The organism is Rhizobium sp. ERR 942 (assembly GCF_007828395.1).
Taxonomy (GTDB): Bacteria; Pseudomonadota; Alphaproteobacteria; order Rhizobiales; family Rhizobiaceae; genus Rhizobium; species Rhizobium dioscoreae.
In genome coordinates, this window is sequence record NZ_VIUA01000002.1 from 1,140,904 (window position 1) to 1,196,927 (window position 56,024).

Consider the following 56,024-nt stretch of genomic DNA (forward strand, 5'->3'; position numbering starts at 1 on the left):
GAATGGCAAGCTTTGCCGTCTCTTCCAGTTCTTCGATTGCATAAACAGCCGCTTCCAGATCTTTCGCCGAGACCACGGGACCATGTGCCGCCAGCATCACGGCGCTGCGCTTGCCGGCCAGGCCGCGGATGGCATCGCCCATGGCCGGATCGCCAGGCATGAAATAGGGCAGGAGTTTCACTTTGCCGAGCTTCATGATCGAATAGGCTGTCAGCGGCGGCAGCATGTTGTCGGCGTCGACGCCGGGCAGGATCGAGAGTGCCACCGAATGGCTGGAGTGGAGATGGACGACGGCGCCTGTCTTTTTCGGCCGGGTCTCATAGAAGGCGGCATGTAGCGGCATTTCCTTCGTCGGCTTGTCGCCGCCGATCAGGCGCCCGCCGCCATCAAAGAGCGAGAGGCGGGCGGGGTCGAGACGACCGAAGGAGCCGCCCGTCGGCGTCACCAGCAGCCGTCCATCGCTGAGCCGCGCCGAAATATTGCCGGAGGAGCCGGCGGTCAAGCCGCGGTCGTAAAGCGATTTGGCCATCGTGCAGATCTGTTCGCGCAGTGCGGCTTCTTCGCTCATGCCGCTTCCAATCTATCGAAAGCGTCCGTAAAGAAGGTTTCCTCGCCGAAATTGCCAGATTTTAGAGCCAGGGCGACGGTTTCATTCCCAAGGGTCGTGAAAGTCCAAGGCACGCCGGGTGCGATTTCTGGTCCGATAGTCAGATGCGCCGCGCCGAGCGCCTGCGTGATCGCGCCGGATGTCTCGCCGCCTGCAACGACGAAGCGGCGCGTTCCGCAATCGAAAGCGATGCGGGCTATCTTCGAAAGAGCATCTTCGACGACCCGCCCCGCTTTGTCCCTGCCCAGCTGTTCCTGAGCTTGCCGCACCTCGTCGGGTTCGGCGGTGGCATAGATGAGCTTCGGCGCATCGGGAGATTGTTGATGCAACCACTCCAGCGCAGCACTTGCGCCATTTTGCGCAAGCGCGATCGGATCGAGCCGCAGGCTGGCAACTTTGTCGGCATAGTCGGCAACCTGCCGGCGCGTCATGGCAGAGCAGCTGCCGGATAGGACGATCGAGCCGCCGGTGACCTTTGGCAATGTCTGTCGATGTTCGGAGAAGCTGACGAGGCCCTGTTCCATGTAAAATCGTGGAAGCTGGCCGGCAATCGCGCTGCCGCCCGTCAGCAGCGGCATGTCGAAGGATGCCGCCGCGATCGTTCGAAGATCATTGTCGGATATGGCATCGACAATCACATGTCGAATGCCATCATTTCCCAACTCCTCCAGCCGTGCTTTCAACGCTGCGGCGCCCTTTGAAACTATGTTGCGATTGGCAAGGCCGACCCGGCCGGACACTTGCGGTGTCAGAAGCCGCACGAGGTTGGAATCGCGCATCGGCGTCAGCGGATGATCTTTCATCGGACTCTCCGACAGAAGCTGTTCGCCGACGAAGAGATGACCCATGAAGACGCTGCGTCCGTTCTCCGGAAAGGCGGGGCAATAGATCGTCTGGGTCGCGCCGGTCTCGGCGATCAGCATATCCGCGACTGGACCTATATTGCCTTCGGCCGTGCTGTCGAATGTCGAGCAATATTTCCAGAAGAAGCGGCTAGCACCGGCGTCCTTCAGCCATGCCAGCGCCTGACGTGCCTGATCGACGGCGGTATCGACAGGCGATGTCCGGCATTTGAGGGCTATGACCTCGAAGGCCGCCGTCTCGTTCGGGTCACGTTTGTCTTGTGGAACGCCGATCCGCAGCGAAACGGATAATCCGCTGCGCGCCAGCAGCGCGGCCAGATCGGTCGCCCCGGTAAAGTCATCCGCGATGCAGCCAAGCAGGAGCGTCATGGCCTAGTCCCTTACGCCCGGCAGGCTGGCACCGCTCCTAGCGGCCAGGATCTTCGCAACGGCTGCGTCATCCTCCAGGCCCAGGCCCGCCTCCGATGCTTCTACAAAGAGGTTGAGCGCCGTTGCTGCAAGTGGAGTAACAGCACCGGCTTTGTCAGCTTCCGAGGTGACGATCCCGAGATCCTTGACAAAAATGTTGACCGCCGAACGCGGCGTGTAATCGCCGGATACGATGTGCTCGCCGCGATTCTCGAACATCCAGGACGAGCCGGCAGATACGCAGATCACGTCATAGAGCGTTTTCAGATCGATGCCGGCCTTGGCGGCAAGCGTCATGGCCTCGGCTGTCGCGGCGATGTGCACGCCGGCCAGCAGCTGGTTGATCATCTTGACCTGCGAGCCGGCGCCAGGACGATCTCCCAGCCGAAACACTTTGGCCGAGATGGCGTCGAGCACCGCGGAGGTTCGTTCGAAAGCTTCGGGAGTGCCAGATGCCATGACGGTAATCTCACCCGAAAGCGCACGGACATGGCCGCCGGAGACGGGAGCGTCGATAACGAGCATGCCTGCTTCCTCCAGTCGTTCCGCAATGGCGATCGTAGCGCTCGGGGCCATGGTCGTACAGAGCAGGAACACGGTTGAGGGCCGTGCGGTCTTCAGCGCACCGTCTCGGCCGAAAAGCACGTCTTCGACCTGCTTGCTGTTGACGACGTAGACAAGGATCACGTCTACATCGTCGGCCGCTGATGCCGGCGTCGTGCAGGGCGAGCCGCCGTTCTCGGCAAAGCGGGCAAGAACCTCGCTGCGAACATCGCAGCCACTGACGGCAAAACCTGCCTTGAGAAGGGACAGGGCGGCGCCCCAACCCATGGACCCCAGGCCGATGACGGCGGCCTTCTTCGTGTTCTGCACCGTGCTACCTCTGCAATTTTCGGCTATGTTACCGGTACCGGTATCGATAACAAGCCTCAATTTCCCGGTATTTGTCAATAGGAGGATGTTTGCCTTTTTCGGGAAACATTCTATGAAGAGGGGCGGCATCGTGCCAGCCGCCATGGTTCATCGAGGGTTGCTTGGGGATGCGCAAACCCACTCTGGAAGAAGTCGCGATCGAAGCGGGCGTCAGCAAGATGACGGCATCGCGTGCGCTTCGCGGCGTCGCCGACGTTTCCAGCGAGACGCGTGACAGGGTGATCGAAGCAGCGACGCGGATGAACTATGTCGGCAACAGGCTGGCGCTCTCGCTATCCTCGCAGCGCACCAATCTGGTCGCCGTCGTCGTTCCCAGCATGTCGAACATCGTTTTTCCTGAGGTCCTTGCCGGTATTTCCGCCGGCCTCGACGGTTCCGGCATGCAGGCCGTGTTCGGCATATCGGATTATGATGTCGCCAAGGAGCGCGAGATCATCCGCGACATGCTGTCCTGGCAGCCCTGCGCCATCATCGTCACTGGCCTCGATCAGCCGGAGGAGACGGCGGAATTGCTCCGCCACGCCAATATTCCGGTCATCCAGCTCATGGATCTCGACGGCACGCCGATCGATTTCAATGTCGGATTGTCCCATGGCGCCGCGGGAGAGGATATGGCCGAGGCGCTGATTGCGGCGGGGCGAAGACGGTTCGGCTATGTCGGCAGTGCTCTGGCAAGGGATCTGCGCGCGGCCAAGCGCAAGGCCGGCTTCGAACGCATCCTGCATGCCCATGGTCTGGGGTTTGCCGAGCAGCGGATCGAAGATGCCTTTTCCTCGATCGCGCTTGGAAAGCAGCTCACGACATCGCTGCTTGCGGCGGTTCCGGACCTCGATTGCATCTATTACTCCAATGATGACATGGCGAGCGGCGGCTTGTTTGCCTGCATGGAGCTGGGTGTCGCGGTTCCTGAGAAGATCCTGATTGCCGGCTTCAACGGGCTGGATCTGGTCGCTTCGCTACCCGCGCCGATCGCAACCTCCCGCTCGCCTCGGCGCGCTATTGGTGAGGTTGCGGCGCAATTGGTGCGCCATGCGGTCGTGACCGGCGGGGATGCAATGCGGAAAACCGTAGCGTTCAAGCCGACAATCGTGGGAATCGATGGTTATGAAGCGGCTGACGGCGCTTCCTGATATCTCTTCATAATTCCTCCTTCCGACGCATGCCTAGATTGATGTCGGCGACAGGTCCGTTTGAACCAGATGAGCCGTGATGCCTGCATGTGGGTTCCAGCCCTTTTAAGCCTAAGCTTTGCAACAAGATTTCCCTGAAAATCCACAGTTCGGAAATATTTGGAAACCGGCAGGCCAAGACGATCGGATAGACGCATGGCGAGTTATCTTATTGCGGAGTCCGACTGCCGATGTTCCTGACCAATCCGTGGCAACGGGAAGAGCTGAGCCATATCGTTGTCACCACCTTTCATGAAAAGGGTTATCGTGACTACGGCAAGAAATGTATCGAGACCTTCCTTGCCTGCTGGCCGAAGGAAGTCTCTTTGGTCGTCTATGCCGAGAATGTCGAAATCGAGGAGAAGGACCGCCGTCTTCTGGTTTTCGATCATTGCGAGACATTGCCCCGGCTGCGCGGCTTTCGCGATGCCTATGGCAGCGAACCGCAGGCAAACGGATATATCTCGTCACGCAATGGGCTGGTGCGGGATTTCCGGTGGGACGCCGTGCGCTTTTCCAACAAGGTCTTTGCGGTCGCCGATGCCGTCAGGCGCTATCACAACACGGTCGATCAGCTGATATGGCTCGATGCCGATACCGTGACCCATAGGCCCATTCCGAAGAGTTTTCTCGATGGAATCGCCCCGCGCGGAAATCAGCTTGCCGCCTATCTGAACAGGAGAATCTATCCCGAATGCGGATGGGTGGGATACAACCTGCGTCATCCGGCGATATTGACCTTCATCGACCGTTTCGAAGGGGCTTATTCCTCCGGCTATTTCCTGACGCTGAAGGAAAGCCATGACAGCTTCGTCTTCTGGAAGGTGCTCCAGCAGATGGAACAGGACAAGGAAGCCAGATTCAGGCGGCTCGGCTCAAGTCTGACGAAAACCCATGTTTTCATCAATAGTGTCCTGGGCGGTTATCTGGATCATTTGAAGGGTGACAGGAAGGTTGAGGGAAGGAGCCGCCGGCGTGATCTTAAATGGCATCGCCGCGAACCATGGTGGCAATGATTTCCGATCATTTGTAGCGGTGAAAGCCTCATTTCTGCTGGGTGTGGGCGCAGACGATCAAGTTGTTTTTTAGGGTGCATGGCACTAATCTGGGTAGCATTGAGGGATTGGGAATTCATGCACGACGATTCGATCCTGCCGACAGAGATCGCTGTTTTACTTGGCTTGATATGCAATATAGGCGCTCCGCTTCTGGCCTTTTGGGTGGCGGGAAAATTGCCTCGATTTCGCCTCTGGATTCATGGTGTCGCTTTCGTTGCTATCCTTGCCTCGCCGTTGACGGCGATGATCCTCGGGTTGCCTGATCTGCTCCCTGAAGAGGAGGAAAGCCCCGGCGCTCGCTTTGCATTTCTGCCTCTGATCGTCGAGGCAGCCATCATCGTCCTGCTCTATTGCCTGGCCGGGGCGATGCTTCTATCCCAATCGGTCCATTCGGCAATCACAGACTGGCACCGCGGAGATCGGCTCTCGCGGGCGACGCCGCGTCCTCGCCGTACAGCCGGGGGTAGATCCTACATCTCCAAAGGCTCCAAATCGCGATAGATATTGTTCAGTTAGACGCACGGGATTGTTGTTCGCCGTCGGCGCTGCGGAATCGCGATCGATAGGCTGTCGGTGACAATCCGACGCTTGTGCGAAAATGATGACGGAAGTTTGCAGCGCTTCCCAGACCGACATGCATTGCGATGACCGAAACAGGAAGGCTTGTTTCTTCCAGAAGCTCGCGTGATCGCGCGAGACGCTCGTTTTGAAGCCATTCCCCGGGTGCGACCCCCGTCGCCTCGCGACTGTGGCGATGCAGGCTCCGCACGCTTACGCATGCTTCTTCCGCCATGCGCTGGACGCTCCATTGTTGTGCGAGGTCTCTCCGGATCGCATCCAGCAGAGCGGATAGCCGCGTGGCACCGCGCCCTGCGACCGGGCGCTCGATGAACTGCATTTGGCCGCCTTCGCGATGGGCGGCGACGACAAGGCGCCGGGCCACGCTATTGGCTGCTTTGGCACCGAAATCCTTGCGCACGACATGAATGCAAAGATCGAGCCCGGCCGCGCTGCCGGCCGATGTCAATATGTCGCCTTCGTCGACATAGAGGGAATGCGGCTCGACATCGATTTCCGGATAGGCGGAAGCAAGCCTTGCGGCATGATGCCAATGGGTCGTCGCGCGTCTGCCGGACAACAGGCCGGTTTGAGCCAGCACGAAGGCACCTCCGCAGATCGACACCAGCCGGACACCTTTGGCGTGGGCTTTCCGTAGCGCTTCGAGAAGCGGCTCGGGAGCCGCGGCGCCCGGCCCTCGCCAACCCGGTATGACGATCGTATCCGCCTGATCGAACAGCTCGAGGCCACCGTCCGAATTGACGGTCAGGCCGCCGGCACCTCGAATGGGTCCGGGCTCTACTGCAGCGGTCATGCAGCGATACCAGCCCGGCCCCATTTCCGGTCGCGATAATCCGAACACTTCGAAGGCGCATCCGAATTCGAAGGTGCAGAGCTGGTCATAGGCGGCGATGACGACAAGCGGGTTGGCGTTCTTTGGCATGATCCTTGCGCTAATGGCTTTTTCGGCCACTGGCAATAGCCGTCCGCCCACGACTACTATTCCTCATCGGATCGCGGCGCGGTCCTTGCGCTTGTCCAAGCAAAGAGATGGTGATGGTGGATATGAGACTGATCGGAATGCTGGATTCGCCTTTTGTCAGGCGTGTGGCGATCTCGCTGCGCGCATTCGATATAGCATTCGTGCATGAGCCGCTTTCTGTTTTCAGCGCTTTCGAGGCTTTTGCCGATATCAATCCCGTCGTGAAGGCACCGTCGCTCGTCACGGATGAGGGAACCGTCTTGATGGATTCGAGCCTGATTCTCGCGCATGCCGAACGCATCGCGCCACCCGGGCGCAGCCTCATGCCCGTCGATCCGCACGCTCATGCCCGGTCTCTGCGCATCATCGGTCTTGCGCTGGCAGCATGTGAAAAGACCGTTCAGATCGTCTACGAGCATAAGCTGCGTCCTATGGAAAAGCAGCATCAGCCCTGGCTCGATCGAATTCATGGTCAGCTTGCGGCGGCGTACCGTCTGCTGGAGGCGGAGATGCCGCGGGCCGATCCCTGGCTTTTCGGTAGACGGCCGCTCCAGGCTGATATCACCAGTGCTGTCGCGTTTCGCTTTACGCGCGAGATGCTGCCCGATGCCCTCGATGTAAAGGCTTGCCCGCGCCTTCATGCGCTGTCGGTGCGTGCCGAGGAGAGCGCGGAATTTCGCGCCTTTCCCTTCAGCTGAGACATGTCGCGCAAAAGCGCTGCGATTGGGCGGCAGCGCGGCACCCAATCCAGTTCCGACTGCGTTCAGGCAGAGTTCACGCGAATCGGCATATCTTTATTCTTGTCTACAAGACAGGAAATGGGGGTAAGGGAAATGCTTGAAGGTTTGGTACGGATTTCGCGTGTTGCCGTGGTCGGATTGGCCGCGTTGCAACTGATGACGTCTGTCGCTTCGGCGCAGTATTATGGCGGCGATGATGATTATGCGCCGCCGCCTTGGCAGCGCGACCAGGGTCGGGACTGGAGAGGTCCGCCGCGCGGCTGGGATCGTGACCGCGACAGGGGCTGGGATCGTGACCGCGGTTGCGACAGACGCGATCTCATGCGCGCCGCGCGCGCGGAAGGCTTCCGTCGCATTGATTCGGTCGACAGTAACGGACGCCGCATCGTCGTTCGCGGCTGGAACGATGGCGGTCCGGACCGCATGGTCTTCGCCAATCGGCGCGGCTGCCCGGTCCTCGACTGACGCTCGAAATAGAGCATAAGCGGAAGCCGAGTGTGGGTCGGCCTCCGCTTACATCACGGCAGCGCATGCTCTCGACTGGCTGAAAGCCATGCGTTTGCTGCGACCTTCGAGTTTTACGATAGCTTTGCCGCGCCTTTCAGGCGGCGGCGAATTTCTTTTTTGTGACCGTGACGCTGTCGATTTTCTCGGATTTGGCGGATATTTTGGCGTCAGCGCTTTGCTGCCTGACCAGAAACTGCCAATATATGCCCCATGGATCTCTCACAAGGCCGCGATCGTCGGGACGGCTTTCCCCCAGCGCATAACGCAAACGGTCCGCCTCGTCCTGTGTCGCACATTCGACTGTGATGGAAGAACTATGCTCCGAGCGGTCGAATGGCCCTGCCTCGAAGCCCATATAGGCGCGATTTCCAAGTGTGAAACCTGCAAACTTTACGCTGCCGGCCGGTCCATTCAGATTGTCGGTGAGAATACTTGAGACCCATCCGGCTGCCGAACCCGGGATAAGCGACGTATAAAGTTCGATCGCCGTTTCCATGTCATGTTGAAACCAGAGATGTTGCCTGATCTTCATCGTGACCTGCTTTCTACAAATCTTGCCTGAATGGGGCAGGGCATGAAGGAAGCATGCTGACTGCTTGCCGAATAAAATTCATGCCGCCGGTGAGCCGCCTTCTTGTTCTTTTGAGCGGTGTCACCGACGGCATGCTGGAGAGTTGCTTCTAACCGTTCGTGCTCACCCCTGCGGAGCGCGGACGGACGCGGTACACTATTTCTCAGCAACTCTACCAGCGAGAGCCATCACATAGTCATCGGCAATATCGGCCAAGGTCAAAGCGACCTCGGGCTCGTTCCAGCCGGCAGCGAGCGCCATTTGAACAAAGTCACGAAAGGCCACTTCAAGGACCTCTTCGCGCTCCACTGCGCGGTATGAGTCATTGACGGGATGCTGAGGCTTGCTGATCTCTATTGTCTGGCGAGTAGATACCATTGCTGTTTTCCCTATGACTTGCCCCGTTGGACGCACAGTACATTCACCAAACACTAGGGCTTCGGTCTCCGAACGACTATTCTTCTTCTTTTTTAATGGGTTACGCACCATATGTCGTTAGACGTGCATCCGGAAACTTGCAGCAGCGTCCATTTTCGCAATTGCTGAAGTGCGGTTTCGGGCCGACACGGGGATGGGTGGGAAGACGTGCTCCTCGCTTGCGCGTGCCCTCCGGGCGCGCCCGCTTTGAGGCATAGAAATCCGCGGTCTAGTGATAGTAGCCGAGGGTTTTCAGCCATTCGTCGAAGGAGTGGCTGCTGCCGGAGGATGCCGGCGAGATGACCTGCCCGAGATAGCGCGGGATGGTAAGGTTTCTGGCTTCACGGGGACTATAGCCGAACTCCTTGCCGAAGGCTCGGCTGAAGTGCGCTGCCGAGGAAAAGCCGACTGCAAAGGCAATGTCGACGATCTGTTCCCGATTGGCGGGATCGCTGAGGGCGGCATGAGCCGACAGGAGGCGACGGCGCTGAATATAGTGATGCACGCCGCCATATTGTTCGAATATTTGATAGAGCCTGGTACGGGATATGCCGAGCTCACGGCATATGTGCTCCACCGTCAGATCGCCCGAAATGAGATTGCTTTCCACGAACCGCCGCACGCGTTCCGTCAGGGCGAGAATGCTATGCTGTTCCGTGCCGGTCGATTGTGCCGCCGAGGTCGAAACGGAGGCCACAATCATATTGCGCACCGTCTGGACGACGTGCGGCAGATCGGTGGCTGCAAACCGCGCGAGATTGTTTTCGACGCTATCGAGGAATTCGATCAACATGCTGGTAAACACGCCGGAGAGCGCAATATTGTTCTCGATCTCGACTGGTGTGGGAACGTCGAACAGCAATGCCCTCGGCAGGAAGAGCGAGAGGCCCTTCGCCTCCGTCGAGCGCCCTCGAAAAGGGTGTCCCAGCGATCGCAGTTCCACCTTACCCGGCTCGCCTTCCAGAACGTGGCCATCGACTTCCGTCCAGGTCCGGCCACTGGTCGGCACTGAGACCTGCCAGTGATCGATGTGATTGGTTTTCACCTTCGCCTGCGATCGCATGTAGCTATGGGGCGGCGTATCCTGTTGAACGATGAGCATGCCGCCAAGATTCCACGCGATATGATCGGCCGGAAAGCCGGCTTCCGGCGGGATATTATCCGGCAGTCGCACGTCGGCCACGGGAGCGACATAAGCTTGCCAGGCGGCAAATTGCGCGGCCGGCTCGATGTCGCGCGTCGAAAACTTCAGCGGCTGCAAGGCTGGAGGCGGTAGGGCTTCCTCCGTCGCCGCCTTCTCCGGTCGCGGGAAGCGCCGCCGTTCTGACTGTAATGACTTCCTGTCCTTGCGCCATGACGATTCTTTCGCCTCGTCTGACGCAGATCCGGATCGTTCCTCGCGCCGAAAATCAGACAATCCGTTCTCCTCGAATACGGCTAGAACAGGACATGAGCGCCGCCATCTACGCTCCATCCATTATTCAAGCAGACGGCTGTCTCCGCTTCGAGCCGCCTTCTTCAGCAAGCTGGTATGCTGCTGTAATTCCTGCCGTATTCCCAGCTCTTTCACCATACTAAAGCTTTCATTTGCTGCGCATTTTAGAAAAAGCAAGTGTTGCGGGTCGCCAAACCTATATTCCCGCTGCAATTGCCGCAAAATATTGCGCTGGCTGAGCCGATTTGTCTCGTGCAGGCACATCTGCCACGTCAAAAGCGAAAACTCGCTCCATGGAGACGCTCTGCAAAACCGCTGCGAAACTATCCGCCTTTGCCTCGCCGCCTTGGCACCGCCCGGCCGCCATCGCAATTTCCGAACGTTTTGACAGCGGGGTCTTGCAACCGACCAATTCCATTTTCGCAGACCCTATACGTAGTTTGCAGTTGCCCATTCCGCCAAGCTTGCCTAGGCAGATATCAACTGCAATTTTTGGAATGAGACATGACCGAATCCTCGATAATCCCCGTCTTCGATGGCCATAATGACGTGCTGCTCCGGCTGTGCCGCGGTGGCTTGAATTCCGTCGATGCTTTCCTGAATGGCGAAGCTGCCGGACATATCGATCTGCCTCGCGCTCGCCGTGGCGGTCTCGCGGGCGGCCTCTGCGCCATATTTATCCCGTCGCCGGATCAGCCGAAGGCGGAAAATGCCGATTTCGCAACACCTGCTCAGCCCGACGCGCTGAATGAAACTCTGGCCATGGCGCGGCTTCTGCTTGCGATTGAAGCGCGCTCCCAGGGAGCCGTGAAGGTCTGCCGCACGGCCGGTGATATCAAGCGGTCGATTGCCGAAGGCCAGTTTGCTGCCGTATTCCACATCGAAGGTGCGGAAGCGGTCGCGGCCGATCTCGATGCTCTCTACGTTCTGCATGAGGCCGGCCTGCGCACGCTCGGACCGGTCTGGAGCCGCCCCAATGTCTTTGCCTATGGTGTGCCTTTCCGGTTTCCTTCGTCGCCCGATATCGGCCCAGGGCTCACCGACGCCGGCAAGGATCTGATCCGCGCCAGCAACGAGCTCAGGATCATGATCGATCTCTCGCATATGAACGAGCAGGGATTCTGGGATATCGCCAAGCTGTCGAATGCGCCGCTGGTCGCCTCGCATTCCAATGCGCATGCCATCAGCCCTCACAGCCGCAATCTGACCGACAAGCAGCTCGACGCGATCCGCGATACCGGCGGCCTGGTCGGCATCAATTTCGGCGTGCTCTTCCTGCGGGATGATGGTGTTAGAAACACCGATACGCCGCTCGAAGTCCTCGTTCGCCACGTCGCCTACATTGCTGAGCGTATCGGCATCGAGCATGTCGCGCTCGGCTCCGATTTCGACGGCACGACCATTCCAGCGGCGCTCGGCGATGCGAGCGGCTTGCCGAAGCTGATCGAAGCCCTGCGCGCGCACGGCTTCGACGATCAGTCGCTTGTCAAGATCGCCCATCAGAACTGGGTCCGTGTCCTCGAACAGACTTGGGGCGGCTGAGACGCCCCCTCGTTTCTGTTCGGGGCAGACGACCCGCTCGACTATCGCTCCACGAGATTGATCGACAGCGGATGCATGGGCCGCAACGTAACCTTCATGACCGGTTTGGGCGAAGGCTCAGTCGAGCCGGTTACGCGGAATTTCTGCAGGAGTACGGCGAGGATCGCGACGGCCTCCATCATCGCAAAGCCATTGCCGATGCAGACGCGCGGACCGGCACCGAAGGGCATGAAGGCGTAGCGATGGCGGTTTCGCGCCACCGCCGGCTCAAAGCGGTCGGGATCAAAAAGCTGCGGGTCTTCCCAAAGATCCGCATGATGATGCACGGCGTAGATCGGTACATAGATAATGGTGCCCGCCGGTATCATGTGCGTGCCGATGGCAAATTCGCTAGTTACCGCGCGGGAAACGATTGGTGCCGGCGGATAGAGCCGCATGGCTTCCGAAAAGACCTGCCTGGTGTAGGTGAGCTTGCCGAGATGTTCTGCCGTCAACGGGCCGCCCTCGGTCACGGTGGCAATTTCTTCAAAGAGCTTGGCCTGGCAATCGGGATGGCGCGCAAGAAGATGGAAGGTCCAGGCAAGACCGAGCGCCGTCGTCTCGTGCCCGGCGGTGATGAAGGTCATCAGATTGTCGATGATCTCTTCATCGGTCATCATGCGACCGGTTTCGGGGTCGGCTGCGTCAAGCAGCATGGAAACCAGATCGCTCCGTTCCCCGCCGCTGCGGCGTCGTTCGGCAATCACCGTACCAAGGGTCGTTCGCAGGAAGGCAACGGCCGATCGCGCCTTCTCCTTGCCGGGATGGGGCATCCAGTCGGGCAGGCCAAGAAGGCCGAGCGCGAATTTCCAGCCGGTCGGCTTGAGGTAGTTGGTGATATTGCGCTCGACCTTGTCGACATCAATGCCTTCGCCGCCCGACATCATCGTATCGACGATAATATCGAAGGTGGTGCGCATCATTTCCTGACACAGGTCGATGGGGCTGTTCTTACGGGTGAGCCAGAGATCACGCCTGCGCCCGGCCGCCGCAATCATGGCTGGCTGCAGTTCCAACAGTTTTTCATGGCGAAAGGCGCCGGCCACCGACTGTCGCTGCCATTTCCAATGGGCGCCATCGGAGGTCAGAATGCCGTTGCCGAGAGCCGGGCCAAGCACGCGGCGCACATCTTCGCCTTTGCCGAGCGCGTCGGAATTGCGCACCAGCGCCTGATAGATGAGCTCGGGATCGGCCAGATAGATCCGCAGTTTTCCACCCACCTTGGTGAAGACCATGGGCTCGGTGAAGATTTCCGGCGGCAGTGCGTCGAGCGGATTGCGGATCAGCGACAGGAGGACATGCGGCATCGAGCGCGGAGTGAGGGGAAATGTCGTCTGCGAGAGATGGGCAGCGTTCACACGTGCATTCATCCTTCAGTCTCCTTGTTCAGCCCGGCGGATGCCTGTAGATCAGGATTAAGGTATTTACCTTACAAAGAATAAGGTGGATACCTTAGAGCTTCAAGGGGGGCGAGATGACGGCCAGCAAAGGTGGTGGGAAGAAGGACGTGGCTGCGCGGCCCGATACGCGCGAACGGATTCTCGTCTCGACATTGTCGCTCTTCAATCAGAAAGGACCGGAAGCCGTCACCACGGCGGAAATCGCCAAGGCCGTGCACATCAACCAGGGCAATCTCTATTATCATTTCCGCACCAAAGAGTCGCTTGTCCTGGCCTTGTTTTCTCGCTTCGAAGCCGATGCATTGGCGCTCGTCAGGCAAGCCGATTGTGTAGAAGGGGCGGATTCAAAAGCTTATGCCGGCTTTTTGCGCAAATGGTTCTCGCTGGTCTGGACCCATCGCTTCCTCTTTCGCGATATTCCCGGCCTGTTGGCAATCGCGCCCGGCTTGGGAGGGCCGATCCTGATGGTCAGCGCCGGCATGCGTGTTTCCGTCGATGCCATTTTTCAGCGCATGGAAGAGGCTGGCTTGATCAGCACCGCCGCGGAGGAGCGCAATGCATTGATGACCAATATGCGGATCGTTGCCACCTATTGGGCCGTCTATCTCGGTCTTCAGGAAGGTGTGGGGGAATTGACGCCTCAGCATGTGCATTGGGGGCTCGGCCAGGTCGCGAGCCTGTTGCGACCCTATCTCTCGCCGCAGGCACGGGCCGATCTCGAGGAAATGCTCGCGGAACCCTTCGCCTGAGGCTTTTCCGCCGGGTAAGTCCTTGCCGCCATTCCCTCGGCAAACGAACAAAGAATCTCCGAAGCCAGCCAAAATCGGATGATTTAATCTACTAAAAACATAGGGTTTATATCTAATAATTGCATGCGTCGCAGGGTCATCTATCCGTCAGACGACGCTTCCGATGGATCGTGAGGATCGCAACGATGAGATTATTCACACGGCTTGCCCTGTCGGCCGTTGCCCCGCTTCTTCTGGCACAGACGGCGCTGGCTGCCGGTGTGAACGGTGCGCCTGCGCCTTTCGACAAGGGTGGCGTAAAAGTTGCTCTGGTCAGCTACATTTCCGCCGGCGATTTCTTCCAGGCCTATCAGGCGGGTGCCGAAGCGCAGGCCAAGGCGCTCGATATCGATCTTCGCGTTTTCCCCGGGCGCCAGGACGCAGCCGCCCAGCGTGAACAGATCCTTCAGGCGATCAATCTCGGCGTTTCCGCCATCGTCATCGATCACGGCCTGCCGGAATCGCTTGGCGACGTCGTTCAGCAGGCGCTCGACAAGGGTATCAAGGTCGTTGCCTTTGACGTCAATCTCAACAATCCGAAGATCCCACAGGTCGAGCAGAGCGATCACGAACTTGCCGACCTCGCCCTGAAGCAGGTGGTCAAGGAAAATGGCGACAGTTTCAAGGCGGGCTATGTCTATGTCGCCGGCTTTGCTCCGCTCGACCGCCGCAATGAGGTCTGGGATGCTTTCAAGAAGCAGAATGCCGGTGTCGTCGAAAAGGCTCGCTTCGGTAACGTCAGCGATACGACCGCGACCTCGACTGCCGATCAGGCAAAGGCGGCGCTGGCGGCCAATCCCGATATATCAGTCGTCTTCGCACCCTATGACGAGTTTGCCCGCGGCGTGAAGCTTGCTGCCACGGATCTCGGCATTGCCGACAAACTGAAGATCTACTCGGCCGACGTATCGACGGCCGACATTCAGGAAATCACCGAACCGGGCAGCCCATGGGTGGCAACGGTCGCGACCAATCCGGCCGTCGTCGGCGCCGTTTCCATCCGTGCCGCCGCCTTGCAGGTCGCTGGGCAGGAGGTTCCGCATCAGATCACCGTCAAGCCGACGCTGCTGACGCAGGAAGGACTTCGCGCCGCCAACGTCCAGACGATTGAAGAACTGGCCAAGAAAGTTCCCGCCTTCAGCGCCAGCGATGCAGTGACCGCCAGCTGGATCCCGGACAAGCTTTTTTAAGCAGCCATTCTCGATATGTCGGCGGGATTTCCGATCCCGCCGGATTACGCTACTGAACCGGAGTTCACATCATGAGCCAGTCCAACGTCATCTTTGCGGGCAATCGTAATGTCACGCGGGAAGATCTCTTTGCCAGAGCGGAAGAGATTGCAGCCGATCTTTCCAAGCGCGCCGCAGAGCTTGACCGCGAAGGCCGGCCGCCGCTTGGTGAGATCGTCAAGCTGAAAAATGCCGGCTTGCTGAACGCGCTGCATGGGTCGCAGATCGGTGGCGGTGGCCTCGATTGGGTAGATGGCTTGCGGCTGGTGCGCATTCTTGCGCGCGGTGAGAGCTCCATCGGCCAGCTTCTCGGCTATCACTACGTCAACAGCCAGTACATCTATTGGGCCTTCGACGAGGCCCGCGCCCAGGAGCTCGGCGGCAAGACGGTCGCCAATAGCCTTTACTGGGGTGCAGCAGTCAATCCGCGCGATCCCGGCCTCGTGCTGACGCGCCGCGGCAACGGTTATGTCCTGAACGGCCGCAAGTCGTTTTCCACGGCCGCGCATGTCTCCGATTACGTCAACGCCAATGCCGCGCTCGATGACCGGATCGTTGGCTTTGCCGTCCCGACCAATCGGGCCGGTTACAAAGCCAATGACGACTGGGACAATTTCGGCCAGCGTCTCTCCGACAGCGGCAGTGTCGAGTTCCACGATTTTCCTGTTTACGAAGAGGACCTGGACAAGGCGGCATCGACCGGTGGCGAAGCGCCGGTGCTTGCGACCTTCAACACGCCGCTCATCCAGCTTGTTTTCGTCAATTTCTATCTGGGCACGGCGGAGGGTGCGCTACGCGAGGCTGTCGATTATGTCCGCACGACGACGCGGCCCTGGATCACTTCCGGTGTCGAACGGGCATCGGACGACCCATATATTCTGGAGCGTGTCGGTGAATTTACCGCAGCCCTCAAGGCATCCGCCGCTCTGGCCGACAGCGCTGCTGCGACGGTTCAGGAAGCTCTTGCTAGAGGACACAAGGCAACGGCGCGCGAGCGCGGTGAAGCAGCGGCCGAAGCCTATGCGGCGAAGGTGCACGCGACCCACGTTGCCCTCGATATCACCTCGCGCGTATTCGAACTCACCGGCGCCCGCTCGACCGCGGAGAAATACCGCTTCGATCGCTTCTGGCGCAATGTGCGGACGCACACCCTGCACGATCCGGTATTCTACAAGGCCAAGGAGGTCGGAGAGTTCGTGCTCAATGACCGGATTCCAGAGGTCAGCCTCTACAGCTAAACGCCGGGACGGGGACGTGACGGAGTTTAAGATGTGGATCGGCTCGTAATCCGAGCTGATGGTGACTTCATCCGCATTCAAGATCGGCCAGCGTCATTGGTATCTGGTGTGGCGTGGACCAGTGTTGGAACACGCCGCAGCTTCAAACAGGCTCGCCCGATTGTGGTCTCCCGCGATGCTGGACGATTGATGTTCTGATATCCGGCTCACAAATCCTGTGCTCAACTCACTATTCTGTGGAGGGCTGCCGCCGCACGCCGCAATGCGCACACGTTCCTCACTAGGATCTCTTCCATCACGAATCGCTCCAATGTCCGTTTCCAATAGGGACGGGCGATCGCGATTGAGAATGAAATTGATCCAATGGAGTCCTTCATGGCAGACATGCGCGCACCACTTTCCGGGGTGATACCGAAGATTTCCGTCGTCGGTGTCGGCGGTGGCGGCGGCAACGCGATCAACAACATGATCGCGCAACAACTTCAGGGCGTTGAATTTATAGCGGCAAATACGGATGCACAGGCGCTTGCGACGTCCAAAGCGACCAGGCGCATTCAACTTGGCGCACAAGTGACGGAAGGTCTCGGTGCAGGCTCCCTGCCGGACATCGGACGAGCCGCCGCCGAGGAATCCATCGATGAGATCATGGATCATCTCCACGGTACGCATATGTGCTTCGTGACGGCCGGAATGGGTGGTGGCACCGGCACGGGCGCCGCCCCGATCATTGCTCAGGCCGCGCGTCAGGCGGGCATCCTCACGGTCGGAGTCGTCACCAAGCCTTTTACCTTCGAGGGTAACCGGCGCATGCGCACGGCCGACCAGGGCATCGAGCGGCTGCGCGAAAGTGCGGATACCGTCATTGTCATCCCCAATCAGAACCTGTTTCGCATTGCGGATGCCACGACCACGTTCGAAAATGCCTTTGTGACTGCGGACCGGGTCCTGTATGCGGGCGTCAGCTGCATCACGGATCTGATCATTAAGGAAGGTCTCATCAATCTCGACTTCGCCGACGTCAAATCCGTGATGCGGGGAATGGGGCGCGCGATGATGGGAACGGGCGAGGCGTCAGGGCCGGGCCGCGCGCTGAAAGCGGCAGATGCCGCCGTCTCCAATCCGCTTCTCGACGATATGAGCATGAAGGGTGCGCGGGGCGTGCTGATCTCCATTTCCGGCGGGACGGACATGACGCTATTCGAGGTCGATGAGGCGGCCAGCCGCATCCGCGACGAAGTCTTTGCCGATGCCGATATCGTCGTCGGTGCGATCTTCGACAAGACTCTCGACGGGGTGTTCAGGGTATCGGTCGTTGCAACCGGTCTGGAAAGCCTCGCGGCGCACGCCGATCAGTCCATGGAACTCCATATGGATCGGCACTAGCTGTCCTCAGCGTGGCGCTCCTGACTTACGCCTTTGTTTGTATGAAGCCCCGGCGTCTGCGACGGGGCCTTCGTCTATCCGTCAAAGCGCGCCATTCTTCGGCGGAATGACATCGTTCAGGTGATAATTGCCGACGACGTGATATTTCCATCGAACGGGGTCGTGAAGCGTATGCGTGCGGGCATTGCGCCAGTGACGGTCGAGATTGAGGTCGAGCTTCACGGAGGCTGTTCCGGCAAGCTCGAAAAGCGTGTTCGTCGCTTCGATCGCGATTTCCGTCGTCAGTACCTTCGCTGCAGCAACAGCCAGCGTCGCCTCGACCACCCGCTTCTCCGTCGTCTCGACCTGAGCGGCATCGACCTTGCGGCCGGCGCGTTCGATGGTCGCAGCCGCCGCTTCAAGCCGGATGGCGATCTGGCCGATCTTGGCGATCGTTAGCGGATCGTCGCTGGCGCGGTCGACGCCGCTATCCATCCAGGGGCGTGACCTGGTTTTCACGAAATCGAGCGTTTCCGCGAAAGCGGCCCGGGCAATGCCGAGATCGACGCCGGCATGGATGATCTGGCCGACGGAACCGATCGTCGTCGGCCGCTCGAAGCCCTTATGATGCAGGACGACATGGTCGGCGTTCACATAGACATTGTTGAGCGCCGTCGTGCCGCTGCCTGTCGTACGTTGTCCGAAGCCATCCCAATCGTCGATGATTTCGACGCCCTCCGTACCCTTCGGCACGAAAGCCATGACCAGCTTGTCAGCTTCATCCAGCGCGAAGACGGTGATCCAATCGGCAAAGAGAACGCCCGTCGAATAGAACTTGCGGCCATTGATGCGATAGCCGGGTCCATCGCGGGTAATGCGGGTATTATAGTGCCCGACCGTTTTCGTGCCCCGCTCGGACAAGGCATTGCCGAATCGGTCGCCGGCCAATGCGCGGCTGAAGAAGAAGCGTTTCTGATCCTCGGAGCCATCGACGCGCAGAGCCTCAAGGATATAGAAATGGTTCTGCGGGATCTGTCCAATCGAGCCGTCCGCCTCAGCCAGGATCGCCGTGATCTCGGCCAGCGCCGCATTCGAAACATCGAGACCGCCATATTCCTCGGGGACGGTGATCGCCAGCAGTCCGGATTGTGCCAGGGCATCCATCTCGGCAAAGGGGAGCAGCCTCTCGCTGTCGCGCTCCGAGGCGCTAGCGGCAAAGCGTGCTGCAAGCTCCTGCGCGACGGCCAGCGCTTGTTGCTCGGTCTCCAGTACCGTGGCCTCCGGATGCGTGGCGTTGATATGGTGCAATTGCGCGTTCATGGACAGGCTCCGATTTCATTCGGCGCCACGATGCCGCATTCAAAGCCGGGCTTCGAGAAAAGGCATTTCATTTTTGGGGATGCGGTCGCGTCTTCATTCCTTTCTCTATAGAATTAATGGTCAATTACTGCCTGGAGCTGTACCGGTGCTCATGAATATTGATCTTACGCCGATTAGCGGCGTCCGCTTCGCCAATCTTCAAAGCGTGCATGTGCCAGCGCAAGCGAAGCAATGATAGGCGTGAAGCCATGAAATGGTAGTGCGCGGCCGGATTGCAGCGGAATCGGCAGAGATTCCGCCGTTTCGCCGAGCGCCAGCCTCGCCAATGTCCGACCGAGTTGCGCCGTCATGGCGATGCCGCGGCCGTTGCAGCCGATCCCTCCGAAGAAGCCGTCGTCGAAATGATAGAGGCGCGGCAGGAAATCCGGCGTCATGATCGCCGTTCCGGTCCAGACGATCTCCACACCCGGATGACGCGGCAGACGGAGTTCGGATGTGAGCCGGTCGACGACGGCGCGACCGACGCGCTCGAAGGCGCCGACCGGATTGATCGCCATACCGCCGCTGATCAGCCTGTTGTCGCGATCGAGCCGGTAGGTGAAGAGGTTGGAGCGCGTATCGCCGACAGGCCGGCGATTTGGGGCGATCCGCGCAACGGTTTCGGCATCGATCGGCTTCGTCGCCACTTGATACACCTTTAACGGCACGCCCGTTCGGCCCATGCGGGAAGCTATGCCGCTCGTGAAGGCGTTGGTGGCGAGGATGACGACCTCCGTTTCGATTTCATGGTCCACGAGGTTAACGCGCCAGGTACTGCCATGTCGCTCAACGTGCTCGACCACGCTGTTTTCGCGGATCGTAGCGCCGCGCTGCATGACCGCCCTTGCGAGCCCGTAGAGATAATTCAGCGGGTGGATCGTGCCGCCGGAGTGATCAATCAATCCTCCGGAATAGATCGCCATACCGGTCTCGTTGCGGATGGCGCCGGCATCGAGAAATTCGACTGGACGGCCAAGTTCTGTCCAGTCCTTCGCCCTTTGGCGCAGGATCGCAGCCATGTCGTCGCCATAAGCGGGCTGCAGCCAACCGGTCTGCACGGCATCGCATGCAATCTGCTCCTCCGCGATGGTCGCAAACACCTCGTCGGCACCCGCACCGACGAGCGACAACAGCGCATCCGCCTTATCGCGCGGCAGCTTCTGACGGACGGTCGCCGGATCGGCTTTGGCAAAATTCGGAACGACGAAGCCGGCATTCATGCCGCTGGCTCCCGCACCCAGCCGCCCGCCCTCAAGAACGGTCACGGAGCGACCGGCGCGGGCAAGATGAAGTGCTGCGGTCAGGCCGGTGAAGCCACCGCCGATTACAACGACATCTGAGTGGGAAGGCAGGTCGTGGGAAAATTCAGGGGCAGGGCCGGCTGTCAGCGTCCACAGGGTCGGATTGGTAGGGCGAGTGGCACTGCTGGGCATCAGCGGAGGGTCTCTCAATAACTACGCCAGATAGCTGTCACCATAGATCAGCCGCTGAAAGGATTGCGCCAGGATGATTTCAAGCGAGGCACGCCGATGGGAGCGCCTCGCCTTTTTGCAAAATAGAGTGTTGCCTACTTGATCTTACCCTTCAGGGCTGAAACGTCCTCCATCTTCAGCTCGCCGTCGGTGACGACCTTACCGTCGGCGATCTTCCAGAGTCGGAAGGGGCCGGTGATGTCGCCATATTGATCGAAGGAGACCGGGCCGATGACGCCCTCGTAACGGATCGGCTTGCCTTCCTTGATGAGACCGAGCGCCTTGGCGAACTCTTCCTTACCGGCATAGATCGGCGTGCCCTTGGGATCGACGACTTTATAGATGTCATCCTTGAGCTTGGATGTGTCGTCGCCGGCGATAGCCAGCGCGAGACCGACAATCGCGCCGGCGTCATAGGCGCGGTCAGCAGCCGGATTGGTCGGTTCGATCCCCGAGAAATCCTTGTAGTTCTTGTTGAAATAGTCGGTCGAGGGCGTCGGCGTCGTGCCCGAGGAGGTGCCATAGGCGTCCTTCAGATAGTCGGCGCCGACGGAATCGATAAAGTCCGGGCTGTTCATGCCGTCATTGAGCAGGAACTTCTGTGGGCCGCCTTGCGAGATCCATGTGCGGGCAATCGTCGCACCGTCGACCGGCGTGCTGACGAGGTAGAGGCCATCCGGATTGCCGCCCATGCCGGCTGTCACTTCGGAAGCATAGCTCGACTGCTTTTCATTGTAGGGCGTCGTCGAAACGATCGTGCCGCCGAGCGCCTTATAGGCTTTCGAGAATTCGGCGACCATGTTGACGCCGAAATCATTGTTGACGTGGATGATCGCGAGCTTCTTGAAGCCCTTGTCGATCGCGTATTTGGCGGCTGCAATGCCCTGCAGCGAATCCGAGGTGATGGTGCGGAAGAAGATGCCGTTGGTCTTGCCGTCGCGGCCGAGCGCTGTCAGCGTCGGCGAAGAGGCAGCGGGCGATACCTGCACGACCTTCGCGGGTGCGGTGACCGACGTCAGGATCGGGATCGTCACCGAAGAAATAATGCCGCCGATAATGGCCGGTACCTTCTTGACCTGCACCAGCTGGGTCGCAGCATCCACTGCGACATTGCCCTGGCTCTGGCTGTCGCGTGTATCCGTCACCAGATCGCAGCCATGGGCGCCACCGGCGGCGTTGATATCGCGAAAGGCCATCTCGACGGACTTCGCGCCCGCCTGGCCATATTCGCCGGCCGGGCCGGTCAGTTCCATCACGAGGCCGACCGTGACTTTGCAGTCCGCGGCATTGGCGACGCCGGCTGCAGTCAGAAGGGCGAGAGCCGTCGTGATTTGAAATATCGTCTTCTTCATCTTTGTTCCCCTTGTTCGGTCAACGATTTTCATTTCTGTTTTTTAGAACCTGTCAGGTCTCCGGCATCTGCAGCCAGGTTTCATGCAGATGCTGCCATTCGACGCCGTTGGGTGCCGATGAACTTGCAGTGAAAAGGGCGCTCGCCTGACGCCGGCTATATTTGCCGGCCCGCATCTGCGCTTCGACATAAGTCAGGACGATCGTATCCGTAGTTTCGTAGCTCGCGCGGATATCCGAAATCTCGATGTTGAAATTGCCTTGAAACGTCGCCCGGTTTGCCCGTATCAGTTCGATGGTTTCAGCGCGGTCGAAGATACGGCCGGTCGGCGGGATCATATGGAACGCCTGGCCGAAGGTGCGCTCGCAGCGGCCGAAATCCGTATGATCGGCAGTGGCGGCATCGTACCAGGCTTCGAAGAAGCGATGGAAATCGATGACTTCGGCGCTGGCTTTGTGGAAGAGAAGCGATCGCTGGCTCATACCTTCCCCGCATTGAGGTTGTAATGCATGATCGAGCCGTGCCTGCCGCTGCGGTCGCGCTCCAGCGTATAGACATCCCCATCGAGACCAGGGCTTTGGGCGATGATGCCGGCGATCTGGCGGCGGTCGTCGTCAGAAAGTGCAATGTCCATGATCGTGGCATTGGCGAGCGCATGCGCCTGATTGCGGGCGCCGACGATGACAGCGGCCACCTGCGGCTGCTCCAACACCCAGGCGCTGGCGATCGTGGCGATATCGACGCCATGACGATCACCGATGGCTTTCAGCGTGCCGAGCAGTGATTGAAACAGCTCCCAGCCGCCAAAGTCATCGATGATCAGCTTGTATTTGACCAGAGAGCGGTTCTCGAGCGGCATTTCCGGTTCCGGCTCCCCTAGCCACTTGTCGCTCAGGAAGCCGCCGGCCACTGAGCCGTAGCAGAGGAACTTCACGTCGTTCTCCCCCGCCAGCTTGGCGAGGCTACGCGATGGCCGCTGATCGAGAACGGAATATTGCAATTGCTGGCTGACGAGTGGAATGCCGGCTTTCAGAATCTCGGTAATATGAGGCGTATCGAAATTGGTCGTGCCGACATTACGCACCTTGCCTTCGCGGCGCATCTCGTTCAGCCAGCTCAGGGCTTCGAGATAGCCTGATAGCGAGTAGTCCCACCAGTGAAACTGTACCAGGTCAAGCTGTTCGGTCCTCAGTTTGCGCAGCGATTTGTCAACGATGCCGCGAATATAGTCGCGGCTGATGGTTGCGAGCTTTTCCAGATCGGGAACTAGCTTCGTGTGGACCTTCATCGCGCTTGCGGCTTCCGTGCCACGTTCGTTGCGAAGCCGTTCGCGCGCCTCGCCTATCAGCTCCTCGACGCCCGTATAGATATCAGCGCAATCATAGGTGCGGATGCCGACGTCGAAAGCAGCGATCAGGTCGGTCACGGCCTGGGCGCGATCGATTTCGCCGTGCCCGCCGGCAAGCTGCCAGCCGCCGCGGATGACGCGGGAAATCTCGTATCCGGGGCTGAGCTCAAAAGTCTTGGCGGTCATGCAATTCATTCTCCTTCTGGCAACGGCACGGCCGTTGTTTCGGCATGGCTGAACCGCCGTTTGCCCGTTCTGACGATCCGCAGCCGGCTCGCGCAGTTGGGGTCGGGGCAGGCGATTTCCGCGTCCGAGGTCATCCAGTCGTTCTTGTGGGTTGGTCGCTGCTTGGCCGCCAGCAGCGGCAGGACGGCCGATATGGAGTAGATCGAAAAGCCCTGGCCCGCAGGGAGGGACAGCATCTCGCCGTTGAGTTCGAAATAGTCGCCCGGCTTGGCGCCGCAATAGATCGGCTTGCCCTCGGGAATGACCGCTTCCACTCTAAGGTCGAAGAGCTCGAAACTGTCGTCGCTTTCAGCGGCCATCTCAGATCTCCGCGCGTTCGAAGGCGACGTCGCAGGCGCCTTTGCGGCGGATGACGCCGCAGGCCGCCGCGAAGTGTTCGCGCTCCTCTGGGCGCACTTGCGCGACGACGCTGCCGGCAAGCCAGCCGATCGGGAAGAGCAGGCGAGCGCCCTGCCCATAGAACAGGCCGATATCGAAGATCGCATCTGGGTTGCCGCCCCACATACGCGGCGGCACATAGCTGAGCACAATATCGCCTGGCTGCGGCGTCAGTGTCGCGTTCTCGGCGGGCAGGGCGTTTGCATAGGAAGCACCCTTCAGATGCGCCGGCGGGATTGGGCACGAGATTTCCGGTCCGGTCCACATGGCATGAATGCCGCCAACCACGCGAGCTTCGCCGAGATAGGTCCAGAGAAAGGCGGCATTATCGGGCGCCTTGGTTTCCAGCAGAGGTGCCAAGATACTGAGGCCGGAACTGGGTTCGGAGATCTTGATGGCGCGTTGGCTCATTCGGATTGGCCCCTTTTGGCTTCGGCTTCCAGTTTGCTGCGCAGGAAGGTGAACGGCCGGCTGATGTCTGCCACCAGCGCATCACGCGCTTCTCTGGCGTTCTGCGCGGCGATCGCCTTGACGATCGTACGGTGATAATGGGCGGTATCGACCTCGCCGGCATCCGAGAAGGCATAAATCGCGACGCGGATACAGGGGCCTGATTGCAGCCAAAGGCTTTCGATCATCGGGATCAGCACGGCGGAACCGCAGGCGCGATAGATCTCAAAGTGAAAGGCCTGATTGAGCGTCACCTCGCGGTCGACATCCTTCTTGTGCTTCAGCGCGCGCATCTCGTCCCATTCGCCGAGCATGCTCTCGATGGTCGTAATCTGCCGCGGCGTCATGCGGGTCGCGGCAAGCGCGATCGCCTCGCCCTCGATCAGGATGCGAGCGCGCAGAAGATCGTCCATCCGCTCCAGCGTGATCGGCGGCACGCGAACGGATCGATTGGGAAGGGCTTCCAATGCCTTTTCGGTAATGAGCCGACCGAGTGCCTCGCGCACCGGCATGGTGCTGGTCATCAGCGCGTCGGCAAGACCGCGGATCGTCAGCACCTGGCTCGGCTCGAAAAGCCCGCCGATCAGCGCCCGGCGCAGCTCCAGATAGACCCGGTCCTGAACGGTTTCTCGCCCCACTGGCGCAAGCTGTGCGGCAATCGGATCGCTCTTGTCGGCGGTGGCCTTTTGCATTCGAAATCCCTTTTTCGGCTTGCGAAGAGGATTAAAGCTGATTAGCGTGATCAATGCAAGTGTGATCACAAATCAAATAATCAGGGAGACGGCAATGATCGTTTTCCGGCCAGAGGGATCTCATGAGTACGACAACTGAACGGCATGGGGAGGAAGCCCGGCCTGTTCTGACGGCCAGAAACGTGGTGCGGCGTTTCGGCGGCCTCGTCGCCGTCAACGACGTTTCCTTCCATGTGCGCCAGGGCGAAATCCTCGGCTTGATCGGTCCGAACGGCGCCGGCAAGACGACGATGTTCGACCTTCTGGCCGGTAGCGTCGCGCCGAGCACCGGCGAAATCGTCTTGAATGGCACCGCAGTCGCAGGCGAGGCTGCCCATCGACGGATCGCACGCGGACTTGGACGCACCTTCCAGATCCCGCGGCCGTTTCCCAATCTGACGCTTCTCGACAACGTGATGCTGGCCGCCCAACGTCAGACAGGAGAGCGCTTGTTGTCGAATTTCCTGCGGCCATGGAAGGTCGCCGCTGAGGAGAAGGCGGCCTATGCAAAAGCGATGGAGTTGCTTGACCTCGTTCACCTGACGCGTCTGGCGCATGAACCGGCGCGCGTTCTATCGGGCGGTCAACGCAAGCTTCTGGAGCTTGCCCGCGTCATGATGGCCGATCCTGCCCTCATCCTGCTCGATGAGCCCGCCGCCGGCGTCAACGCTACTCTTCTGGAGACGATCATCGACCGTATCCGTGATATCAACCAGCGCGGCGTCACCTTTCTTCTGATTGAACATAATATCGATATGGTCACCCGCCTGTGTCACCGCGTGCTTGTGATGGCGAGCGGCCAGCTTCTTTGCGAGGGCACGCCGGAAGAGGTCGCCCGCGATCCGCGCGTCATCGAGGCCTATCTGGGAGGCGCGGCATGAGCGAACCGGTCTTGAGCGTTCGCAATCTTGTTGCCGGTTACGAGCCGGGTGTTCCGATCGTGCGCGGCGCCTCGATTACGGTGGCGGAGAAGGAAATCGTCGTTGTGCTCGGCCCCAATGGCGCCGGCAAGTCGAGCTTCATCAAGGCGATCGCCGGTCTCGTTCCGGTCGAAAGCGGCACGGTGGAACTGGGCGGCAGGGATATAACGAGTACGCCCGCGCACATCATGGTGCGGCTCGGCCTTGCGTTCGTGCCACAGACGGAGAATGTCTTTCCGCTGATGTCCGTCGAAGACAATCTGAAGGTCGCCGGCGGAATTTTGAAGCCGAAGGACGTGCCGGCTCGCATCGACGAAATGTATGCGACCTTTCCGGATCTCGCGCGTCATCGCCGCATCGCGGCTGGTAATCTTTCCGGAGGGCAGCGGCAGATGCTGGCCGTTGCACGCGCTCTGATCGTGCATCCGAAACTTCTTGTCCTCGATGAACCCTCGGCGGGCCTCTCGCCGAAGTTCGTCTCGATGGTCTTCGACATGCTGAGCGAAATCCGCAAATCCGGCGTCACCATTCTCCTGGTCGAGCAGAATGCCAAGGCGGCGCTTGCGATTGGCGATCGTGCCTATGTCCTCGTCGAGGGCAAAGACAGGCATGAAGGCGTTGCATCGGAGCTTTGGAGCGATCCTGTCGTAGCCGAACTCTATCTCGGGCAGCGACCCGCGACTTCGGCAAGGGGAGGTGCGGCATGAACCTGCAATTCATCATCGATGGCTTGCTCACAGGCTCGATGATCGGCCTTGGCGCGATAGGTGTGACGCTCACCTATTCGATCCTGCGTTTCTCGAACTTCGCCCACGGCGATTTCATGGCCTGGGGCACCTATGCAACGCTTGCTGTCGTCAGTGCCATAGGCGCAATCTTCGGCAAGGTCGCTCCCATTGGCCCGCTTTCCTTCGGCTGGCCGTTGATCGTGGCGGTAATCCTGGCGATGGGCTTTACCGGCATCCTTGCCCTCGCGCTCGACAAGGTGCTGTTTGCCAGGCTAAGGGCTAAAGGCCAGTCGATCATCGTCGTGATGGCGAGCTTCGGTGCCTCCATGGCGCTGCGCAGCCTGCTCGAATTTCTCTTCACGTCGCGCCCGGCCTATTTCAGCCGCGCCATTCAGATCGCCATGCCCATCGGTTTCGGCATCCGCATCACGCCCGATCAGATCGCCCTTTTGATTGTGACGGCGCTTTTGGTCTTCGGCGTTCATATGCTGATGACGAGGACGCAGACAGGGCGTTCCATGCAGGCGCTGAGCCAAAATCCGGCGCTTGCCCGCGTCGTCGGCATCGATGTCGCCAAGGTCGTGCGCGTCACCTGGCTGATCGGCGGCGGACTGGCCTGTGTCGCCGGCGTCATGATCGGCATTCTCGTGCAGATCCGCCCGCTGATGGGTTTCGACATGCTGTTGCCGATGTTTGCTGCCGCTATTCTCGGCGGTATCGGGAGCGTTCCGGGCGCAGTTTTGGGTGGCTTGATCATCGGCCTTGCCGAGGCAGCGGCTGTTCAGCTGATCGGAGCGGAATGGCGTGCCGCCATTTCCTTCATCATTCTGATGGCGGTGCTGTTCATCCGGCCGATCGGCCTTTTCGGAGTGAGGGAGCGATGATGGACATTATTGGCTATGGCGCTTTCTTCTTGACCACCGCGCTGATCTTCTCCTTCATCACCCTCGGCCTGAACCTGCAATGGGGCCTGACCGGCCTCTTCAATGTCGGGCTCGCCGGCTTCGTAGCGATCGGCGCCTATACCTCGGCCCTGCTGACGACGCCGGATACGGCCGGGCGGTTCGGTGGGTTCGATCTGCCGATCCTCGTCGGCTGGCTCGGCGCGATGATTGTCGCCGGTCTTGCCGCCGCCATTATCGGCGTGGCGACGCTCCGGCTGAAATCCGATTATCTGGCGATCACCACCTTCGGCGTGGCCGTCGTCGTCCAGCTCGTGGCGCTCAATGCGCAGAAACTGACCGGTGGCCCCTTTGGCATCGGCTTTATTCCCCGCCCATTTTCCAGCCTTGCCGAAACGCCACTTCTTTTCAATTTGGCCAACCTCGGCATCGTGGTCGTCGTATTGCTGATCGTTTATTTTGCGCTGGAGCATCTTGCAAAAAGCCCCTGGGGGCGTGTTCTCAAGGCGCTGCGTGAGGACGAGCGCGCCGCCATTTCTCTCGGCAAGAGCGCTCGCTTCTATCGTGTACAGGCCTTTGCCGTCGGCGGTGCGATCATGGGGCTGGCCGGCGCCATACAGGCGCATTTCATCGGCTTTATCGCACCGGACAACTACCTTCCGATCCTAACCTTTCAGGTCTGGGTCATGCTGATCGTCGGTGGCTCTGGCAGCAACAAGGGTGCTATCGTCGGCAGCGTTCTGGTCTGGGCTATCTGGGCTGGTTCCGGTGCGTTGACGAGCATCCTCTTTTCGCCGGAACAGCAGGCTCGTGCGGCATCGCTGCAGATCGTAGCGATAGGCGTCATGCTCTGCATCATCCTGCTGGTGCGTCCCGGCGGCCTCTTTGGCGACATGCCGCGGCGGCGATCTGTGATCGCGCCGCAGCAGAAACCGATTGCGGATGAAAGTAACGCCGCATCCTAGCGAAAACCGAAAGCAAGCTTCCGCCGATTGGATCGATAGTCCGTGTTGTGTGGGGTTTTGTGATCTGGCAAGGCAGATCAGTGGCGTACCGGCCATAGGCGGCCGGTACGCAGTTCGGTTCAGGACGCCAGAGCGCGGCGCTCCGGCTGAGCGGAAGCAGGTTTGGCAGGAATCCGCAACGGCGGTTTCCGGACGGCAGGGGCGGCAACGCGAGAAATCTGCGCCCTATTGGTTTTCGGAGCTCCCAGCCAGCGAAGAATAGCGTCGAAGCCGGGCTGGGCAGCCCGCTTGAATTCCGGGCTCATCTCCTCGTCCATGCCGCAGAGCGAGGCAATTTCCTGGAAGTCGACACGTCCTGCCCGAAGGGGAGGACGCGACTGGAAAACGATCAGGCCGATCATGAAGCCTTTGATATTCTCGAAGCTACGCGGCTGAAGCAGCGGCTTAAGCCGCATATCGCAAAAATCCGAAATCTTGCGCTGGAAAACGTCAGAGGCAGAGCTTTTCTTTATGGGCATTATTCATTCCTTGCAGGCGACATCATCCAAAGGTCGGGGTGTGGCCCGCTAAAGCACGCAGGTTAACGAAGCGCAAACAACCGACCAATTGGCCGCTTTCAATTCTACGATACATCGCCATTTGGCAAGTGAAAGATCGATCACGCTTCGGTCGGCACCGTTTCCGGCACGAGGCGGCGGAAAGAGATCAGAAGTCTTGTCGTCGAGCCATCAAGACCATGAAAAAACTGTAACTTGCCTCCCGCGTCATTGAGAGCGACATTTTCCTTGCGCCGGAATTATGAGGTGAAAGACATGTCAGTCTTGGAAATGCTGGTCAGACGCCGGATGCAGGAAGAATATGCCAAGGGTACATCGCCGGAGCGCATTACCCGGCTCCTGCAGGAATTCTTCAACGGGGCAGAGGCCTCCCAAGCCGATGTACTGCGTTCGGAAGAATATGCTAATGAATTCAAGATTACAGGTAGTTAGACTGTGGCCTTTTGAATGAGGCAAGGTGCTGTTTTTTACAACGCCTTGCTCATTGTTCTCGGCTTTCCGATCTGGCCGGCTCGCATCGGCGGGCTTCGTTCAGCAGGCGAATGGCTCCGCGTATGGCGGAGTCCGGGCTTGCATAGCGCCGATGATTTCGTCCGCGCCCTTCCTCTCTCCGCTATTCATTCCGCTCGGATGCGAATTGAGAGAGCGGTGGCCTAAAATCCGATTTCCGCGATGCGCCGAGGCGCGACAAAATGCAGGTCACGGCCATGGTGCCTGTGATGACTGCCTTCCCGTCCAATGGTGTGCGTTTCCGGTCCTGCCAGAGCGGTTGAGCTTTTCATCGAATATATGAACCGCTCCAGCTTTTGTCTTCACGCAATTCCCTACGGAAACGGCTGCGCACTTTATCCTGGAATTGCTCCAGGCTGACCCATGCATGGTCGGAGTGCAGTCAGAGAACGACGACCTTTGTTCCCACGCCGACCCGGCCATAGAGATCCATAACATCCGGATTTGCCATGCGAATGCAGCCGGACGACACCGCCTTGCCGATCGAGTTCGGCTCATTGGTGCCGTGGATGCGGTAGAGGGTGGAACCGAGATAGAGCGCTCTCGCTCCGAGGGGATTATTGAGCCCACCTTCCATGTGGTCAGGCAATTCCGGACGGCGGGCGATCATTTCCTTGGGCGGCGTCCAATCGGGCCACTCCGCCTTGCGGCTGATCGTCTCGGTGCCCTTCCAGGCGAAGCCTTGCTTGCCGACACCGATGCCGTATTTGAGGGCAGTTCCGTCGTTGAGCACGAGATAGAGGCGCTTTTCCTTGGTGGAGATAACGATTGTGCCGGGATCGTAGCCGGAAAAACGCACAACGCTGCGCGGGATCGGCGATTGCGCCAGACTGGCCTGCTTGTCGTCCTTGAGGCCCGGACTGAATTGGGGAGACACCACATTCCGATCGATCGAAGCCTGGCGCCGTGGACGAGGGGCTGGCGGGAAATCGCCGTCCTCATCGTCATAGTCGTTGTAACGGTCGCCCCGATAGTAATAGCCGTCGTCGAGACGCGGATCGTCGCGATAACGCGGCGGTGCCTCCCGCCAATAGCGCGGAGCAACATAGCCGCCATCCAGATCGTCGCCATAATCCGGCAAATATCTCCATTCCTGCGCATGCGCGGCGGAGCCTGCCATCAGTAAAGCCAGAGCGGGCAAAAGAACAAATTTTTTAGTCTTCACGTGATAACCATACTTCCCGAATAATGCATCGGATTGCACCCCGTGCAAGCGGGGCATGCGTGCTGCAGACAATTCCGGAAACGGCGGGCGTAATTGTGGCAGCGGCGATTGAAAGTCGAGATTTTCCGACCTGTTTTGAAGTTCAGATGGAGATGCGCAAACGGGCGGCCACACGGAGCGTTTCTGTCATCGATCCGAAAAGATCGGATGATTACTCAGCGGATACTGCCAGTTTCGACCAAGCGGGATCGCTGGAAGGGTCCGTCGACCAGAACTGGATATCCGCGAAGTCAACTGATTGCACCACGCCGGGAAGAGTGTCCCTATAGATCCCAAAGCGCGGCTGAACGTCGATGAACGGGCGGCCGTCTTGATGCCGCATACCGTGATGGAGAAAGCCGAGGCGCCCCGTATAGGAGAGTCGCAGGCGCGTCCGTTGAGATAGACCTGTATGGAGCTCGCACCCTCCTGCAGGCTCGGCTTCAGCATCACATTCACATCATTCCAGTCACCCACATTGAGATGCCAGGGACCACAGATTATCTTGGATTGACCGGCGTTGCAGTCGGCGCTACCCCGCACTTTGGCAACGAAATTCGCCCCTGTTTCCGATGGTATAGCCTCGATTTTGAACAATGGATTTGCCGCCTGGCAAGCTCCAAGGGGCTTCGTCTCCTCCGTTGGAATATTTTGCTTTACCTGATGAATGACGGTGCGGTTGCCGATCCCTCGCCAGGGGGCTTCGAGCCGGAAGGCAAAATGATACCACGTCGGCTCATCGAATTTGATAACCTCTTTCTTGATTTGAATTTCCACCCGTTCGGTCGGTGCATCGCCGATACTCTGGTCGGGGGCATCACCTGGATGCACCGAGATGCGTAATATCGGCCTGGAAGGGGATGAGAGATCGCAAACGATACGCGATCTCCATAAGGCAGGGTCCAGCCTGCTGCTGATCCGCCAGAGCTTCGACGGATGCTCGCCGTCGACGGCGCATAGGTCGGCAAAGCTGCCCGACAGCGGAGCCGCTGCTTCCTGTGCCATGGCGTGCGATCCGTTCAAAGCACCCAGGCATAATAGGACGAAGGCAAGCTGTGGCGTTCTCGAGGTCATCATCGTCGGTCTTTTCCGCAAGACGGGACAGCGTCTGAGAAATAGCGGTTCCAGCCAGCTTTCTTGGCCAATGACACTGGTTGCGAAGCCTCAGTTCATTTCTATCGGCCGAAAATTGCGGGTCAAGAGTGTTTCGATTGGCAATGTCATTGCCTCGATTTGGTCGTGGGTGACGTAAATCATCGTTGCAGCCACTTCGTCATGCAGGCGTATCAGCTCCAGCCGCATGTTGACGCGCAGCGCCGCATGGGGATTGGAAAGTGGCTCGTCGAACGGAAAGATCTTCGGATTTCGAACGATCGCGCGACCAACTGCCACGCGCTGGCACGCCTTGGAACTCATCGACTCCGGGGCGGCTTTCCGTAGCCGTCGAAGATGAGGCTGGCGGCGCCGATCAGACCGGCATGGCGCCCAAGCTGTGCGGCAACGATCGGCACGTCGCGATAGGCGGGCATGGCGCGCTCGCGAACCGTCGCCGCCACTTGGTCGTGCAGAAGATCGAAGCCATGCGAAATTCCTCCGCCCATGACAAGCACGTCGGGCGAATAGAGGTGAAGCAGGTTTGTGAAGCCGATCCCCAGCCACCGCGCTTCGTCGATCAGCAGCGTCAATGCATCGGCGTCGCCCTTTCGCGCGGCTTCTACGACATGTCGTCCGGTCACGTCGGCATCGGCGGCGAACTTGCGCAGTATCGATCCGTCTGATGGCCTGGTGCGGGCCGTCGCCCGCCTGCCGAGTGCCGTGCCGGAGGCGACGGCCTCGAAGCAACCGACTGCGCCGCAAAAGCAACGTTCGCCCTCGTTTGTGATCGTCATGTGGCCGATCTCGGCAGCCAGGCCCCGTCTGCCATGCAGGATTCGGCCATCGGCAATCACGCCGCCGCCGATACCGGTCGATACCGTGACGAACACCATCGATCCCGCCCCGCGGCCGGCGCCATATCGCCATTCCCCGAGAGCTGCCGCATTCGCATCGTTTTCGAGCCGCACGGGCAGCTGAAAATGGTTTTGGAGAATCTCCGCCAGCGGGACCTCATGCCATCCGACCAGCGTCGGGGCCGCAATGACGATCCCGGCGTCCGGATCGAGCGGACCGGGCGCGCCGATCCCGATCCCGATCGGCGAAAGATCGGGCGTTTCCGCCAACACCGTTTCCGCCAGCAGTTCGATCTGACGGATGACGGCTGCGGGACCGCCGGCCGCATCCGTCGATAGCGACGAGAACGACAATAGGCATCCCGCATCATCGATAAGTGCGGCGCGAAGCTCCGTTCCACCGAGATCGAATGCAAGAGCGACCTTTTTCACGAAACCCGGCTCTCCAGTCCATGCAGCCAGGCGATCCGGTCGCCAAGATTCTTGTCGCCGAATGCCAGCGATCCGAGAACGACCGTCTGTGCCCCGGCTTGGCGCAGAAGCGGGACGGTTTGGTCGCGAATGCCGCCATCCGCTGCAAGTATGATCTGATCTTCGCGGCCTGCCTTTCTCAGCAGGGAACGCGCTTCGATCAGCCGGTCGCAAGCCTTTTCGGAAAGGCTTTGTCCCTTGACGCCGATCGAGGTTCCGAGCAGCGTCACGAAGGCGACGTGATCGATAAAGGGCTCGATCGCCGAAACAGGTGTTTCCAGCCGCAGCACCACGCCGGCTTCGGCGCCAAGCTTTTTGGCAAGTGCAATGGCGCGTAAGCCGGCATCGCCGTTTTCGGCATGGACGCTGATCAAATCCGCTCCCGCCTCTATGAATTGCCGGGTCTGCTCCTCGACGATTTCAGCCTCGACCATGAGGTGGACATGGATCGGCTTCGCAGTCGACTTGGCGATGCGCGCGACAAAATCAGGAAAGAACAGGAAGCCCGGCGTAAAGCGCGCATCGGCGACATCGATGTGATGTAGATCGACATAGGTTTCGATGCGCTTGAGGTCGGTCTCCATATTGGCAAGATCGGCCGACCAGAGCGAAAATTCGCCGAGAAGCCTGTTGCGGGGAAGCGCTGCGATGGCCGCCGGGCCGGAATGAGGTCTGGACGTCATGACGAAACGAAGCTCCGGAGTGTTTTGGATGCTAGAAAATGCGCGATGGCGTCTTGGACCTCGGCAAAATGCTTATCTTTATCGACAGCCTTGGCGGTGACTTCGACAAAGCTCGCGCCTGGAATGACATCGGCGAGCGTCTGCGCGCAGGAGAGCGGATGGATCGCATCGTGCTGGTTGCCGATAATCAGGGCAGGCACGGCAAGAGCGGCTGCTGCTGCCCGCGGCACCTCCGGCCCGTCTGCAGCGATATCAGCCAGAACAGAGGCGAAGGCGAGAGCATCTGGTCGGTCGAAGTAGCCAAGCAGGGAGGAGAAATTGTCCGGTGCCTCGGAGGCGATCCGCTGTCCTGTTTCAGAGGCGATAAAGAGCCTTTTGGCCTCCTCGATCAGATGCGAACGGATGAGGGCAGCCACTGTGCGGATCGGCGCGAGATTGCCCGGCGATGCCTCGAAGGTCCAGGCGGGGCGCACAAGAACGAGCCCGGCAATCCGGTGGGCATGATGATGAGCAAGGTGCAGCGCAATGGCCGCTCCCATCGAAATGCCGCCGATGATGAAGCGATCGAACCCGTACGCGGTGGCCGCGGCCAGAACATCCTCGGCAAACATGCGGATGGAAAAGGGTCGCGCATTGCCCAGTGAGGATGCGCCATGCGCACGACATTCCAGTGTCAGCCGGTGCATGTCTACCGAAGCGGGAACATTTTGTGCGACCTGTGCCTCGTCGCCGCCAAGGCCATGCTGGAAGATGACGGGGAGTCCTTGCCCATTCTCGTAGACGACAAGTTCCGCATCGTCGCGCTTGAACCATTTCTTGCCCATCAGATCAGCGCCTTGAGAAAGCCGGCAACGGCCGGTGCGTCCGAAGCAGAAAGGCCATGCGTTACGAGCGGGCCTTCGAAATTCACCGAGCGCAGCCGCGCGATGAAATCGGCAAAATCCACCACGCCCCGTCCGGCGGTTGCGAAGCGACCATCGCTGTAACGATCCTTGGCATGGGCCAGGGCGATATGACCGGCTGACGTTTCGACCGCCTCTTCAATTATCGCCCGCGCCTTGGCAGGTGTTGCCTGTTCGAAGAGATTGGCCGGATCAAGCACGATGCGCAGCCGCCGCGATCCCATCTCGTCGATCAGCCGCCGGGCGTCGCGTGCCGAGGTGACGATATTGGCCTGCTCCGGCTCGATGCCGAGATCGACGCCATGCTGTTCCGCCAACTCCAGAGCCTTCGATATTTCAGCCGCCATGTCGGTCCAGGCGGAGAGATCACCATTGTCGGTATGATAGGCCCATTGGTCGTTCGGGTCGCGCGTTCCGGTGCAAAGCGTTACCAGCGGAATCGAGAGTGCCGCCGCCGTCTCGATGACAACGGCGAGCTGGGCGAGGCCCGCTCGGCGTACAGCAATATCGGGGTGAGCCATGTTGTAAGTGCCGGACAGGGCGGCAAGAGAGACGCCCGTCGCCTCGGCGGACGAACGAACCGCTGCGATCGCTTCTTCCGAAACGGCATCGGGCATGGACGGGAGACCGCAGCAGGCGAGATTGAACTGCGCGCATGCGTAACCGCTGTCGCGCACGGCCGAGAGAACGCCGAGCGGCTCCGTTCCGGGAAAGGTCTTGGCGAAGATGCCGATCTGCATCAGACCGCTCCCGTGACCGATGCGAGTTCGACGCGCTCGCCTCGTTCCACCGATCGGGCGATCGCCACCATCGCGCGGATGGAGGCCAGGCCGTCCTCGACATTGGCACCGCGCATCGGCGCGCCATTTAATGCTGTATCTGCAAGTCCTTCCAGCTGGCGGCGGAAGAAATGGCCGTCGGCACCGAGCGGCTTCCGACTCGTCGCATCCTTCTCGTGAAAGATCTCCACTTCGCTTGATCGGAAGTACCAGGGATTGAAGGTCTTTGCGAGAACCGAGCCGTTTTCGCCATAAAGCTGGAAACCTTCATGCCAATCCATGCGCACGGCAACTGTCAGGTCCAGATGGCCGAGAGCACCGTTGGCAAACTCGGTCTCCACGAACCAGCAATAGGCACCGGCACGCTCCAGGAGCCGGGCGCGAACGGCGACGATCTCCCCGCAGAAGAAGCGCGCGGTGTCGACGAGATGCGAGCCATGGGCGAGCATGAAATATTGCCGGAGATCGGCCTTGGGATTGCCTGATGGCTTGCGCGCAAGCTTGCTGGTGACGGGCAGGGGCTGCACCGCATCCGTATTGGTGTAGCGATGGGTGGAATCGCAATACCACGCCTTCATCGCAAAAATCTGGCCTATGTCATCGCGTACGAAATCACGCGCGGCCTCAAGCGCCGGATCGAAGCGTTTCATATGGCCGACCTGCAGGATCCTCCCGGACCGGCGCACGGCCTCGGCAAGTTGCTGCCCTTCCTCGACGGACACTCCGATCGGCTTTTCGCACAGCACATGCTTTCCGGCTTCCAGCGCCTTGATCGACATCGGCACATGATAGGCGTCGGATGTCGCGACGATCACGGCCTCCAGCTCGGGATCGGCCAGCATGGCATCATAATCATCGTACATCTTCTGCGGCTCATAGGTCGCGCCCATGCGGGCCAGAAGATCGGGGGCTGCGTCGCAGATCGCATAAAGATCGGCATTTCTCGCCTTGGCGCAGGATTCGAGATGTGCGAATTGCGCGATCGGGCCGCAGCCGAGTACTCCCATGCGAAGACGGCGACTTTCCTTTTCGATCATGGTTCTACTCCTTATGCCCCGTAGCCGCGCATGGTTTGGCGATTGGCTTTGACCGCAGCGGCAGGATCGGCGCCGGCCGTCTCGGATTCCTCCTCCAGCACCAGCCAGCCATTGAAGCGCGGAGCGGCCGAGACGAGGTCGATCACGGCGGGCGTATCGAGAACGCCCTTGCCGAGCATTGCCCATCGGCCCTGCGCATCGACATCCTTCAGATGCAGGTAGCGGATACGGTCTTGATAGGTGCGTATCGTGTCAAGCATATCGGCATGCCCCCGCAGGATATGACCGGTATCCGGCACCCAGCCGACCAGGTTCGGATCCAGCAATGAGAAGATGCGGTCGTAATCGGCGCGGTCGAACAGCAGCGTATTGTGATGCGAACTCGGGTGCACGGCGACCTCGACGCCGGCGGCCTTGCCCAGTTCGCCGGCGCGATTGTAAAACTCGCCGGCAATGGCAAACTTCTCGTCTCGCGGGCCATCGGAAACGACGGTTGCCGAGCCGATGGAAACGAGTGCGCCGGGGAAATGCGCGGCATAATCGATCCAGCGCTTGGTCGTGGCAAGATCGTCCTTCACGGCGTCGGCGACGGTAAAGCCGCTCTTGGAACCGAAGGCGAAGGAGATAAGCGTCAAGCCGCAATCCCTCAATGCATTCGCGAAGGCATGCGGCTCCGCGCCATAGCGACCGATCATCGTATCGGTGATTTCGAGGCCGGAGTAGCCGCCGACGGAAATGGCCGACAGCAGATCATCTGCCGTTCCAGTCCAGGTATTGCCGAGCATTTCCCATGTGAATGTCTGGCAGCCGACTTTTATGTCCTTGCGCATTCCCGCTATTCCTTGATTCCGCCTTGGGTCAGGCCTTCGATGATGTGTCGTTGGAAGAAGAGCACCAAAATGATGAGCGGTATGGTGACGACAGCCGATGCGGCGGCGATGTCTCCCCAGGGCACATAATATTGGTTGGTGAAATTGGCGATGCCGACCGGAATCGTCTGGCTGCCGCTGTCCGAAGTGAAAGCCAGCGCAAACAGGAATTCGTTCCAGGCGGTGATGAAGGCGAGCAGGCCTGTCGTGACCAGGCTCGGCAGCGACATTGGCAGGATGATATGCCATAGCAAGCCAACCGGGCCGACACCGTCCATACGGGCTGCCTCGTCGATCTCGCGCGGCAGCGTTTCGAAATAGCCGAACAGCACCCAGGTTACGAGCGGTAGTCCGAGCGCGAGATAGGTGATGATCAACGCCGTATAGGTATCGAGCAGTCCGAGATCGGAGGCGATGAGATAGAGAGGTCCGACCAGGGCGATCTGGGGAAACATCGATACCGAAAGGATGACGGTCAGGATGCTGAAGCGTCCTTTCACGTCGAGGCGCGACAGTGAAAAGGCAGCAAGCGAACCGACGATCAGGCAAAGGGCGGTGGTCGCCAGCGAAACGACGAGCGAATTCAGCACATAGTGATGCAAGCCTTTTTCGACGAAGGCATTGTAGTAGTGCTCCAGCGTGAACGGGTTCGGTATGAGCGAGGGCGTGCCTTCAGTCAGGGCCTTGTCGAGCTGGAGCGATGTCGAAAACTGCCAGATGAACGGGCCGGCGGACCAGATGAGGATGAACAGCGCGCCGAGATAGATGGCGATGTTTTGAAGGACTGAGCGCTCTGCGTTCACGTCGTCCTCCTGATCTCGCGCACGAGGAAGACGCAGAAGCCTATGGCGATCAGACCTTCCGTGATGAACATGGCGGTCGAGACTGCAGAGCCGTAGCCGAACTGAAGCGTCGAAAAGAGTACCTTGTAGGACAGCGTCGAAAGCGTCTCGGTGGAATCGGCCGGGCCGCCGCCTGTGAGAACATAGACGAGGTCGAAAACGCGAAAGGCATCGAGCGCACGGAAAAGCCCGGCGATCAGCAGCGTCGGCATCAGGAGCGGCAGGCGAATGTGCCAGAAGATCGTCCAGGCTCCCGCCCCATCCATGCGTGCCGCCTCGATCAGCGATTTCGGAACGGTCTGCAGTCCCGTCAGCAATAGAAGCGCCATGAATGGCGTGGTCTTCCACACATCGGCAAGGATGATCGTCGTCAGGGCCGTATCGGGCGAGCCGTACCAGTTGACGTTCTCGTCGATCAATCCTGCATGCAGAAGGATGAAATTGATGATGCCGTGCTGGCCATCGAAGAGCCAGCCGAACATTTTCGACGTCACGACGGTCGGCATGGCCCAGGGCACGAGCATGGCGGCGCGGACCATGCCCCGACCGGCGAAGGTCTCGCAAAGGATCAGCGCCATCGCGAGGCCGATAAAGGTCTCCAGCAAGGTCGAGATCAGGGTAAACCAGATCGTGTGCCACCAGGCATTCCAGAACGGCGGATCGGCCAGCAGCTGTACATAGTTGGCGATGCCGACGAAATCATTGTCCTGTGTGATCAGCGAGCGGTTGGTGAAGGACAGATAGACGCCGTTGACGATCGGATAGAAGGATACCGATGCGAGCGAAAGGAATGCCGGCAGCAGCAACAGCCAGGGCCAGAGGGCGCTTGATAGCGCCCTCGACTTACCTGGGGTTTGTTCGGAAACGGCAGCCGTCATCGTCATCGCCATTTCAGCCAACGATCTTGTTGATCTGGGCGGCGGCTGCCTGAAGCTCGGCCTTGACGTTGCCGCTGACGAGTGCCTTCGAGATGCTGGACTGCAATGCCAGCGTTACCTTGGCATATTGCGGCGTGATCGGCCGCGGCGTGGCTCCGGTGAAGACGTTCTGAAGACTTGCCATGAACGGCTGCTCGGCCTTGAGCTTCGCATCCTGGAAGATGGCAGGCCGCGAAGGCGCAAGACCGAAATTAAGGGCAAGCCGGGTCTGGGTTTCGGGTGAAGACATCCAGGTCAGGAATTCGATCGCCGCTTCCCGCTTCTTGGAGTTGGCATTGACGCCCAGCTGGTAGCCGCCAAGGCAGGCCGAGCTCCTGCCGCCGGCAAAATGCGGCAGCGGCGCGACAGCCACCTTGTCGACAACATGCGAGGCCTTCGGATCCTGCGCGATCGGATAGACATAGGACCAGTTGCGCATGAACATCGCCTCACCAGACGTAAACGGCTGGCGAGAGGGCTCTTCGTCCCAGGAGAGCACGTTCTGAGGACTGATCTTCGTCTTGTTGATGGTGTCATACAGGAACTGGATCGCGGCAACGGCGGCATCGTCGCCGATGACGGAAGATTTTCCATCTGCGGACAGGATGGAGCCGCCGTTGGATGCGATGATTTCCACGGCGTCACAGACCAGAACCTCGGCCTGCTTACCCTGCCAGAGATAACCGAATTTGGCGTCGCCGGCTTTTTGCGCCTCTGCCGCCATCGTCGCCATGTCGGCCCAGGTTTCTGGCACCTTGCCACCATGCTTTTCCACCAGATCCTTGCGATAGTAGAACATGCCGGAATCGACGAACCATGGCAGCGCTGTCAACTTGCCGCCATAGGTGCAGGCAGCCACTGTGCCGGGGAAATAATCGGCACGCTTGTCTTTCGGGAAATACTCGTCAAGCGGCAGCGCCCAGCCGGCGGATGCAAAACCCGCGATCCAGATAACGTCCTGGCTGAAAACATCGGGCGTTCCGTTGCGGCGGGCGAGCTGCTGGACGAGGCCCTGATAGACTTCCGTCGACGAGCTCGGCGGCGGCAGTTCGATGAATTTGACGGTAATGCGGTTTTGCGACTCGTTGAACGTCTTGACGAGGTCGCCGAGGCCTTCCTTGCCAAAGAAGCTGGCGCTGGCAAAGCTGATTTCCGTCCGATCGGCGGCACGCGCCGGGCGGATGCCAAGGCTTGTAGCAACTCCAAGCGTTGCCGTACCGATGGCGGCGCCGGCGGCACTCAACAGCAGCTGACGACGATCAAGCATTATCGATTGTCCGGCACTCGTGGAGTAAGCCGGCGTCTTCTTGATATCTGTCATGTTTCCCTCCCAGGAAGACTGGCGACCTCCAAACCTCCACGCCAGTATTCGCATATGTTTTATAAAAATTTATCGCGCGTCAAGAAATAAGATGCTTTAAATCAACCTGGGAGTCATCGTTCGGATGCGCCGAAGTGCGGCGAACAGATGCGGTAGATCAGGGAGGATTGGGTAATATGGCTGGTAATTCAAAAGCTAAGCTCGGCATTGGCGTCATCGGCTGCGGTAACATCTCGATGACGTATCTGCGCAATGCCGCGCTGTTTGCCGGTGTCGAATTGCGCGTCTGCGCCGATATATCCGCCGATGTCGCCGCGCTGCGTGCCCGGGAATATGGTATTCGCGCGCTCAGCGTCGACCAATTGCTGGCCGATCCCGAAGTCGATCTCGTGCTGAACCTCACTGTTCCCGCCGTCCATTTCGACGTCACGATGTCGGCCCTGTCTGCCGGCAAGCACGTCTTCACGGAGAAGCCGCTGGCAACGTCGGCGGCCGATGGACGGGTTCTCGTGGCGGCGGCCAAGCGGCGCGGATTGCAGCTGGGGTCGGCGCCCGATACGTTCCTCGGCGCTGCAGGCCGCCGAGCGCGGCGCCTGATGGATGAGGGCGCGATCGGCCGGCCGGTCAGCGGCACTGCCTTCATGATGGGGCGCGGCATGGAGCACTGGCACCCCAATCCGCAATTTTACTATCAGCCGGGCGGCGGCCCGGTCTTCGATATGGGCCCCTATTATCTGACGATGTTGGTGAACCTGCTTGGTCCGGTCGTGCGGGTCATGGCAATGGCGACGAAGGGCCAGGAAGAACGCCTGATCACTGCCGACGGCCCGTTCAAGAATACGCGCTTCAAGGTCGGCACTCCCACAAACATCCTGTCGCTTCTGGAATTCCAATCCGGCGCGACCGTGAATTTCGGCGCCTCCTGGGATGTCTTTCGTCACTCCAATCATCCAATCGAGCTTCATGGCACCGAAGGTTCGCTCCGTTTGCCCGATCCGGACACGTTCGGCGGAACGGTGTCGCTATCCGAGCGGGGCGCCGATTGGTATGATTTCGAAAGCGACGGCGAGCTTTACGGCGCGAGGAACTGGCCATTCAATGCACCGGATCGGGCGAATTACCGCATGCTCGGTGTCGCCGACCTTGCGCGAGCGCTTGAAGAGGGTAGGCCTCCCCGCGCGTCGGGAGAGCTCGCCCTTCATGTCCTCGAGATCATGGAGGCCATTCTCCAGTCGGGGGAAAGCCGGCAGTCGGTCAGCATCGGCGCGCAATTCACTCCGCCACCGCGCCTTGACGAAGACGAAGCACGCAGCCTTCTCGCCTGATCGCTGCAGAGAGGGGATAATCCAATGGAAAAGCTGGATGAAAGCGCGCTGCGCGTTCTTGCTCTCACCAGTCGGTCGAGCGGTCGGCCATTCGAAACCGGCACACCTCAGCAGGCGCGTATCGACTATGATGCGAATTGTCCGATGCTCCAGGGCGCAAGAGAGGTGGTCGCTTCGCTGGAGGATCGCGGGATTGCCGGCCCGAGCGGTCCGATCGCCTTGCGCATCTATCGCGGCATCGGTGCGCCTCTGAAGCATGGCCCGGGCCTCATCTATTTGCATGGCGGCGGCTGGGTGATCGGCAATCTCGAATCGCACGACGAAATCTGCCGATGGTTCGCCAATACTGCCAAATGCACTGTCATCTGCCCCGACTACCGGCTGGCGCCAGAACACAAATTTCCCGCCGGAGTGACCGATTGCGCTGCGACTTTGGCATTCGTGGTGAAATCGGCGGCGGACCTCGGCATCGATCCCGGGAGGATCGCCGTTGCTGGCGACAGTGCCGGCGGCAATCTTGCTGCCGTGCTGGCATTGATGTCACGCAATGGCGATGCTCTGCCGCTTGCGGCGCAACTGCTCATCTATCCCAATACGGACGCCGCCCAGACGGCCGATAGCTATCGCCGTTATGCCGAAGGTTTCGGCTTGACTGCCTCGACAATGAGATGGTTTCGCGATCACTACGTTCGCACTGCAGCCGATATAGCAGACTGGAGGGTTTCTCCGCTACAAGCCGAGACCTTGGCCGGAGTGGCACCGGCCTTCATCGCCACCGCCGGACACGATATTCTGGTCGACGAAGGCATCGCCTATGCCGGGCGATTGCGGGAAGAAGGGGTGCGCACGGTACATCGCCATTGGCCGGGGCAGATCCACGGCTTCGTGTCGATGGGGAGATATGTGGCGGAGGCTCGGCGGGCAGTGGAGGAGGCCGTCGCGGCGTGGCGCGGCTTCGAAGCGGTCTTGATTTAGATGAAAAGCAAGTGCCGCCTTAGGCCGACTGCCGCATGACCAGCGTTCCATCCAGGCTGACCTTGCGCGCGATCGACTGGGTGGGCACGTCCGTATCTCCAAGCAACATCAGAAGCGTGCTGACGCTGCTTGCCGTCATCGCGGCGAAGTCCTGAGCCATCGTCGTCAGCGGCGGGCAGGTATAGCGGCTCAAGGGATGGTCGTCATGGGCCGCGATGCGCAGATTGTCGCCCTTTTTGCGCCCGATTTTCAGCCCGTGCGCGAAGGCGGCTGCCATCACGCCGAAGGCGAGGCGATCATTCGCGCAAAGGATGGTTTTGCGTGGAAGAGACTTTGCGCGAAGCAGGCCATCCATCTGCTCGTATCCGATGCGCTCGAACTCCCAGGTGTAGGCAACACTGGTGCTGATGACCAGCGGCTCGCAGCCTGCGGCTGCCATGGTGGCGATATAGCTTGCCAGCCTTTCGGGTGAGTTGTGATTGACATGCGGAATGTCGAGATAGGCCGGCGCCTCTCCGGATCGGCAAAGATATTCCACGATCGTTGCGACGCTCTGGTAATTGTCGTTGCCGATGAAGGGCGTATTGCCTTCGATATAAGTGTCGAAATAGACGATCGGCAGGTTCTGCGCGAGTTTTTCAAAGGTGCGCGGATCGGATTTCTCGCCCAATGGTGCGACAAGCGCACCGGCCACCTTCAAGGACAGCATTGTGTTGACCGCTTCGCCTTCCAGTTCGGGCAAGCCATGCGACGAGAACACGATCGGCCAATAACCCTCGCTGCGCAGGCGCAGTTCCAGGCGATTGACCATTTCTGCATAGAAGGGATCGGTGAGGGCCGGAACCAGGATGCCGATATTGCGGGTTCTCTTGCGATTGAGGTTCCGCGCATAAAGATTAGGCTGATAATCCGACGAACGAAGCGCCGCCTCGATCAGCGCGCGGGTCGCCGGTTTTACACTGGTCGGATCGTCAAAATATTTGGAAAGGGTGGGGCGGGAGACGCCGCAGGACTTCGCGAAATCCTCCATCGTCTTATGCGTCAATTTTTCCATCAAAAGTCGACCATTTTTCCAGCTGCCGTCGCTACTAGTGCCTTATGCGCATACATGGAAAGCAGCGCAACCAGAGACGTAAATTCCAGGCAAGTTCTTTTGTGCGCTGCGTAGCGATAAAAGGTAACGCACGAAAATTTATTATTTAACGCGTTAAAATTCAAGCTGCTGCATGAATGGCCTGTCGTCAACGCTCATGCGAATGGCGACAGGGTGCGCCGATGAGTGGTTACGACGACATTCGAACCAAAGCCGCATAGTCAGCATTTAGATATAGTGGAGTGTGAAGCGGGAATGGGCAAAGCCGGGGGTGCAAGAACAGACCTGCAGCCGTCGACTGCACAGCATCGTGCAAATGGTAATTTCGGACTACTCTTCGCGCTTGCCGCGAACCGAGCCCGAGGCTCGCAGTCTTTCTATCGGTGTCGCCTTGATGGATGCCGCGCGTTTCTGCTGATGCAAATTTGTTATCGAATCCGCGCGACAAGCCGGCGCAAGTTTTCAAATCCCCGACCCGTCGAGTTGCTGGGCGTTGTCGCCTTCCCAAGGTGAAGGCATTGAGGTGCGATTGAGATTGGCCGAGGGCATCGGCATCCAGCATTTTAGTTCCGGCTCGGCATATTCGATGATGTGCCCGGGTGAAGAATCGGAGGCGCGCCAGCCTTCCGTACCAAATTGATCGCCATTCGACCAATATGCGAGGTCAACTTCTGCAGGCCCCTGTTCTGACGGGCGGATCGTGACAAGGATCCGACTGCCGTCTTTCGGAGCGCTTGCCATGTGCCGCCAGCGGTCTGGCTCATCCATCACTCTTCCTCCTGCCTTGCTTTGGGTTGCAAGTGTCGCCTCGCCATCGAAAACGGTCAACTCAAACTTTGGGCGATCCTCCATCGTTTCAAATGTTTGCGGCTGCATATATTTCGGAAGGAAGCATGTACTGCGATACGTCGGGGTTCTTTTGGGGCATCCAGCGCTCCGGAACTTGCGAGATCCGCCAACGCATTCCGGAGCACTTGTATAATCAGGGAGAAGCAGGCGATCGTCTCGCAGAACGAGATGATTGCCTGCGGTACTGGTGGTAGCGGCTCCGAGATCTTAGGACAGCGGAGCTTCAGCCTTGCATCTCTTTTTCCCACCAGCCGCGGGTGTTCACGTCCGCGGCGTCAGCGAGCGCTTCCAGCTCTGCAATGTCGTCGCCGGTGAGGCTGATGCTGCCGGCTCGGACGAGACTATCGACATGATCGGATTTGGTGACGCCGATGATCGGCGTTGTGCCCTTGGCGATCGCCCACGCTATCGCGACATCGGGAGCGGCCGCATCCTGCTTCTGGGCGATCGAGACGAGCATGTCCGTCAGCGCCTTTAGCTGAGGCAGCATGCCATTGTAAGCAGCCGCCCGGCTGCTTCCTTTTGGCAGTGGGTTCTCCGGACTGTAATTGCCAGTCAGGGCGCCCTGTTCAAGCACCATATAGGCGAAGAACGGGATACCCTGATTGCGGCAGTAGTCCAGGATGCCAGCTTGCTCGGAGCTGCGGTAGAGGAGACTATAGTGGTTCTGGATGGCTTCAACCCGGAACCCGGCTTCTCCGAGGATCCGGTTGGCGAGCTCGATTTCGCTCAGGTTGTGATTCGAGACACCGACATGTTTGACCTTTCCGCTCTTCAGCAGCGGTATCAGGTGCGGAGTCCACCGCGCCACATCGGCTGGATTGTGAATCCAGTAGAGGTCGATGTAGTCGGTGCCGAGGCGCGCCAGACTCTGCTCCAGCATGTCCGCCACCGGATCATCACCGGTCCCTGCCGCTTGCGGGGTGAACTTCGTGGAGAGCTGATAGCCGCTGCGGGCGTAGCGTTTGAGTATCTCCCCAAGTAGGGTTTCTGAACGGCCCATGCCGTATACCATGGCGGTATCCCACAGGGTGAATCCGCTCGCATGCGCCTTTTCCGCGACCTCTTCGAGGCCAGCCTGAGTAAGGCGGCTGCCAAAGTAACCGTCGCCGGTCTCGCCGCTGTCGCCCCACGCCCAGGTCCCCAATGCGACCGTGGGGGCTTTCAGATAATCCATCGTCATGTTTGCTCCGTCCTTGTTCTGCAGCCTGGTTCGCTGCGACCCAGGTGCTGCGGACACTATGATGTGTAGCGACGCCGAGCCGTTAGCCTTATGCGCCGGAATTACTGCCCAATCCTCCAGAAGCCGCACGGTTTCGCCTTGCTGCCCTCCTGCTCGCATGCAATGGTCAGGCTTATGGAAACACTGACCAAAATCTCTGCAGTAATTGCCCGGCACGCCTCGAAGGATGGCTTCCACGCCACCCCCATCGAACGGATGACGCTTGCTCGATCCTCCACGGTGACGATGCCGATGCCGAACGTATATCGGCCGCAACTGTGCCTTGTCGCACAGGGGCAAAAAGAGGTTACTCTGGGTGACCGCGTGTTCAGATATGCGCCGGGCCGCTATGGGATTGTGACTTACGATCTGCCGGCAACGGGCCAGGTGGTCGAGGCGACGCCTGACAGGCCCTATCTCTGCCTGTTCCTTGATTTCGATCCAGTCATGCTGGGGCAGCTGGCGTTGCATGTGCCGCCACCGCCGGGAGCGCCCGCTCGGCCCACAGGCAAGACGGTGTCCGACGCCGGCGCCAATCTGCTCGATGCGGTGCTGCGCCTGCTGCTTCTGCTCGACGAACCGGCAGCATTGCCCGTACTCGGGCCGTTGACCGAGCAGGAAATTCTCTATCGCCTGCTCGCTGGCCCGGACGGTGCCAGGATGCGCCAGATCACCTCGAGCCAGGGGCGGGTGGCGCAAGTTGGCCGCGCCATCGCGTGGATCGGGCAGAACTTCCGGGAACGATTCAGCATCGAGCGGCTTGCTGCGGAAGTCGGCATGAGTCCGTCGAGCCTGCACGAGCATTTTCGCGCCGTGACGGCGATGACGCCGCTGCAATTCCAGAAGCAGCTAAGGCTCCAGGACGCGCGCAGCCTGATGCTGGTCCAGGACATTGATGTCACGACCGCCGCCTTCCGCGTGGGTTACGAAAGCCCGTCGCAGTTCACTCGCGAATATCGGCGCCACTTTGGAGAACCGCCGGCGCGTGACATAGCTCGCCTGCGCGCTTCGCCGCGCTTGGTAGGGGTAGCTTGAATTCAGCTTTCCGGGGCATTGACGGTCAGTCCAAATATAGCGCCCGTCGAAGATGCGGACCGAATGCGAATGTGCCTATGGAGCAAGGCCGCGACCGATCCAGCTCCTGATCCCCTCGGGCTGGACCTGAGACTTCATGCGAACTTCATAGCCGCTTTTCGATGGAGAGTATTCGGGGCTTTTATCGGGATTGAGCCATATTCGGGGTTAGATCCCAGATTTGATGTCGGCCACCATCGCCTGCCAGCCACGCGCGACAGCTCCGGCGCATGCATCTTCGATGCGATCAAGCATAGCATGTAGCGCCTCGCGCTCACGAACCGACAAGCTTTCGAGAATACGTGCTTCCATCGCCTGACCGATGGACACGATCTCCTCGAGTACCTTGTAGCCCTCGGGTGTGAGTTCGATCGCAGAGAATCGGCGATCACCGGCACCGGCATTGCGCCGGGCAAAGCCTAGCGAGACCAATTGCGCAATGCCGCGGCTTACTGCGAATTGATCGAGCGCTCCGGCATGGCAGATTTCCTTGCTCGAAAGCCCCGGGCGGCTGCCGGCGATGGCGAGAATTCGCCATGACGCCTGGGACAGGCCATATCGTGGCCCGTAATAGGATGCGAGTAACTCAGCGGTGCTGCTTGCCACCAGAAACATGCGGTAGGGCACCCAGCGATCGAGCCGAAAGGCTGGCTTCACCGCCGTTCCATCCTCGCGTTCCTCCGTCACCCTATTATCGGTTTTATCGTTTTTTAATTGCATATTGCAGATATATTCCAGCGAAGTTCCGAAAACAAGCCGCGGATGATCGCGGTGGATGTCAAGCGAGCAGCAGCCTGTCTTCGGCAATTTCGCCGCCGCTTACCGCTCCAAACAGCGCAATCAGGTCCGGCACATCATAGCCAGCCCGTTCATCCCCTGCGACGTCAAGCACGATGCGTCCACCGCTCATCATGATGGTGCGCTGGCCATAATCGAGAGCATGGCGCATACTGTGCGTGACCATTAGTGTGGTGAGACGCTGACGCTCGCTGATCTCCGCCGAAAGTGTCAGGATGCGCGCCGCCGCCTTGGGATCGAGCGCTGCCGTATGTTCGTCAAGAAGAAGTAGTTTCATGGGCAGCAATGTCGCCATCAACAGGCTTACCGCCTGCCGCTGGCCGCCGGAAAGCGTGCCGATCCCCGCCTTAAGCTTCGTTTCAAGTCCGAGGCCAAGGCTGGCAAGCTGTTCTTCAAATCGCGCGCGCCCAACCCGTCCACCAAGCGCAAGGGACAGTCCGCGCCGTCCGGCGCGCGCGGAAGCAAGCGCAAGATTTTCCTCAACGGTCAGGGCCTCACAGGTTCCGATGCGCGGATCCTGGAATACGCGGCCGATAAATCGCGCCCGTGCCCGGGTCGGCAACCGCGTAACGTCGACGCCGTCGATGACGATCCGGCCCCGATCGGGCAAAGTAGCGCCGGCAATGGCCGAAAGGAGTGTCGACTTTCCGGCACCATTGCTGCCGATCACCGTTACGAACTGCCCCTTGGGGATGGCCAGCGATACGCCACGCAGCGCAGCCACTTCGAGAGCTGTCCCCGGGTTGAACGTGACCGATATCGCGTCGAGAATCAGCATCATGAGGTCGCTCTTTCTGCTTTCGATGGCTCAGGCAGCTGGCTACGCCTGATGGAGGGCAGCTTCTTCAGCCGCGTTTTCGAAATCATCACGGCGACGGCGACGACCAATGCTGTTACCAGATTGAGATCCTGTGCCTGTATCCCGATCATGCCGCCGTCGAGCGCCAGCGCAATGACCAGCCGGTAGATCAATGCACCGAGGATACAGCCGAACGTGGCTCGCGCGACCGATCCTGCGCCGACGACCGTTTCGCCGATAATGACGGCGGCAAGACCGGTGACGATCGTGCCGATGCCCATTGAGACATCGGCAACGCCCTGGCTTTCGGCATAAAGCGCCCCGGCAAGCCCGACGAGGCCGTTAGCGAGGGCCATGCCGAGCATGACCATGCGGCCATTATCGACAGCCTGTGCCTCGGCCATCCTCGGGCTGGCGCCGGTTGCACGTAAGGCCAGTCCCATTTGCGTGGCAAGGAACCAGTCTACGAACATCTTTGCGGCCAATACGATGCAGAGGAGCAATACCGTATTGGCCCAGACCCCGAGCGCTGCGATACCGCCGATCCAGGAAAAGATGGTATCGGTCCCATAAAGCGAAACATTCGGCTTACCCATGACGCGCAGATTGATCGAGAACAATGCGACCATGGTCAGGATCCCTGCAAGCAGGTTCATGATCTTCAGCCGGACCGACAGGAATGCCGTGACGAAGCCTGCAGAAGCGCCTGCGGCAAATCCTAGGAATGTTGCGACAATGGGCGGCACGCCGGCGATGATCGTCGACGCTGCAACCGACGCACCGAGCGGGAAACTGCCGTCGACAGTTAGATCCGGAAAATCGAGCACTCGGAACGAGAGATAGACGCCAAGGGCAACGAGGGCAAACAGCAGGCCTGCTTCGCAGGCACCGGAAAGGGCAATCAGGCTCATTGGTCGATCACCTTCGCTGCGCTCTGTGTCATCGCCTCGGAGAGAGTGACGCCCATCTTCTTGGCCGAGGCGAGATTGAGGTAGAGATCCTCGCTGTCCAGTGTTCCGACTGGGATGTCGCCCGGCTTTGCGCCGTTCAGGACCTTGGCGGCAATCTCGCCCGTGAGCCGTCCCAGCTTGTAATAATTGAATCCGAGTGCAGCCATCGCACCCCGTTCGACTGAATTGGTGTCGCTGGCGTAGACCGGAATCTTCGCGTCGACGCCGACCTTGACCACGCTTTCCACGGCCGAGACCACCGTGCTGTCGGTCGGCAGGAGGATTACATCGGCCTTGCCAACGAGACTGCGGGCAGCGTCCGGCACCGCGGCCGACTGTGCCGCCGTCGCCTCGACGATACTCATACCGATCTTCGCCGCCTCGGTCTTCATCTCAGCCACTTGCGCGACGGAATTGGCCTCGCCGGCATTATAGAGGACGCCGATCTTCGTTGCCGTCGGCGTCAGTTTATGGATCAATTCGAAGGTCAGGTTCAGAGGCTGTTTGTCACTGGTTCCAGTCAGCGTGCCGTCCGGTTGAGCGAAGCTTTTGACCAACTTTGCGGCAACAGGATCCGTCACGGCCGAGAACACGATCGGGATCGCTCCTTTGGCTGCGGCCTGGCAGGCCTGGGCCGACGGTGTGGAGATGGCGACGATCACGTCGGGCGATTTGCCGGCAAATGTCTTAGCGATCTGCGTTTGCGTCGGCATGCTCCCTTGAGCGCTTGCGATGTCGAGTGTGACGGTCTTGCCGTCGATGAAGCCGGCATCGGCCAGTGCATCGACAATCCCTTTGCGGGCCGCGTCGATGGCCGGATGCTCGACAATATAGGTTAGCGCCACTGTCTTGTTTGCCGCGGTGGTGACCGTGGCGGAGAAAGACAGAAGCAGGGCCGAGAGGGCTAGTGCGTGTACGAAAGCGGTTTTGCGTTTCACCGGAGCAATCTCCTCGTAAGGGTTTTGGCAATGACGGGTCAGGCGGCAAATGGTGACTGTGGGCGCGGAGACATGGGTTCGCGAGCGGAAACCTGCTCGGGCCGCAATAGCATCGGGGGAAGGCGAAGCGTGGAAGGTCGAAGATCAGCAATGGTGGGCGCACCCATCATTGCCTGAGCGACGTCGAGTTCGGCGGCGATGATGGCAAGGGCTCTGAACGCGGCATCCTCGCCGCCACTCGCCAGAGCATAGAGCGTCGCACGTCCGATCTGCACGGCCGTTGCTCCAAGTGCCAGCGCCTTGGCAACATCGGTGCCGCTGCGAAAGCCGCTGTCGATCAGGATTGCGAGCTTGCCCCCGACAGCGCTGACGAATTCCGGCAGGATGTCGATACTCGCGACGGCTCCATCGAGTTGCCGTCCGCCGTGATTGCTGACGACGATACCGTCAAGCCCGAGCTCGGCTGCCCGGCTGCCCTGCCTCGGATTGAGTAATCCCTTGAGGATCAGCGGTCCCTTCCAGCGATCCCGTATGAAGGCGATGTCGTCCCAGGACACGGTTGGGTCGAGCTGCTGTTCCATCACCTCGGCAATCGTTCCCGCGGATTTGAGGTCGAACTCGGCTTCCATGACTTCCAGACGCGGAGCGCCGGCCTTGGCCATCCGCAAGGCCCATCCAGGATGAGCCGCAAGGCTCAGGAGCTTCCTGGGTGTCCAGCGGAACGGCAGCGAAAAGCCATTGCGGGCATCGCGCAACCGTCTGCCGGGAATGGCGTTGTCGACTGTTATCTCGATTGCTTCGAAGCCCAGTGCTTCGGCCTGTTTCAGCAGCCTGAGGCTCACCTCGCGGTCTCGGAACAGGTAGAGCTGAAACCACTTCCTGCCTTCGCCGGCGGCTGCCACCGCTTCCATGGTCGCGCTGGCCGCTGAGCTCATGACAAAGGGGATTCCCGCTCGCGCGGCAGCCCGGGCCAACGCCTGGTCGCCCGCAGGCCATGCCGCGCCTGCAAGCCCGGTCGGTCCGATGATGACTGGCATTGAGAGAGGCTCGCCGAAGAGCGAGATGGCCGCCGAGCGGTGGCCAACATCGACGGGTGCAGAGCCGACGAGACGAATCCGATCCAACGCTGCCCGGTTTTCGCCCAGCGTGAGTTCCGAGCCGGCGCCTCCGTCGAAGAAGTCAAAGACCATTTTCGGCAATGCGCGCCTTGCGGCGTTTCTGAAATCGGCGATCGATGCCGGGCCATCCGTATTGGACATAAATTCTCACTACCTCCCTGGTTTATGTATCTCGCTCAATTGAAAGGCGGTGCCTCGGCGAGATTGAAGATCTTGCCTGGATTCATGATGTTGTGAGGATCGATGGCGCGTTTGATTGCGGCCATGACCCGGATGGCTGGACCATGCTCCGCGACAAGCGCTGCTATTTTGCCGTGGCCTATCCCGTGTTCGCCCGTCGATGTTCCCTGAAGGGTGATGGCGCGGTCCGCGAGACGTTTGGTCAGTGCCTCGACGCGCTGACACTCATCGGGATCGGCGGGATCGAAAAGGACGCAAAGATGGAAATTGCCGTCTCCCACATGGCCGCAGATCGGTGCGACAAGGCCAAGATCCCGCACGTCATCCTTGGCGGCAAGTATGGCCTCGACAAGCCGCGATACCGGCACGCAGCTATCCGTGGGAAGGGCGCTTGCGCCCGGGCGGAGCGCAAGATTGGCCCACCAGATATCATGGCGCGCTTGCCACAGCCTGCCTCTGGCTTCCGCCGATACGGCGGTATCAAACCGACTGGCACCGGCGGCATGTGCCTCCTCCTCGATGAACGGCAAGGCCGCCTCGACCGCTCCGCGGCTACCATGCAGTTCGATAAAAAGCGTTGGCTCGACCGGCAAGGAGAGTTTTGAATAACGATTGACGGCCTCGACCTGCAGTTCATCCAGCAGTTCGATGCGTGCCAAGGTGTCTGTGAGCCTGGTCGCGACAAGCACGAAGCCGACGGCCTGTTCCAGTGTGGAGAAACTCGCCGAAATTGCAACGACATGGTCTGGAATTGGATGCAGCTTGACGGTGACGTCGGTCACGATGCCGAGCGTGCCTTCCGATCCCACCCAGAGACGTGTCAGATCGTAGCCCGCAGCCGATTTGCGAGCATGGCTCGCGGTGCGGATCCGATCACCATTGGGCAGAACGACACCAAGCGAAATGACGTTGTCTTTCATCGTGCCATACCGCATGGCATTCGTACCGGAGGCGCGCGTCGAGGCCATCCCCCCAAGTGAGGCGTCAGCGCCGGGATCGACGGGAAAGAACAGTCCGGTGTCGCGCAATTCGGCGTTGAGGCGTTTGCGGGTTACGCCTGCCTCGACCGTCGCTGTCATGTCGTCCGGTCGAATCGTCAAAATCCGGTCCAGCCGGGAGAGATCGATACATATTCCGCCCATGAGGGCGGCAACATGTCCCTCGCAGGAGGTGCCGGTTCCAAACGGGATCACCGGCACGTCGAAGGCGTGGCAGGTCGCCACGATACGCGCTACCTCATCCGCCGTATCAGGGAAAACGACCGCGTCCGGCGGGTAGGAGGGATGCCAGCTCACGTCATGGCCATGCTGATCACGCACAGCCGTAGCCGTTGTCAGCCGATCGCCAAAATGCAGCTTCAGTTTCGCGATTGCCGCCTCGACCAGATCGCTATGGCGCCCGTAGTGCTTCACCGCGGTCGTCATCCCCCGGCCTCCTGCTGGCTATCGGACCATCGAAAGGCGGCCGGAGGCTTGGTCCCCCATGACGGGAGATTTTCTTCGCTGCGGTTGCGCAGATGGCGGCTCGCCATCGGAAACGTCCCGAGCACGACAAGCTCGCGAGCATGGCGGGCGAGAGTATCGAGCGCATCGGCCACCTCCGGTGCAGCCGGATCACCTTCGAACTCGCAGAGGAAGCGGGACGGCACGAATTGCCCGCCGACAAGGTAGCTTTCGATCTTGGTCATGTTGATGGCGTTTTCGGCAAATCCGGCAATGGCGTGGTAGAGGCAGCCCGGCCGGTTCTGTGTGCGGAACACAATCGTCGTCAGAAGCTGTGTTTTTTGTTCGATCGCCTGAGGTTCGGCAGACAACACGTAGAACCGCGTCGTATTATGCGGATCGTCTTCGACATTGCGTTTGAGGATATCCAATCCGTAGAGGTCGGCTGCAAGATCCGAGGCAATTGCTGCTTCGCTCGGATCCTCGCAAGATGCCACCAGCTCGGCGGCGTGGGATGTCGTCGGAGCGGCGATAGCCTCAAGATCGAGCGCTGCGATAAGCCGGCTGACCTGGCCAAGCGCCACTGGATGCGAACGCACGCGTCTGATGCTTGCAAGTGATGCGCCTGGCGGTGCCATGAGGCAATGTTCGACGCGTTGAAAATGCTCACCGACGATATGCAAACCACTGTCGGGCACGATTCTGTGCACATCCGGCACGCGCCCAACCAGGCTGTTTTCACATGGCAGGAGGATCCGGTCGACTTCACCGCGGACGGTGCTGGCGATCGTGGTCTCCAAGCTCGGCATGGCGATGCGATCCGCGGACGGGAACGCCATCCTGCAGGCGACATCTGCAAATGCGCCGGGCCGACCATTGTAGCCGACTTTATGGACTGTGGTCTCCGAGCCGAGTTTCCTGGCGCCCGGAACCAATGAACTGGCATCGAAAGGGACTCCGGCGGGAGGGGCCGAGGCTCCACGGTTTGCGGCGGTCGATGTCATGACGATCTCCGAAGGAATTGTGCACGCCAGGTCACGTTGCAGGCGGATTTGTCCGGTCCCGCGTCAAGCGCCTGTCATCGTTCATCCATGATTAATTCGCAGTCGGCAGCTTTGTCGTTTCCATCACTGTCATCGGCCAAAGCAGGGCGATGCCGTTGCCGTCGGAAACGATGTCAAGATGGCGTTCCGCTGCAACAAGGCAGTCGTCGTCGGTGAAGATCTCGGTTGCCGAGAACAGCAATCGCAGGAAATGTCCGAGACTTGCCTTGGTGTCGAAGCGCCAGCGGGTGGTGACATCGGTAAATTGAGGCTTGTCCCATCCGGTCAGAGCGCACAGGCTCGTTGCAAATTCCCGTGAAAGGAAAGAGACTTCGTGGCCGGTACAGCAGCTCTGCGCGATGAAATCGTCGAAATAGGCGGCAAGCCGCGTTCCGGCGAAGATGTCAGCAATCACCAGCTTGCCGCCGGGCCGCATGTGGGCTGCGATCGCCTTCCAGGCAGCGGTCTTGTCGGAAATATGGTGCACGGCGCCGCGCGACCAGGCCATGTCAAAATCGCGGATCGGCAGGTCGAGCATGTGCGCAGCCTGACCGAAGACCCTGATCCGGCCGCCGCTTTCGACTTCTAGATCCTCAAGTTGTTCGGTGGACGGATCGGTCGCGACCAATAAGCCGGCAGGGCCGACATCTTCGGCAATCGCCCGGCTGAAATGACCGTTGCCGGCGCCGATCTCCAAGACGTGCCGGTCGTAGATCGGCTGCAGGAAGCGGCGCATGGCAGCGACATCGTCAAGCCAGGCATCGGGAAAGAGATGAAGTGCATCGCGGTAGGTCGCCGAGCGGCGGCCGGAAAAGACGATGTCAGATTCAATCGGTGTCGAGGACATATACATGAACATATGCCTTCCAAAATTGTTGCGGTTCGGACATCTCCCTAGATTCTCGTTTTGCGGGCAATCGCGATGCGATTTACCTCTTATGATTAAAACTACAACATAGATTTGATAGGAAATCAATTGCTATTTGCAAGTAATTTAGACATGCATAAGCTTTGTGCAATCGATCTTATTCGAGGCAATTTTAGCGGAGCCAATAGCCGATCTGAAGGATGTTCTTGATGGGTATCCGCATCTTCCGATTGTCGGATCGGTCGTTAAACAGCTCTCAAGCTGTGACCGCAACACACCGGCCCTTCCCAAATTGCCAGGAGTATTAAGTCTCGCCGGAAGTACTTCAATCGCCGGGACTGCGGGCGAACACGGATAGGATGCCGACTGCAGAACCGGTGCTTGATTGTTGCGCCTCAAGCATTGAGCACCAGTATATTGCCAAGAAGGATCGTCGCGCCGCCGAAGGCAAGACGGGTATCGATGTGCAGGCCTTCGAAGATGACCGAGATGGTTATGGCGACAATCGGAACAACGGTCAGCGCATAGGCCGCCCGTGCGGGGCCGACCTTCTCGATGAGCGTAAAATACATAAGAAACGTGACGCAGGAGGCAATAATTGCCAGATAGGCGA

At 59.7% G+C, this 56,024-nt stretch carries 57 protein-coding genes and 1 pseudogene (2 of these 58 only partly in view); 17 read left to right on the forward strand and 41 right to left on the reverse strand.

Features of this window, described 5'->3' with window-relative positions; translation table 11 throughout:
* The 3 genes in view from otnC to ltnD are tightly spaced (at most 3 nt apart) and all read right to left on the reverse strand, a layout consistent with a single transcriptional unit that may run on beyond the window.
* Positions 1-568 carry the 5' portion of a 3-oxo-tetronate 4-phosphate decarboxylase gene (otnC, locus tag FBZ97_RS12185; RefSeq protein WP_145319853.1) on the reverse strand. 83 nt of this gene lie to the left of the window's left edge, so 568 of the gene's 651 nt are visible here — the first part of the coding sequence; its start codon is at positions 566-568; its stop codon lies beyond the left edge, outside the window.
* The gene (otnK, locus tag FBZ97_RS12190) at positions 565-1,839 is read right to left on the reverse strand and encodes a 3-oxo-tetronate kinase (RefSeq protein WP_145319855.1); all 1,275 of its coding nucleotides are present in this window, start codon (positions 1,837-1,839) and stop codon (positions 565-567) included. The genes otnC and otnK overlap by 4 nt, the downstream gene beginning before the upstream one ends.
* 3 nt (positions 1,840-1,842) lie before the next feature.
* On the reverse strand, positions 1,843-2,751 hold the full coding sequence (gene ltnD, locus FBZ97_RS12195; RefSeq protein WP_113389563.1) for an L-threonate dehydrogenase: 909 nt from the start codon (positions 2,749-2,751) through the stop codon (positions 1,843-1,845).
* Positions 2,752-2,918: 167 nt separating this feature from the next.
* Between ltnD and FBZ97_RS12200 the strand changes: the two genes are divergently transcribed.
* Positions 2,919-3,941, forward strand: a complete 1,023-nt coding sequence (locus tag FBZ97_RS12200; protein ID WP_145319857.1) for a LacI family DNA-binding transcriptional regulator — start codon at positions 2,919-2,921, stop codon at positions 3,939-3,941.
* Between the two features lie 230 nt (positions 3,942-4,171).
* Positions 4,172-4,996 (forward strand): hypothetical protein, encoded by an 825-nt coding sequence (locus tag FBZ97_RS12205; RefSeq protein WP_145319859.1) that lies wholly within the window; start codon positions 4,172-4,174, stop codon positions 4,994-4,996.
* Positions 4,997-5,546: 550 nt separating this feature from the next.
* Here the strand turns inward: FBZ97_RS12205 and ftrA are convergent.
* Entirely contained in the window at positions 5,547-6,539 is a 993-nt protein-coding gene (gene ftrA / locus FBZ97_RS12215; RefSeq protein WP_145319861.1) for a transcriptional regulator FtrA, read from the reverse strand.
* Between the two features lie 113 nt (positions 6,540-6,652).
* Here ftrA and FBZ97_RS12220 point away from each other — a divergent pair, with 113 nt between their 5' ends.
* Both FBZ97_RS12220 and FBZ97_RS12225 read left to right on the forward strand, forming a co-directional pair.
* Complete coding sequence (locus FBZ97_RS12220; protein ID WP_246661745.1) at positions 6,653-7,276, forward strand: glutathione S-transferase N-terminal domain-containing protein; 624 nt, start codon at positions 6,653-6,655, stop codon at positions 7,274-7,276.
* Positions 7,277-7,411: 135 nt separating this feature from the next.
* Positions 7,412-7,783, forward strand: coding sequence for a hypothetical protein (locus tag FBZ97_RS12225; protein ID WP_168192600.1), 372 nt, complete (start codon positions 7,412-7,414; stop codon positions 7,781-7,783).
* A 136-nt stretch (positions 7,784-7,919) separates the two neighbouring features.
* Here FBZ97_RS12225 and FBZ97_RS12230 read toward each other — a convergent pair whose 3' ends face one another.
* The 3 genes from FBZ97_RS12230 to FBZ97_RS12240 form a co-directional block, all read right to left on the reverse strand.
* Entirely contained in the window at positions 7,920-8,357 is a 438-nt protein-coding gene (locus tag FBZ97_RS12230) for a VOC family protein (RefSeq protein ID WP_145319863.1), read from the reverse strand.
* Between the two features lie 195 nt (positions 8,358-8,552).
* Positions 8,553-8,774, reverse strand: coding sequence for a hypothetical protein (locus FBZ97_RS12235; RefSeq protein ID WP_069609932.1), 222 nt, complete (start codon positions 8,772-8,774; stop codon positions 8,553-8,555).
* Positions 8,775-9,042: 268 nt separating this feature from the next.
* Positions 9,043-10,230, reverse strand: a complete 1,188-nt coding sequence (locus FBZ97_RS12240) for a helix-turn-helix domain-containing protein (protein ID WP_246661747.1) — start codon at positions 10,228-10,230, stop codon at positions 9,043-9,045.
* Positions 10,231-10,752: 522 nt separating this feature from the next.
* On the opposite strand from FBZ97_RS12240, the gene FBZ97_RS12245 reads away from it, so the two are divergent.
* Positions 10,753-11,790, forward strand: a complete 1,038-nt coding sequence (locus FBZ97_RS12245; protein ID WP_145319865.1) for a dipeptidase — start codon at positions 10,753-10,755, stop codon at positions 11,788-11,790.
* A gap of 41 nt (positions 11,791-11,831) precedes the next feature.
* Here the strand turns inward: FBZ97_RS12245 and FBZ97_RS12250 are convergent, their stop codons facing one another.
* Positions 11,832-13,136 (reverse strand): cytochrome P450, encoded by a 1,305-nt coding sequence (locus tag FBZ97_RS12250; protein WP_246661760.1) that lies wholly within the window; start codon positions 13,134-13,136, stop codon positions 11,832-11,834.
* A 167-nt stretch (positions 13,137-13,303) separates the two neighbouring features.
* On the opposite strand from FBZ97_RS12250, the gene FBZ97_RS12255 reads away from it, so the two are divergent.
* The 4 genes from FBZ97_RS12255 (at position 13,304) to ftsZ (ending at position 17,867) form a co-directional block, all read left to right on the forward strand.
* Positions 13,304-13,978 (forward strand): TetR/AcrR family transcriptional regulator, encoded by a 675-nt coding sequence (locus FBZ97_RS12255; RefSeq protein WP_145319869.1) that lies wholly within the window; start codon positions 13,304-13,306, stop codon positions 13,976-13,978.
* Between the two features lie 185 nt (positions 13,979-14,163).
* A complete protein-coding gene (locus FBZ97_RS12260; protein WP_145319871.1) occupies positions 14,164-15,207 on the forward strand; it encodes a substrate-binding domain-containing protein in 1,044 nt (347 codons plus the stop codon).
* Positions 15,208-15,278: 71 nt separating this feature from the next.
* Entirely contained in the window at positions 15,279-16,484 is a 1,206-nt protein-coding gene (locus FBZ97_RS12265; protein WP_145319873.1) for an acyl-CoA dehydrogenase family protein, read from the forward strand.
* A 375-nt stretch (positions 16,485-16,859) separates the two neighbouring features.
* On the forward strand, positions 16,860-17,867 hold the full coding sequence (gene ftsZ, locus FBZ97_RS12270; RefSeq protein ID WP_145319875.1) for a cell division protein FtsZ: 1,008 nt from the start codon (positions 16,860-16,862) through the stop codon (positions 17,865-17,867).
* Between the two features lie 81 nt (positions 17,868-17,948).
* Here ftsZ and FBZ97_RS12275 read toward each other — a convergent pair whose 3' ends face one another.
* The 8 genes from FBZ97_RS12275 to FBZ97_RS12310 form a co-directional block, all read right to left on the reverse strand.
* On the reverse strand, positions 17,949-19,166 hold the full coding sequence (locus FBZ97_RS12275) for an SfnB family sulfur acquisition oxidoreductase (RefSeq protein ID WP_113329196.1): 1,218 nt from the start codon (positions 19,164-19,166) through the stop codon (positions 17,949-17,951).
* A gap of 173 nt (positions 19,167-19,339) precedes the next feature.
* Positions 19,340-20,638, reverse strand: coding sequence for an FAD-dependent oxidoreductase (locus FBZ97_RS12280; RefSeq protein ID WP_145319877.1), 1,299 nt, complete (start codon positions 20,636-20,638; stop codon positions 19,340-19,342).
* Between the two features lie 134 nt (positions 20,639-20,772).
* Positions 20,773-22,029 carry an ABC transporter substrate-binding protein gene (locus FBZ97_RS12285; RefSeq protein WP_145319879.1) on the reverse strand — a complete coding sequence of 419 codons (1,257 nt, stop codon included), beginning with the start codon at positions 22,027-22,029 and terminating at the stop codon, positions 20,773-20,775.
* A 52-nt stretch (positions 22,030-22,081) separates the two neighbouring features.
* Positions 22,082-22,510 (reverse strand): hypothetical protein, encoded by a 429-nt coding sequence (locus FBZ97_RS12290; RefSeq protein WP_145319881.1) that lies wholly within the window; start codon positions 22,508-22,510, stop codon positions 22,082-22,084.
* The gene (locus FBZ97_RS12295; protein WP_145319883.1) at positions 22,507-23,562 is read right to left on the reverse strand and encodes an aldo/keto reductase; all 1,056 of its coding nucleotides are present in this window, start codon (positions 23,560-23,562) and stop codon (positions 22,507-22,509) included. Before FBZ97_RS12295 ends, FBZ97_RS12290 begins: the two co-directional genes overlap by 4 nt.
* A 5-nt stretch (positions 23,563-23,567) precedes the next feature.
* Positions 23,568-23,921, reverse strand: a complete 354-nt coding sequence (locus FBZ97_RS12300) for a TIGR04076 family protein (protein WP_145319885.1) — start codon at positions 23,919-23,921, stop codon at positions 23,568-23,570.
* Between the two features lies 1 nt (position 23,922).
* Positions 23,923-24,411 carry a DUF3830 family protein gene (locus FBZ97_RS12305; protein WP_145319888.1) on the reverse strand — a complete coding sequence of 163 codons (489 nt, stop codon included), beginning with the start codon at positions 24,409-24,411 and terminating at the stop codon, positions 23,923-23,925.
* Positions 24,408-25,142, reverse strand: a complete 735-nt coding sequence (locus tag FBZ97_RS12310) for a GntR family transcriptional regulator (RefSeq protein ID WP_145319890.1) — start codon at positions 25,140-25,142, stop codon at positions 24,408-24,410. The genes FBZ97_RS12305 and FBZ97_RS12310 overlap by 4 nt, the downstream gene beginning before the upstream one ends.
* Before the next feature lie 122 nt (positions 25,143-25,264).
* On the opposite strand from FBZ97_RS12310, the gene FBZ97_RS12315 reads away from it, so the two are divergent.
* Genes FBZ97_RS12315 through FBZ97_RS12330 form a run of 4 tightly spaced genes read left to right on the forward strand, consistent with a single transcriptional unit; the run spans position 25,265 to position 28,696 of the window.
* Positions 25,265-26,062, forward strand: a complete 798-nt coding sequence (locus FBZ97_RS12315; protein ID WP_145319892.1) for an ABC transporter ATP-binding protein — start codon at positions 25,265-25,267, stop codon at positions 26,060-26,062.
* Positions 26,059-26,808 carry an ABC transporter ATP-binding protein gene (locus tag FBZ97_RS12320; RefSeq protein ID WP_145319894.1) on the forward strand — a complete coding sequence of 250 codons (750 nt, stop codon included), beginning with the start codon at positions 26,059-26,061 and terminating at the stop codon, positions 26,806-26,808. The genes FBZ97_RS12315 and FBZ97_RS12320 overlap by 4 nt, the downstream gene beginning before the upstream one ends.
* Positions 26,805-27,713 (forward strand): branched-chain amino acid ABC transporter permease, encoded by a 909-nt coding sequence (locus tag FBZ97_RS12325; protein WP_113350987.1) that lies wholly within the window; start codon positions 26,805-26,807, stop codon positions 27,711-27,713. The genes FBZ97_RS12320 and FBZ97_RS12325 overlap by 4 nt, the downstream gene beginning before the upstream one ends.
* Positions 27,710-28,696, forward strand: a complete 987-nt coding sequence (locus tag FBZ97_RS12330) for a branched-chain amino acid ABC transporter permease (RefSeq protein WP_186449485.1) — start codon at positions 27,710-27,712, stop codon at positions 28,694-28,696. Before FBZ97_RS12325 ends, FBZ97_RS12330 begins: the two co-directional genes overlap by 4 nt.
* A gap of 119 nt (positions 28,697-28,815) precedes the next feature.
* Here FBZ97_RS12330 and FBZ97_RS12335 read toward each other — a convergent pair whose 3' ends face one another.
* A complete protein-coding gene (locus FBZ97_RS12335; RefSeq protein ID WP_113329187.1) occupies positions 28,816-29,214 on the reverse strand; it encodes a hypothetical protein in 399 nt (132 codons plus the stop codon).
* 294 nt (positions 29,215-29,508) lie between these two features.
* On the opposite strand from FBZ97_RS12335, the gene FBZ97_RS34400 reads away from it, so the two are divergent.
* Positions 29,509-29,685, forward strand: coding sequence for a hypothetical protein (locus FBZ97_RS34400; protein ID WP_173002461.1), 177 nt, complete (start codon positions 29,509-29,511; stop codon positions 29,683-29,685).
* Between the two features lie 460 nt (positions 29,686-30,145).
* On the opposite strand, the gene FBZ97_RS12340 is transcribed toward FBZ97_RS34400, so the two are convergent.
* From FBZ97_RS12340 to FBZ97_RS12395, 12 genes and pseudogenes are all read right to left on the reverse strand, one after another.
* A complete protein-coding gene (locus FBZ97_RS12340; RefSeq protein WP_348642364.1) occupies positions 30,146-30,883 on the reverse strand; it encodes a L,D-transpeptidase in 738 nt (245 codons plus the stop codon).
* 231 nt (positions 30,884-31,114) lie between these two features.
* Positions 31,115-31,972, reverse strand: a complete 858-nt coding sequence (locus FBZ97_RS12345; protein WP_186449486.1) for a heparin lyase I family protein — start codon at positions 31,970-31,972, stop codon at positions 31,115-31,117.
* 210 nt (positions 31,973-32,182) lie between these two features.
* Positions 32,183-32,365, reverse strand: a pseudogene (locus FBZ97_RS12350) (ABC transporter); the annotation flags it as partial.
* Positions 32,366-32,379: 14 nt separating this feature from the next.
* Complete coding sequence (locus FBZ97_RS12355; RefSeq protein ID WP_145319900.1) at positions 32,380-33,348, reverse strand: ROK family protein; 969 nt, start codon at positions 33,346-33,348, stop codon at positions 32,380-32,382.
* Positions 33,345-34,070, reverse strand: a complete 726-nt coding sequence (locus FBZ97_RS12360; RefSeq protein ID WP_145319902.1) for a ribulose-phosphate 3-epimerase — start codon at positions 34,068-34,070, stop codon at positions 33,345-33,347. Before FBZ97_RS12360 ends, FBZ97_RS12355 begins: the two co-directional genes overlap by 4 nt.
* Positions 34,067-34,894 (reverse strand): alpha/beta hydrolase, encoded by an 828-nt coding sequence (locus tag FBZ97_RS12365; protein ID WP_145319904.1) that lies wholly within the window; start codon positions 34,892-34,894, stop codon positions 34,067-34,069. Before FBZ97_RS12365 ends, FBZ97_RS12360 begins: the two co-directional genes overlap by 4 nt.
* A complete protein-coding gene (locus FBZ97_RS12370) occupies positions 34,894-35,712 on the reverse strand; it encodes a sugar phosphate isomerase/epimerase (protein WP_145319906.1) in 819 nt (272 codons plus the stop codon). Before FBZ97_RS12370 ends, FBZ97_RS12365 begins: the two co-directional genes overlap by 1 nt.
* Entirely contained in the window at positions 35,712-36,788 is a 1,077-nt protein-coding gene (locus FBZ97_RS12375; protein ID WP_113329179.1) for a Gfo/Idh/MocA family oxidoreductase, read from the reverse strand. The genes FBZ97_RS12370 and FBZ97_RS12375 overlap by 1 nt, the downstream gene beginning before the upstream one ends.
* Before the next feature lie 11 nt (positions 36,789-36,799).
* Complete coding sequence (locus FBZ97_RS12380; protein WP_145319908.1) at positions 36,800-37,618, reverse strand: sugar phosphate isomerase/epimerase; 819 nt, start codon at positions 37,616-37,618, stop codon at positions 36,800-36,802.
* A 5-nt stretch (positions 37,619-37,623) separates the two neighbouring features.
* A complete protein-coding gene (locus FBZ97_RS12385; protein ID WP_145319910.1) occupies positions 37,624-38,460 on the reverse strand; it encodes a carbohydrate ABC transporter permease in 837 nt (278 codons plus the stop codon).
* Entirely contained in the window at positions 38,457-39,377 is a 921-nt protein-coding gene (locus FBZ97_RS12390; protein ID WP_246661748.1) for a sugar ABC transporter permease, read from the reverse strand. Before FBZ97_RS12390 ends, FBZ97_RS12385 begins: the two co-directional genes overlap by 4 nt.
* 13 nt (positions 39,378-39,390) lie before the next feature.
* Positions 39,391-40,737: an ABC transporter substrate-binding protein gene (locus FBZ97_RS12395; protein WP_145319914.1), complete on the reverse strand. Its 1,347-nt coding sequence runs from the start codon at positions 40,735-40,737 to the stop codon at positions 39,391-39,393.
* A gap of 176 nt (positions 40,738-40,913) precedes the next feature.
* Between FBZ97_RS12395 and FBZ97_RS12400 the strand changes: the two genes are divergently transcribed.
* Together FBZ97_RS12400 and FBZ97_RS12405 are read left to right on the forward strand one after the other, a co-directional pair.
* Positions 40,914-42,062 carry a Gfo/Idh/MocA family oxidoreductase gene (locus FBZ97_RS12400; protein WP_145319916.1) on the forward strand — a complete coding sequence of 383 codons (1,149 nt, stop codon included), beginning with the start codon at positions 40,914-40,916 and terminating at the stop codon, positions 42,060-42,062.
* Positions 42,063-42,086: 24 nt separating this feature from the next.
* Entirely contained in the window at positions 42,087-43,037 is a 951-nt protein-coding gene (locus FBZ97_RS12405; protein ID WP_145319918.1) for an alpha/beta hydrolase, read from the forward strand.
* Positions 43,038-43,056: 19 nt separating this feature from the next.
* On the opposite strand, the gene FBZ97_RS12410 is transcribed toward FBZ97_RS12405, so the two are convergent.
* The 3 genes from FBZ97_RS12410 to FBZ97_RS12420 all read right to left on the reverse strand — a co-directional run bounded on the left by FBZ97_RS12410 (position 43,057) and on the right by FBZ97_RS12420 (position 46,162).
* The gene (locus FBZ97_RS12410; RefSeq protein ID WP_145319920.1) at positions 43,057-44,091 is read right to left on the reverse strand and encodes a LacI family DNA-binding transcriptional regulator; all 1,035 of its coding nucleotides are present in this window, start codon (positions 44,089-44,091) and stop codon (positions 43,057-43,059) included.
* Positions 44,092-44,592: 501 nt separating this feature from the next.
* A complete protein-coding gene (locus tag FBZ97_RS12415) occupies positions 44,593-44,898 on the reverse strand; it encodes a hypothetical protein (protein WP_069610414.1) in 306 nt (101 codons plus the stop codon).
* A 304-nt stretch (positions 44,899-45,202) separates the two neighbouring features.
* On the reverse strand, positions 45,203-46,162 hold the full coding sequence (locus FBZ97_RS12420; RefSeq protein WP_145319922.1) for an aldo/keto reductase: 960 nt from the start codon (positions 46,160-46,162) through the stop codon (positions 45,203-45,205).
* A 174-nt stretch (positions 46,163-46,336) separates the two neighbouring features.
* On the opposite strand from FBZ97_RS12420, the gene FBZ97_RS12425 reads away from it, so the two are divergent.
* Positions 46,337-47,236: an AraC family transcriptional regulator gene (locus FBZ97_RS12425; protein WP_145319924.1), complete on the forward strand. Its 900-nt coding sequence runs from the start codon at positions 46,337-46,339 to the stop codon at positions 47,234-47,236.
* A 207-nt stretch (positions 47,237-47,443) separates the two neighbouring features.
* Here the strand turns inward: FBZ97_RS12425 and FBZ97_RS12430 are convergent, their stop codons facing one another.
* The 9 genes from FBZ97_RS12430 to FBZ97_RS12470 all read right to left on the reverse strand — a co-directional run.
* A complete protein-coding gene (locus tag FBZ97_RS12430; protein WP_246661749.1) occupies positions 47,444-47,962 on the reverse strand; it encodes a MarR family transcriptional regulator in 519 nt (172 codons plus the stop codon).
* A 91-nt stretch (positions 47,963-48,053) separates the two neighbouring features.
* Positions 48,054-48,851 carry an ATP-binding cassette domain-containing protein gene (locus FBZ97_RS12435; protein WP_186449493.1) on the reverse strand — a complete coding sequence of 266 codons (798 nt, stop codon included), beginning with the start codon at positions 48,849-48,851 and terminating at the stop codon, positions 48,054-48,056.
* Positions 48,851-49,783: an ABC transporter permease gene (locus FBZ97_RS12440; RefSeq protein WP_145319930.1), complete on the reverse strand. Its 933-nt coding sequence runs from the start codon at positions 49,781-49,783 to the stop codon at positions 48,851-48,853. Before FBZ97_RS12440 ends, FBZ97_RS12435 begins: the two co-directional genes overlap by 1 nt.
* Positions 49,780-50,760, reverse strand: a complete 981-nt coding sequence (locus FBZ97_RS12445; protein ID WP_197044203.1) for an ABC transporter substrate-binding protein — start codon at positions 50,758-50,760, stop codon at positions 49,780-49,782. The genes FBZ97_RS12440 and FBZ97_RS12445 overlap by 4 nt, the downstream gene beginning before the upstream one ends.
* A 38-nt stretch (positions 50,761-50,798) precedes the next feature.
* Complete coding sequence (locus FBZ97_RS12450; RefSeq protein WP_145319934.1) at positions 50,799-52,019, reverse strand: alpha-hydroxy acid oxidase; 1,221 nt, start codon at positions 52,017-52,019, stop codon at positions 50,799-50,801.
* Between the two features lie 35 nt (positions 52,020-52,054).
* A complete protein-coding gene (locus FBZ97_RS12455) occupies positions 52,055-53,482 on the reverse strand; it encodes an FAD-linked oxidase C-terminal domain-containing protein (protein ID WP_145319936.1) in 1,428 nt (475 codons plus the stop codon).
* The gene (locus FBZ97_RS12460) at positions 53,479-54,504 is read right to left on the reverse strand and encodes a prephenate dehydratase domain-containing protein (protein ID WP_145319938.1); all 1,026 of its coding nucleotides are present in this window, start codon (positions 54,502-54,504) and stop codon (positions 53,479-53,481) included. Before FBZ97_RS12460 ends, FBZ97_RS12455 begins: the two co-directional genes overlap by 4 nt.
* A gap of 91 nt (positions 54,505-54,595) precedes the next feature.
* Positions 54,596-55,396, reverse strand: a complete 801-nt coding sequence (locus FBZ97_RS12465) for a class I SAM-dependent methyltransferase (protein WP_246661750.1) — start codon at positions 55,394-55,396, stop codon at positions 54,596-54,598.
* A gap of 410 nt (positions 55,397-55,806) precedes the next feature.
* On the reverse strand, positions 55,807-56,024 hold the final stretch of the coding sequence (locus tag FBZ97_RS12470) for a DMT family transporter (protein ID WP_113351012.1). Its footprint extends 646 nt past the window's final position; only the last 218 of its 864 coding nucleotides appear in the window; the start codon falls outside the window, past its right edge; its stop codon occupies positions 55,807-55,809.

Coding starts and splice junctions, on each gene's coding strand:
- otnK (WP_145319855.1), bottom strand. CDS start 1,839: ATGACGCTCCTGCTTGGCTGCATCGCGGATGACTTTACCGGGGCGACC.
- FBZ97_RS12200 (WP_145319857.1), top strand. CDS start 2,919: ATGCGCAAACCCACTCTGGAAGAAGTCGCGATCGAAGCGGGCGTCAGC.
- FBZ97_RS12205 (WP_145319859.1), top strand. CDS start 4,172: ATGTTCCTGACCAATCCGTGGCAACGGGAAGAGCTGAGCCATATCGTT.
- ftrA (WP_145319861.1), bottom strand. CDS start 6,539: ATGCCAAAGAACGCCAACCCGCTTGTCGTCATCGCCGCCTATGACCAG.
- FBZ97_RS12220 (WP_246661745.1), top strand. CDS start 6,653: ATGGTGGATATGAGACTGATCGGAATGCTGGATTCGCCTTTTGTCAGG.
- FBZ97_RS12225 (WP_168192600.1), top strand. CDS start 7,412: ATGCTTGAAGGTTTGGTACGGATTTCGCGTGTTGCCGTGGTCGGATTG.
- FBZ97_RS12230 (WP_145319863.1), bottom strand. CDS start 8,357: ATGAAGATCAGGCAACATCTCTGGTTTCAACATGACATGGAAACGGCG.
- FBZ97_RS12235 (WP_069609932.1), bottom strand. CDS start 8,774: ATGGTATCTACTCGCCAGACAATAGAGATCAGCAAGCCTCAGCATCCC.
- FBZ97_RS12245 (WP_145319865.1), top strand. CDS start 10,753: ATGACCGAATCCTCGATAATCCCCGTCTTCGATGGCCATAATGACGTG.
- FBZ97_RS12250 (WP_246661760.1), bottom strand. CDS start 13,136: ATGCCGCATGTCCTCCTGTCGCTGATCCGCAATCCGCTCGACGCACTG.
- FBZ97_RS12255 (WP_145319869.1), top strand. CDS start 13,304: ATGACGGCCAGCAAAGGTGGTGGGAAGAAGGACGTGGCTGCGCGGCCC.
- FBZ97_RS12260 (WP_145319871.1), top strand. CDS start 14,164: ATGAGATTATTCACACGGCTTGCCCTGTCGGCCGTTGCCCCGCTTCTT.
- FBZ97_RS12265 (WP_145319873.1), top strand. CDS start 15,279: ATGAGCCAGTCCAACGTCATCTTTGCGGGCAATCGTAATGTCACGCGG.
- ftsZ (WP_145319875.1), top strand. CDS start 16,860: ATGGCAGACATGCGCGCACCACTTTCCGGGGTGATACCGAAGATTTCC.
- FBZ97_RS12275 (WP_113329196.1), bottom strand. CDS start 19,166: ATGAACGCGCAATTGCACCATATCAACGCCACGCATCCGGAGGCCACG.
- FBZ97_RS12280 (WP_145319877.1), bottom strand. CDS start 20,638: ATGCCCAGCAGTGCCACTCGCCCTACCAATCCGACCCTGTGGACGCTG.
- FBZ97_RS12285 (WP_145319879.1), bottom strand. CDS start 22,029: ATGAAGAAGACGATATTTCAAATCACGACGGCTCTCGCCCTTCTGACT.
- FBZ97_RS12290 (WP_145319881.1), bottom strand. CDS start 22,510: ATGAGCCAGCGATCGCTTCTCTTCCACAAAGCCAGCGCCGAAGTCATC.
- FBZ97_RS12295 (WP_145319883.1), bottom strand. CDS start 23,562: ATGACCGCCAAGACTTTTGAGCTCAGCCCCGGATACGAGATTTCCCGC.
- FBZ97_RS12300 (WP_145319885.1), bottom strand. CDS start 23,921: ATGGCCGCTGAAAGCGACGACAGTTTCGAGCTCTTCGACCTTAGAGTG.
- FBZ97_RS12305 (WP_145319888.1), bottom strand. CDS start 24,411: ATGAGCCAACGCGCCATCAAGATCTCCGAACCCAGTTCCGGCCTCAGT.
- FBZ97_RS12310 (WP_145319890.1), bottom strand. CDS start 25,142: ATGCAAAAGGCCACCGCCGACAAGAGCGATCCGATTGCCGCACAGCTT.
- FBZ97_RS12315 (WP_145319892.1), top strand. CDS start 25,265: ATGAGTACGACAACTGAACGGCATGGGGAGGAAGCCCGGCCTGTTCTG.
- FBZ97_RS12320 (WP_145319894.1), top strand. CDS start 26,059: ATGAGCGAACCGGTCTTGAGCGTTCGCAATCTTGTTGCCGGTTACGAG.
- FBZ97_RS12325 (WP_113350987.1), top strand. CDS start 26,805: ATGAACCTGCAATTCATCATCGATGGCTTGCTCACAGGCTCGATGATC.
- FBZ97_RS12330 (WP_186449485.1), top strand. CDS start 27,710: ATGATGGACATTATTGGCTATGGCGCTTTCTTCTTGACCACCGCGCTG.
- FBZ97_RS12335 (WP_113329187.1), bottom strand. CDS start 29,214: ATGCCCATAAAGAAAAGCTCTGCCTCTGACGTTTTCCAGCGCAAGATT.
- FBZ97_RS34400 (WP_173002461.1), top strand. CDS start 29,509: ATGTCAGTCTTGGAAATGCTGGTCAGACGCCGGATGCAGGAAGAATAT.
- FBZ97_RS12340 (WP_348642364.1), bottom strand. CDS start 30,883: ATGGCAGGCTCCGCCGCGCATGCGCAGGAATGGAGATATTTGCCGGAT.
- FBZ97_RS12345 (WP_186449486.1), bottom strand. CDS start 31,972: ATGGCACAGGAAGCAGCGGCTCCGCTGTCGGGCAGCTTTGCCGACCTA.
- FBZ97_RS12360 (WP_145319902.1), bottom strand. CDS start 34,070: ATGACGTCCAGACCTCATTCCGGCCCGGCGGCCATCGCAGCGCTTCCC.
- FBZ97_RS12365 (WP_145319904.1), bottom strand. CDS start 34,894: ATGGGCAAGAAATGGTTCAAGCGCGACGATGCGGAACTTGTCGTCTAC.
- FBZ97_RS12370 (WP_145319906.1), bottom strand. CDS start 35,712: ATGCAGATCGGCATCTTCGCCAAGACCTTTCCCGGAACGGAGCCGCTC.
- FBZ97_RS12375 (WP_113329179.1), bottom strand. CDS start 36,788: ATGATCGAAAAGGAAAGTCGCCGTCTTCGCATGGGAGTACTCGGCTGC.
- FBZ97_RS12380 (WP_145319908.1), bottom strand. CDS start 37,618: ATGCGCAAGGACATAAAAGTCGGCTGCCAGACATTCACATGGGAAATG.
- FBZ97_RS12390 (WP_246661748.1), bottom strand. CDS start 39,377: ATGACGGCTGCCGTTTCCGAACAAACCCCAGGTAAGTCGAGGGCGCTA.
- FBZ97_RS12395 (WP_145319914.1), bottom strand. CDS start 40,737: ATGACAGATATCAAGAAGACGCCGGCTTACTCCACGAGTGCCGGACAA.
- FBZ97_RS12400 (WP_145319916.1), top strand. CDS start 40,914: ATGGCTGGTAATTCAAAAGCTAAGCTCGGCATTGGCGTCATCGGCTGC.
- FBZ97_RS12405 (WP_145319918.1), top strand. CDS start 42,087: ATGGAAAAGCTGGATGAAAGCGCGCTGCGCGTTCTTGCTCTCACCAGT.
- FBZ97_RS12410 (WP_145319920.1), bottom strand. CDS start 44,091: ATGGAAAAATTGACGCATAAGACGATGGAGGATTTCGCGAAGTCCTGC.
- FBZ97_RS12415 (WP_069610414.1), bottom strand. CDS start 44,898: ATGGATGAGCCAGACCGCTGGCGGCACATGGCAAGCGCTCCGAAAGAC.
- FBZ97_RS12420 (WP_145319922.1), bottom strand. CDS start 46,162: ATGACGATGGATTATCTGAAAGCCCCCACGGTCGCATTGGGGACCTGG.
- FBZ97_RS12425 (WP_145319924.1), top strand. CDS start 46,337: ATGGAAACACTGACCAAAATCTCTGCAGTAATTGCCCGGCACGCCTCG.
- FBZ97_RS12435 (WP_186449493.1), bottom strand. CDS start 48,851: ATGCTGATTCTCGACGCGATATCGGTCACGTTCAACCCGGGGACAGCT.
- FBZ97_RS12440 (WP_145319930.1), bottom strand. CDS start 49,783: ATGAGCCTGATTGCCCTTTCCGGTGCCTGCGAAGCAGGCCTGCTGTTT.
- FBZ97_RS12450 (WP_145319934.1), bottom strand. CDS start 52,019: ATGTCCAATACGGATGGCCCGGCATCGATCGCCGATTTCAGAAACGCC.
- FBZ97_RS12455 (WP_145319936.1), bottom strand. CDS start 53,482: ATGACGACCGCGGTGAAGCACTACGGGCGCCATAGCGATCTGGTCGAG.
- FBZ97_RS12460 (WP_145319938.1), bottom strand. CDS start 54,504: ATGACATCGACCGCCGCAAACCGTGGAGCCTCGGCCCCTCCCGCCGGA.
- FBZ97_RS12465 (WP_246661750.1), bottom strand. CDS start 55,396: ATGTATATGTCCTCGACACCGATTGAATCTGACATCGTCTTTTCCGGC.